The organism is Pradoshia sp. D12, from assembly GCF_008935075.1.
Taxonomy (GTDB): Bacteria; Bacillota; Bacilli; order Bacillales; family Pradoshiaceae; genus Pradoshia.
Window position 1 is genome coordinate 3,105,735 of the sequence record NZ_CP044545.1, and the last position, 57,671, is coordinate 3,163,405.

The 57,671-nt window shown below is 38.9% G+C and carries 47 protein-coding genes and 1 other annotated feature (2 of these 48 cut by a window edge); of the genes, 4 read left to right on the forward strand and 43 right to left on the reverse strand.

Going from position 1 to position 57,671, the window contains the following annotated elements:
* A protein-coding gene (rnhC, locus tag F7984_RS14945; RefSeq protein ID WP_140462241.1) for a ribonuclease HIII crosses the window boundary here: on the forward strand, positions 1-182 show its final stretch. The gene continues 778 nt to the left of window position 1, outside the view; 182 of the gene's 960 nt are visible here — the last part of the coding sequence; the start codon falls outside the window, past its left edge; the stop codon is at positions 180-182.
* Between the two features lie 369 nt (positions 183-551).
* On the forward strand, positions 552-1,172 hold the full coding sequence (locus F7984_RS14950) for a DUF1269 domain-containing protein (RefSeq protein WP_140462240.1): 621 nt from the start codon (positions 552-554) through the stop codon (positions 1,170-1,172).
* Between the two features lie 621 nt (positions 1,173-1,793).
* On the opposite strand, the gene pheT is transcribed toward F7984_RS14950, so the two are convergent.
* From pheT to F7984_RS14965, 3 genes are all read right to left on the reverse strand, one after another.
* Complete coding sequence (gene pheT / locus F7984_RS14955; protein ID WP_140462239.1) at positions 1,794-4,208, reverse strand: phenylalanine--tRNA ligase subunit beta; 2,415 nt, start codon at positions 4,206-4,208, stop codon at positions 1,794-1,796.
* A 21-nt stretch (positions 4,209-4,229) separates the two neighbouring features.
* Entirely contained in the window at positions 4,230-5,267 is a 1,038-nt protein-coding gene (gene pheS / locus F7984_RS14960) for a phenylalanine--tRNA ligase subunit alpha (protein ID WP_066108785.1), read from the reverse strand.
* A 381-nt stretch (positions 5,268-5,648) separates the two neighbouring features.
* Positions 5,649-6,380: a TrmH family RNA methyltransferase gene (locus F7984_RS14965; RefSeq protein ID WP_175354319.1), complete on the reverse strand. Its 732-nt coding sequence runs from the start codon at positions 6,378-6,380 to the stop codon at positions 5,649-5,651.
* A gap of 128 nt (positions 6,381-6,508) precedes the next feature.
* On the opposite strand from F7984_RS14965, the gene sspI reads away from it, so the two are divergent.
* The gene (gene sspI, locus F7984_RS14970) at positions 6,509-6,718 is read left to right on the forward strand and encodes a small acid-soluble spore protein SspI (protein WP_066108794.1); all 210 of its coding nucleotides are present in this window, start codon (positions 6,509-6,511) and stop codon (positions 6,716-6,718) included.
* Positions 6,719-6,764: 46 nt separating this feature from the next.
* Here the strand turns inward: sspI and F7984_RS14975 are convergent, their stop codons facing one another.
* The 37 genes from F7984_RS14975 to F7984_RS15155 form a co-directional block, all read right to left on the reverse strand.
* Positions 6,765-7,853: a M42 family metallopeptidase gene (locus F7984_RS14975; RefSeq protein ID WP_066108797.1), complete on the reverse strand. Its 1,089-nt coding sequence runs from the start codon at positions 7,851-7,853 to the stop codon at positions 6,765-6,767.
* Between the two features lie 281 nt (positions 7,854-8,134).
* Complete coding sequence (locus F7984_RS14980; protein WP_066108799.1) at positions 8,135-8,704, reverse strand: VTT domain-containing protein; 570 nt, start codon at positions 8,702-8,704, stop codon at positions 8,135-8,137.
* A gap of 72 nt (positions 8,705-8,776) precedes the next feature.
* Positions 8,777-9,052, reverse strand: coding sequence for a DUF1294 domain-containing protein (locus tag F7984_RS14985; protein WP_066109248.1), 276 nt, complete (start codon positions 9,050-9,052; stop codon positions 8,777-8,779).
* Between the two features lie 59 nt (positions 9,053-9,111).
* Positions 9,112-9,471, reverse strand: a complete 360-nt coding sequence (gene rplT, locus F7984_RS14990; protein WP_066108802.1) for a 50S ribosomal protein L20 — start codon at positions 9,469-9,471, stop codon at positions 9,112-9,114.
* 32 nt (positions 9,472-9,503) lie between these two features.
* A complete protein-coding gene (rpmI, locus tag F7984_RS14995; protein ID WP_049669916.1) occupies positions 9,504-9,704 on the reverse strand; it encodes a 50S ribosomal protein L35 in 201 nt (66 codons plus the stop codon).
* Positions 9,705-9,726: 22 nt separating this feature from the next.
* Positions 9,727-10,248 (reverse strand): translation initiation factor IF-3, encoded by a 522-nt coding sequence (gene infC, locus F7984_RS15000; RefSeq protein WP_077248178.1) that lies wholly within the window; start codon positions 10,246-10,248, stop codon positions 9,727-9,729.
* Between the two features lie 48 nt (positions 10,249-10,296).
* Positions 10,297-10,429, reverse strand: a sequence feature (ribosomal protein L20 leader region).
* 272 nt (positions 10,430-10,701) lie between these two features.
* Entirely contained in the window at positions 10,702-11,670 is a 969-nt protein-coding gene (locus F7984_RS15005; protein ID WP_140462238.1) for a sugar phosphate isomerase/epimerase family protein, read from the reverse strand.
* Positions 11,670-12,713: a Gfo/Idh/MocA family protein gene (locus F7984_RS15010; protein WP_140462237.1), complete on the reverse strand. Its 1,044-nt coding sequence runs from the start codon at positions 12,711-12,713 to the stop codon at positions 11,670-11,672. Before F7984_RS15010 ends, F7984_RS15005 begins: the two co-directional genes overlap by 1 nt.
* A 30-nt stretch (positions 12,714-12,743) precedes the next feature.
* A complete protein-coding gene (locus tag F7984_RS15015; protein WP_066108824.1) occupies positions 12,744-13,820 on the reverse strand; it encodes a Gfo/Idh/MocA family protein in 1,077 nt (358 codons plus the stop codon).
* A gap of 6 nt (positions 13,821-13,826) precedes the next feature.
* Positions 13,827-14,606 (reverse strand): sugar phosphate isomerase/epimerase family protein, encoded by a 780-nt coding sequence (locus F7984_RS15020; RefSeq protein ID WP_140462236.1) that lies wholly within the window; start codon positions 14,604-14,606, stop codon positions 13,827-13,829.
* Positions 14,607-14,717: 111 nt separating this feature from the next.
* A complete protein-coding gene (locus F7984_RS15025) occupies positions 14,718-16,376 on the reverse strand; it encodes an ABC transporter substrate-binding protein (RefSeq protein WP_140462235.1) in 1,659 nt (552 codons plus the stop codon).
* A gap of 56 nt (positions 16,377-16,432) precedes the next feature.
* Entirely contained in the window at positions 16,433-17,347 is a 915-nt protein-coding gene (locus F7984_RS15030) for a carbohydrate ABC transporter permease (protein ID WP_066108832.1), read from the reverse strand.
* Positions 17,348-17,359: 12 nt separating this feature from the next.
* Entirely contained in the window at positions 17,360-18,292 is a 933-nt protein-coding gene (locus tag F7984_RS15035; RefSeq protein WP_225983735.1) for an ABC transporter permease, read from the reverse strand.
* Between the two features lie 201 nt (positions 18,293-18,493).
* Positions 18,494-20,020: a response regulator transcription factor gene (locus tag F7984_RS15040; RefSeq protein ID WP_140462234.1), complete on the reverse strand. Its 1,527-nt coding sequence runs from the start codon at positions 20,018-20,020 to the stop codon at positions 18,494-18,496.
* On the reverse strand, positions 20,013-21,803 hold the full coding sequence (locus tag F7984_RS15045; RefSeq protein WP_066108840.1) for a sensor histidine kinase: 1,791 nt from the start codon (positions 21,801-21,803) through the stop codon (positions 20,013-20,015). Before F7984_RS15045 ends, F7984_RS15040 begins: the two co-directional genes overlap by 8 nt.
* Before the next feature lie 245 nt (positions 21,804-22,048).
* Positions 22,049-24,844 carry a glycoside hydrolase family 3 C-terminal domain-containing protein gene (locus F7984_RS15050; RefSeq protein ID WP_140462251.1) on the reverse strand — a complete coding sequence of 932 codons (2,796 nt, stop codon included), beginning with the start codon at positions 24,842-24,844 and terminating at the stop codon, positions 22,049-22,051.
* A 63-nt stretch (positions 24,845-24,907) separates the two neighbouring features.
* Positions 24,908-25,633, reverse strand: coding sequence for a YesL family protein (locus F7984_RS15055; protein ID WP_140462233.1), 726 nt, complete (start codon positions 25,631-25,633; stop codon positions 24,908-24,910).
* 13 nt (positions 25,634-25,646) lie between these two features.
* Entirely contained in the window at positions 25,647-27,980 is a 2,334-nt protein-coding gene (locus F7984_RS15060) for a glycosyl hydrolase family 95 catalytic domain-containing protein (protein WP_140462232.1), read from the reverse strand.
* A gap of 53 nt (positions 27,981-28,033) precedes the next feature.
* Positions 28,034-30,064, reverse strand: a complete 2,031-nt coding sequence (locus tag F7984_RS15065) for a beta-galactosidase (RefSeq protein WP_066108847.1) — start codon at positions 30,062-30,064, stop codon at positions 28,034-28,036.
* The gene (gene yicI, locus F7984_RS15070; protein ID WP_140462231.1) at positions 30,061-32,373 is read right to left on the reverse strand and encodes an alpha-xylosidase; all 2,313 of its coding nucleotides are present in this window, start codon (positions 32,371-32,373) and stop codon (positions 30,061-30,063) included. The genes F7984_RS15065 and yicI overlap by 4 nt, the downstream gene beginning before the upstream one ends.
* A 542-nt stretch (positions 32,374-32,915) precedes the next feature.
* Entirely contained in the window at positions 32,916-34,844 is a 1,929-nt protein-coding gene (thrS, locus tag F7984_RS15075) for a threonine--tRNA ligase (RefSeq protein WP_066108853.1), read from the reverse strand.
* 370 nt (positions 34,845-35,214) lie between these two features.
* A complete protein-coding gene (locus F7984_RS15080; RefSeq protein ID WP_225983736.1) occupies positions 35,215-36,069 on the reverse strand; it encodes a putative sporulation protein YtxC in 855 nt (284 codons plus the stop codon).
* A 273-nt stretch (positions 36,070-36,342) separates the two neighbouring features.
* Entirely contained in the window at positions 36,343-37,284 is a 942-nt protein-coding gene (gene dnaI, locus F7984_RS15085; protein WP_066108861.1) for a primosomal protein DnaI, read from the reverse strand.
* Between the two features lie 17 nt (positions 37,285-37,301).
* Positions 37,302-38,678, reverse strand: a complete 1,377-nt coding sequence (locus tag F7984_RS15090; protein ID WP_066108866.1) for a replication initiation and membrane attachment family protein — start codon at positions 38,676-38,678, stop codon at positions 37,302-37,304.
* A gap of 72 nt (positions 38,679-38,750) precedes the next feature.
* Positions 38,751-39,209: a transcriptional regulator NrdR gene (nrdR, locus tag F7984_RS15095; RefSeq protein WP_066108869.1), complete on the reverse strand. Its 459-nt coding sequence runs from the start codon at positions 39,207-39,209 to the stop codon at positions 38,751-38,753.
* A 249-nt stretch (positions 39,210-39,458) separates the two neighbouring features.
* Positions 39,459-39,839 carry an adenosylmethionine decarboxylase gene (gene speD / locus F7984_RS15100; RefSeq protein ID WP_066108871.1) on the reverse strand — a complete coding sequence of 127 codons (381 nt, stop codon included), beginning with the start codon at positions 39,837-39,839 and terminating at the stop codon, positions 39,459-39,461.
* 315 nt (positions 39,840-40,154) lie between these two features.
* Positions 40,155-41,183, reverse strand: a complete 1,029-nt coding sequence (locus tag F7984_RS15105; RefSeq protein ID WP_066108875.1) for a glyceraldehyde-3-phosphate dehydrogenase — start codon at positions 41,181-41,183, stop codon at positions 40,155-40,157.
* A 172-nt stretch (positions 41,184-41,355) separates the two neighbouring features.
* Positions 41,356-41,952 carry a dephospho-CoA kinase gene (gene coaE / locus F7984_RS15110; protein ID WP_140462229.1) on the reverse strand — a complete coding sequence of 199 codons (597 nt, stop codon included), beginning with the start codon at positions 41,950-41,952 and terminating at the stop codon, positions 41,356-41,358.
* A gap of 16 nt (positions 41,953-41,968) precedes the next feature.
* A complete protein-coding gene (ytaF, locus tag F7984_RS15115) occupies positions 41,969-42,607 on the reverse strand; it encodes a sporulation membrane protein YtaF (protein ID WP_066108879.1) in 639 nt (212 codons plus the stop codon).
* 70 nt (positions 42,608-42,677) lie between these two features.
* The gene (gene mutM, locus F7984_RS15120) at positions 42,678-43,508 is read right to left on the reverse strand and encodes a DNA-formamidopyrimidine glycosylase (RefSeq protein ID WP_066108883.1); all 831 of its coding nucleotides are present in this window, start codon (positions 43,506-43,508) and stop codon (positions 42,678-42,680) included.
* Between the two features lie 21 nt (positions 43,509-43,529).
* Positions 43,530-46,157: a DNA polymerase I gene (gene polA / locus F7984_RS15125; protein WP_140462228.1), complete on the reverse strand. Its 2,628-nt coding sequence runs from the start codon at positions 46,155-46,157 to the stop codon at positions 43,530-43,532.
* Between the two features lie 278 nt (positions 46,158-46,435).
* Positions 46,436-48,205: a two-component system histidine kinase PnpS gene (pnpS, locus tag F7984_RS15130; RefSeq protein WP_140462227.1), complete on the reverse strand. Its 1,770-nt coding sequence runs from the start codon at positions 48,203-48,205 to the stop codon at positions 46,436-46,438.
* A complete protein-coding gene (locus F7984_RS15135; protein WP_066108894.1) occupies positions 48,202-48,921 on the reverse strand; it encodes a response regulator transcription factor in 720 nt (239 codons plus the stop codon). Before F7984_RS15135 ends, pnpS begins: the two co-directional genes overlap by 4 nt.
* Before the next feature lie 178 nt (positions 48,922-49,099).
* On the reverse strand, positions 49,100-50,038 hold the full coding sequence (gene mdh / locus F7984_RS15140; RefSeq protein WP_066108897.1) for a malate dehydrogenase: 939 nt from the start codon (positions 50,036-50,038) through the stop codon (positions 49,100-49,102).
* A 63-nt stretch (positions 50,039-50,101) separates the two neighbouring features.
* A complete protein-coding gene (gene icd, locus F7984_RS15145) occupies positions 50,102-51,373 on the reverse strand; it encodes an NADP-dependent isocitrate dehydrogenase (RefSeq protein WP_066108900.1) in 1,272 nt (423 codons plus the stop codon).
* Between the two features lie 149 nt (positions 51,374-51,522).
* Positions 51,523-52,638 (reverse strand): citrate synthase, encoded by a 1,116-nt coding sequence (citZ, locus tag F7984_RS15150; RefSeq protein ID WP_066108903.1) that lies wholly within the window; start codon positions 52,636-52,638, stop codon positions 51,523-51,525.
* 324 nt (positions 52,639-52,962) lie between these two features.
* Complete coding sequence (locus F7984_RS15155; protein WP_066108905.1) at positions 52,963-53,421, reverse strand: DUF441 domain-containing protein; 459 nt, start codon at positions 53,419-53,421, stop codon at positions 52,963-52,965.
* 149 nt (positions 53,422-53,570) lie between these two features.
* Here F7984_RS15155 and ytvI point away from each other — a divergent pair, with 149 nt between their 5' ends.
* Positions 53,571-54,698: a sporulation integral membrane protein YtvI gene (ytvI, locus tag F7984_RS15160; protein WP_140462226.1), complete on the forward strand. Its 1,128-nt coding sequence runs from the start codon at positions 53,571-53,573 to the stop codon at positions 54,696-54,698.
* 52 nt (positions 54,699-54,750) lie between these two features.
* Here the strand turns inward: ytvI and F7984_RS15165 are convergent, their stop codons facing one another.
* The 3 genes from F7984_RS15165 to pfkA all read right to left on the reverse strand — a co-directional run.
* Positions 54,751-55,143 (reverse strand): FxsA family protein, encoded by a 393-nt coding sequence (locus F7984_RS15165; RefSeq protein WP_139892802.1) that lies wholly within the window; start codon positions 55,141-55,143, stop codon positions 54,751-54,753.
* Positions 55,144-55,267: 124 nt separating this feature from the next.
* A complete protein-coding gene (gene pyk, locus F7984_RS15170; RefSeq protein ID WP_066108914.1) occupies positions 55,268-57,028 on the reverse strand; it encodes a pyruvate kinase in 1,761 nt (586 codons plus the stop codon).
* A gap of 29 nt (positions 57,029-57,057) precedes the next feature.
* Positions 57,058-57,671 carry the 3' portion of a 6-phosphofructokinase gene (gene pfkA, locus F7984_RS15175; RefSeq protein WP_066108917.1) on the reverse strand. The gene runs 346 nt beyond the window's last position, so only the last 614 of its 960 coding nucleotides appear in the window; its start codon lies off the right edge, out of view; it ends in the stop codon at positions 57,058-57,060.

The following is a 57,671-nucleotide window of genomic DNA, read 5'->3' on the forward strand; positions in this document are numbered from 1 at the left end:
ATATGGATCTACTCAGTGAACAGGCAGGGATGACGATTCCTAAAGGCGCCAGTTCAAAAGTGGATGAAGCTGCCGCTGTCTTTATCGCTAAAAAAGGAGAAAGTGAATTAAACGCCTTTGCCAAGCTTCACTTCGCCAATACAGAAAAGGCACGCAAACTCGTAAAAAGAATTGGATTATAATCAAACACTCAGCCTGGGAGCTGATCTGCACCCCAATTGTTAGACACACGGTCTAACAATTGGGGAGATCACATCTGGTCTGAGTGTTTTTAGTATGGAGTAAATTGTTTTCAACAAGATTCTCCATTTAACAAGGCCTCGTAGGTTGTATTTACGGGAAACAAGCCGACTTTATTCAAAATCCAGCCGAACTTAGAAGGAATTCAGCCGAATTTGATTGGAATCCAGCCAAACTACCACTAAATCCAGCCGCTATCCTCAGCCAATTAAAATGATGTTTAAATGCAATGAAAAACTTACCAGTTTACCGCATTTTCTGAGGGGAATAGAATAATCGGAATTTTTTCGAAGAGATGAGGTAAAACGAGAATGGAAAATGTTGTGTTAAGTTTTTTCAAGGTTGAAAGCGAAGCATATCAGGCTTTATCTGAGCTAAAAAGAACTCATACATCCCAGAAAGATTTTGTCCTCTCACAAGTAGTTTTACTAAAAAAAGTTGATGGGGAGATTATCACAAAGGATAGCTTCAACACTGGCAGTCAAACAAGTGATGACACTTTATTAGGCGGACTTATTGGAGGGGCTCTCGGGTTACTTGGCGGTCCGATAGGTATCCTTTTAGGAATGGGGATAGGTGCCGGCTTCGGTTCCTTATTAGATATGAATGATGCCAAGGAAGAGGACGGTATGCTTTATACGGTTTCTACAAAAATGAAAGACGGAGATATAGCTCTTATATCTGTTATACAAGAAGAATCACAAGCATCCTATAATGAGATCATTAATCAATTTGATACAGTAATCGTTAGATACCGTGCTAGCGTTATACAGGAAGAACTAGACCATGCGCGTAAGGTACAAAAGGAATTAGAAAACGAAGCAAAAGCCAGAATGAAAGAACAGCGCTCAAAAGAAAGACGAGAAAAAATCGACGAATATAGTACGAAATTAAGAGAAGAATTCAAACAAATTAAAGAGAAATTATCATAAAACAACATAGTCCTCATACATTAACAAGTTAGTTGCTTTAAATCATACATAAAAAAAGATTGCTTATAATAGCAATCTTTTTTTTCATTAAATTATACAGATATAATCTTTAATTAAGGGAGATGGCTTCCACCACTCCCTCAATCAATTGTAAGTGGCTGCAAAGGCCAACAGGATGTAGGACACAAAGACGTTGCCACACGATGTGGTGGTCTTAGTCTTCGTTCCTTTTTCAGTTGTTTCAGCTTTTTCGTTTGATCTAGCTTCGACTCCTAACTCCTCGAGTCATAAGTGTAGCCACTGCGGGAGGAAAAAAAGCCTCCCTACGTATCTCCTCTTATGCTTGTCGGAGGCCAACAGGATGTTGGTCACAAAGGCGTTGCCACACGATGTGGCGTTCTTAGTCTTTGTTCCTTTTTTAGTCGTCTCAGCTTTTCGTTAGATCTAGCTTCGACTCCTAGACCCTCGAGTCATAAGGATAGCCACTACGGGAGGAAAAAACGCCTCCCTTCGTGCCTCTCTCTTATGCTTGTCGGAGGCCAACAGGATGTTGGTCACAAAGGCGTTGCCACACGATGTGGCGTTCTTAGACTTTGTTCCTTTTTAGTCGTCTCAGCTTTTCTAGCCTCTCAGCTGTGCTCCTGCTTTTTCTTCTACGGCGAAGAGGACTTTGCTGTGGGCTTTTGTTACTTCTTCGTCTGTTAGTGTTTTTTCAGGGTCGAAGTATTTTAGGGAGAATGCTAATGATTTTTTGCCTTCTTCCATTTTTTCTCCTTCGTATAAGTCGAATAAGTGAACTTCTTTTAATAGTTTGCCGCCAGCTTCTTTGATAATCGTGCTGATTTCTCCCGCTACTGCTTCAGAGTCCACAACCAATGCAATATCACGTGTAATAGAAGGGAATCTTGGAATAGCTGTATATTGAATTGGTTCTTGATCTACATGTAAAAGGTCTACTAGAGACAATTCAAATACATAGGTTTCTTTTAAGTCTTCTTTCTTTTCAACTTTCGGATGAACTTGACCTACGAAACCAATTAATTCTCCATCTAAGAACAATTCAGCTGTGCGTCCTGGATGCATTCCTTCAACAATCGCTTGTTTCCACTCCATGCGGTTTTCAAGGCCAAGCTTGCGGAATAAGCCTTCAAGGATTCCTTTTACAACGAAGAAATCTACTTTTTTCTTCTCTCCCTGCCATAGGTTCGTGTTCCATAGACCCGTTACAGCACCTGCAAGATGCTCTTTTTCTTCTGGAAGCTCTGTATCAGAAGTTTTAAGGAAAATAGCACCTGTTTCATAAACAGCCATATTTTCATTTTGGCGAGCTACATTATGCTTTAACACATCCAGCAAGCCAGGAATCAGGCTCATACGAAGAGTGCTTCTTTCTTCACTCATTGGCATTGCCAAACGAATGCTTTCACGTTGCTCTAATGTATACATGGCTGCTTTTTCAGCAGATGTTAGAGAGTATGTGATGTTTTGCATTAAACCGGCTTCTTCTAGATAACGACGTACAACTCGACGCTTCATTTGGTAAGGAGTTAGTACACCTGGCTTAGAAGCACCAACCGGTAATGTTTTTGGAATATTATCGTATCCGTAAAGTCTTGCTACTTCTTCAATAATATCTTCTGGAATAGTAATATCTCCACGGCGTGTCGGTACCGTAATTACAAAGTCTTCTCCATCCACTTTCACTTCAAATTGAAGGCGCGTTAAAATATCCTTCACTTCGTTAACAGATAATGACGTACCCAATACTTTATTGATTTTTCCAAGACCAATACTGATTACGGCTTCTTCAATCTTCATCTCATTAAATTCTGCTTGACCTTCAAGCACTGTACCGCCTGCAAGCTCTGCGATTAATTCTGCTGCACGTTCTCCGGCAGCACGAACGCGGTTTGGATCCACACCTTTTTCAAAGCGTGCGCTTGCTTCTGAACGAAGACCAAAATCTTTGGAAGCTTTGCGAACAGGACCGCCTGCAAAATAGGCTGCTTCCAGTAATACAGTTGTTGTTCCATCAACAACCTCAGAGTTGGCTCCTCCCATAACACCAGCAAGTGCAATAGCTTCTTTGCCATTTGTAATTACCAAATGATCACCGCTAAGCGTACGTTCAGCTTCATCCAATGTAGTCAGTTTTTCACCTTCATGCGCCATACGAACGACAATTTCTTTAGATTGTAAACGATCATAATCGAACGCATGCAATGGCTGACCATATTCAAGCAAAATGAAATTCGTAATATCGACCACATTATTATGCGGGCGGATTCCGCTCTTCATTAATCGGCTTTGCAGCCATAATGGAGATGGACCGACTTTTACATCTTTAATGATTTTCGCGATATAAAGAGGATTTTGCTCAGGTGCGTCCACTTTTACGCTTACATAGTCTTCTGCTTTCTCAGAGCCTGATTTTACAGTTACTTCTGGTACTTTAACTTCTTTACCCAAAATAGCTGCTACTTCATAAGCTACACCAAGCATACTTAGGCAATCAGAACGGTTTGGTGTCAATCCAAGCTCAAGAATATGGTCATCGAGCCCCAGTTGTTCAAGCGCATTTGTGCCAGGAACAACATCTTCAGGGAATACAAAAATACCTGTACTGAACTCTTTTGCCACTACTTTCGCTTCGATTCCCAATTCCTGCAGGGAACAGATCATGCCGTGGGATGCTTCTCCGCGAAGCTTGCTCTTTTTAATTTTGAAATTCCCCGGTAAAACAGCTCCTACTTTTGCGACAGGAACTTTTTGTCCTGCTGCCACATTCGGCGCACCGCACACGATTTGAACCGGTTCTTCTTCACCGATATCCACTTTACAAACACTTAATTTATCAGCATTCGGATGCTGTACTTTTTCAAGTACATGTCCGATTACCACGTTTTGAATCACCTCAGCAGGAGATTCTACACCTTCTACTTCGATTCCGCTTCTTGTAATTTTTTCTGCCAACTCATTAGCATTGATTCCATCTAAATCAACATAATCCTGTAACCATCTATATGATACAAACATCTTATTTCCTCCCTCTAATTCTTACTCGTGACGATGAAACTGGCTTCCGAAACGTACATCATTTGTATAGAAATGACGGATATCGTCAACACCGTATTTCAGCATGGCAATCCTTTCAACACCCATACCAAATGCAAATCCAGTGTACTTCTTGGAATCAAATCCTGCCATTTCAAGTACATTCGGGTGAACCATACCTCCGCCCAGAATTTCGATCCAACCTGTTTGTTTACAAACTGAACAGCCTTTTCCACCGCAAATTTTACAGGAAATATCCATTTCAACTGAAGGCTCTGTGAATGGGAAAAAGCTTGGACGAAGGCGAATTTCACGATCTTCACCAAAGAATTTTTTCGCAAATACTTCAAGAGTTCCATTTAAGTCAGCCATTGTAATGTTCTCATCCACTACAAGACCTTCAATTTGCATAAATTGGTGAGAGTGTGTGGCATCGTCATTATCACGGCGATACACCTTACCAGGACAGATAATTTTAACCGGTCCCTTCCCTTCATGCTTTTCCATTGTACGAGCTTGTACAGGGGATGTATGGGTACGCATTAAGATTTCCTCAGTAATGTAGAAGGAATCCTGCATATCACGGGCAGGATGGCTCTTAGGGAGATTCAATGCTTCGAAATTATAGTAATCCTGTTCCACTTCCGGACCTTCAGCCACTGTGTAGCCCATTCCAAGGAATAGGTCTTCTAATTGTTCCGTAATTTTTGTTAAAGGATGGTGGTTCCCTTTATTAACAGGAGCTCCAGGAAGAGTGACGTCAATTTTTTCCTTTGCCAATTTTTGATTAACAGCTTCTTCCTCTAATGCGTGCTGCTTTTCTTCAATTGCAGATGCAATCGCACCTCTTACTTCATTGGCAAGTGCCCCTACCTTTGGACGTTCTTCTGCTGAAAGACTGCCCATTCCTCTCAATACCTCGGTGATCGGTCCTTTTTTGCCAAGGTACGCAACACGGACATCATTCAAGCCTTTGAGGTCAACAGCAATCTGTACTTTTTCCAAGGCTTCCTGCTGCAATGCTTGTAATTTCTCTTGCATAATTAAATCCTCCTATGTGATTTTTGATGAAAACCAATAAATGAAAACAACAAAAAACCCCGTCCCCAAAAAGGGACGAGGTTATCATCGCGGTACCACCCTTGTTAGCGTCCTATTCATTATAGGCTCGCTCGCTTCATTCAATAACGACATTTCTGCCGGCTAACCTTTACACAAACGTTTTGTCTGTGGTCCCGGTTGCAGCTCCGGGGGTGAATTCACTTGTTTGCCTTTTTCCATAAAAACGCTCTCAGTCTCAGGCGTTTTTTTCCTGTAAGGCGGTCAAACAGCTACTTAGTCCCCATCTATGCTTTTCATCATCCAATTTTATTTACTCATTATAATCTAAATTGCCCCGAGTTTCAAACGTTCATTTCCTCTTTATTTAAGGCCATACATCAAAATGCCGGCAGCTACTGCCACATTTAATGATTCACTTTTTCCGTATATAGGAATATACACATTTTGATCTGTTTGTTCTAGCAGTTCTTTGCTGACGCCGCTGCCTTCATTGCCGACAAGTATAGCGAACCGTTCTGCTTTACTTATCTCCTTATATGGCTTTGCTCCCTGCAAGGCAGTCCCATAAACTTTCATACCTGATTGTTGTAATTTATCCACCCAAGTTTCTAGGCTTCCTTTAAAAGTTGGGATATGAAACAGGCTGCCCTGTGTAGAGCGAACTACCTTTGGACTGTATGCATCTGCGCACCCGTCCCCTAGTATAACGGCATCAAAGCCCGCTGCATCTGCTGTACGTATCATTGTTCCGATATTCCCTGGATCCTGCACACGATCAATTAATAATACAGTTGAAATGTCCGCTCCTAACTCAGGGAAAGTTGGCTTTCTGCAAGCCGCTGCAACTCCCTGTGGTGTGTCAGTATCCGCGATTGCTTTAAAAATGTCTTTATGTACAGTAAACAAATCAATGCCTTCTAGCTCCCACTTTAAAGGTAAATCAGTACCTTCCTTTACAATCAGTTCTTCCACTAATCCATGCATAAGAGCTTCCTCTACTAAATGAAAACCTTCCACTATGAAAAGACCGCTTTTATCCCTGTCCTTCTTTGTCAAAAGTTTCTTCCATTGCTTTACACGTGCATTTTGCATTGATTCAATATATTTCAATATAAGTCACCTTCTTATCAAACGTTCTTTCATTATATCCCAAATTTAATACATAGAAAAAGGAAAGAAAAGCAAAACTAAGTATGAGACCAAAATTGGAGGGAATATCCATGAATTTAAATCTTAGAAATGCCATTATCCATAATGTAACAGGCAATACCCAGGATGAACTTGAAGCCACTATTGTAGATGCCATTCAAAGCGGTGAAGAAAAAATGCTGCCGGGCCTTGGTGTATTATTTGAGCTTATTTGGCAAAAAGCCTCTGAAAGCGAGAAGGACGAGATGCTCCATCTATTAGAAAGTGCACTCAGCAAATAACAAAAGAACGATGACGGAGTTATTCTCCATCATCGTTTTTTCGTATTCAATCAAACGTAATCTTATCCACCGTTTCCCTGTTCAGACGTTTAACCAATTCTACAATAAGATTAACCGTATTTTCATAATCATCACGATTTAATATCCCCGCATTAGAATGGATATAACGAGTTGGAATCGTAATCGCGATAGAAGGTACACCCGTACCGCTGACATGGAATGATCCAGCATCTGTTCCGCCGCCAGGTATATGATCAAATTGATAAGGTATATTCATTTCTTCTGCCACACCGACAATAAAGTCCCTCAAGCCTTTATGAGTCACCAGGCTTGCGTCATATAACACCAGTCCCGGACCGTCTCCCGCTTTTGTTAAACCGTCTTTTTCAGATAATCCTGGTGTATCGATTGCCACTCCAACATCTACAGCAATCGCAATATCAGGCTGTACATAATTAGCCGCTGTTTTAGCGCCGCGCAGCCCTACCTCTTCCTGAACAGTTCCTACGCCAAATACGGTATTCGGATGGTTTTCATCTTTTAGGCGTTTTAATACCTCTATTGCCACCGCACAACCAATTCGGTTGTCCCATGCTTTAGCCATTAACATTTTTTCGTTTTTAAGTACCGTAAATTCGGAGTACGGCGTTACCATATCTCCTGGACGAATTCCCCATTCAAGTACTTCATCCCGGCTTGTCGCTCCGATATCAATGAACATATTTTTGACATCTGCCGGTTTCTTTCTCGCTTCCGGAGTAAGGATATGAGGCGGTGAAGATCCGATTAAACCCGTAATTTGCTCGCCCCCCGAAGTGGTTACTGTAACACGCTGAGAAAGCATAACCTGTGACCACCAGCCCCCAATCGTTTGAAAAAAGAGGAATCCTTTGTCATCAATCCGGGTAACCATAAAACCTACTTCATCAAGGTGTCCGGCAATCATAATGCGCGGTCCTTTTTCTTCTCCTGTTTTCTCAGCAATCAAACTGCCGATTCCATCAAATGAAAGGCTATCAGCATATGGCTCAATCAGCCTTCTCATAACTTTTCTCGGTTCTCCTTCATTACCTGCAATGCCGTTAACATCTGTTAGCTCCTTCAGCATAGAAAGCGTATCATCTAGATGTTTCATAAAAAAGAGCCTCCTTAACTATGTATATCATTCTTTATAGTATATGTATTATTTCCCTTTACTATCAAATAATCGAAAGACCATTATGAATCAGCCGAAAGACTTCCGTTAATATTCACTTCTAAATATAGCCTGACCATGGAACTGGTTCATTCCATTAAACATGGTCATTCCTCCTGTATCCTAACCAGTCTTCAGTAAACTGAATAGAACTTCATTCTATTAACCATCTAAAAAAGCCTGCAAAACTTATCTATACAAATAAGTTTAACAGACTAATGTTAAGTATGACCAAAAAACTGACTCCACTTAATAATGACCTTCTTTTCTCTAAGGAAAAAGAGCAAGATAATCAGCGCTGAAATGATAATCAGCATCATCGTTGGAGAAAACTTTGCAATCGAATGTCCAAATACCGTATAAAAAAATGCCAAGGGAATATTGGACCAAAAAACGGCTTTTGCGTAATCCGTAAAGGTTTTGCTGTTGCCGATTAAATAAAAATTTAGGAGATGGAAATGTATAAACGGAATAAGCCTTAGGATACTCGCCTGCTTTACATTTATTCTTCCTCCGAACTTCAATGTACGCTCATCCAACTTTTCAAGCTTATGCTGTAATTTCGGCATTTTAATAATCATAAAGTAAAAAATAATCGATGATAGCCAGAGACCTAATAAAGATAATAACGTACCGAATACAGCACCAAACATAATCCCGCCCGCCATACAAACAACAGCTACCGGAATAAAAATATATTGCCTTACTATATGGAAAACTACAAAGACAAGAGGTGACCAAAAACCACCTGCCTCAATAAAAGCGAGCAACATGGTAAAATCATAATCCATACTCACACCCCATTTTGCCTTTCTACGTTGTTAAAACTTGGCTTATTTATTAATATATGTTCTCTTGCTTAATTATGACTGTATGGTTGATAAAAGAATAGCTGCTATGATTACGTCCACGATTGCTAATAATGGAAAGCCTGCCACAAAAGCTTTATGCTTTGTTTTATGCCTGAATAGCTTCATACCTGCTGTCCCGCCAATAGCTCCTCCAGCAAGAGCCAGAATCCACAATGTTTTCTCGCTTATGCGGTATCGATTATGTTGAGCTCTGTTTTTATCCAGTTTCATAACAAGAAGTAAGGTTAAATTGATCAGTATAAAATAACCGATGATAAGCTCTTTCATATTCTCCTCTCCTCCCATAACAAAAGGCGCCCCCAATCACTTGAGAAGCGCCTCTATTATTATTTATTAAGTTCTTTTTTAGCTGTTTCAGCTAATTGAGCAAATGCTGCTGCATCGCTAACTGCAAGTTCAGCAAGCATTTTACGGTTAACTTCAATACCAGCAAGTTTTAAACCGTGCATTAAACGGCTGTAAGAAAGACCGTTGATGCGAGCTGCTGCATTGATACGAGTAATCCATAATTTACGGAAGTCGCGTTTCTTTTGACGACGATCGCGGAATGCATATTGCAAGGATTTCATTACTTGTTGATTAGCAACTTTGTATAATGTATGTTTTGAACCGAAATAACCTTTAGCTAGCTTTAATACTTTTTTACGACGTTTGCGCGTCACTGTACCGCCTTTAACACGTGGCATATCTAATTCCTCCTAAAATTGAGCGTTCTCAATTACTTGATATTGTCTAATAGATGACGAATGCGTTTGAAATCTCCGGAACTAACCATTCCACTTTTACGTAATTTACGTTTTGCTTTAGTGGATTTGTTAGCGAATAAGTGGCTTGTGTAAGCATGGCTGCGCTTAAGCTTACCAGAACCAGTTTTTTTGAATCGCTTTGCAGCGCCTCTGTGAGTTTTCATTTTTGGCATGGGAAATTTCCTCCTCGAAACATTACTTTTCGTTTTTCGGTGCTAAAATCAAGAACATGCTGCGTCCGTCCATTTTTGGCGCTGTTTCCACAGTAGCCACTTCTTTACATTCCTCTGCAAAGCGAACTAACACGCGCTGCCCGATTTCTTTATGGGTAATAGCCCGTCCTTTAAATCGAATACTTGCTTTTACCTTATCTCCTTTTTCAAGGAACTTAATAGCGTTGCGAAGCTTCGTATTAAAGTCATGCTCGTCGATAGTTGGGCTTAAACGAACCTCTTTTAAACTAATTGTTTTTTGGTTTTTTCTAGCTTCTTTTTCCTTCTTCTGTTGCTCGAAACGGAACTTACCATAGTCCATAATACGGGCGACAGGAGGCTTTGCGTTCGGTGCAACCAGCACAAGATCCAAATTCACGCGTGTAGCAATTTCTAATGCCTCATTGCGGGATTTAATTCCAAGCTGCTCACCATTTTGATCAACTAGACGTACTTCTCGGGCACGAATGCCTTCGTTTAAGATTAAGTCTTGTTTGCTAATAATAAGCCACCTCCAAGATTTTCTAGCAAATACTACTTCACATGCTTTTTAAACATATAAAAAAGGCCGGTGCATGCACACCCGCCCATAAAAAGACATACCGTCTGATTATATCAATTGAACCAGTTAACTACTCTCTGAAGAGTGTTATACAGGTGAGAAGCGGGTGCTTCTGCTTTATAATGTGTCGTATTTGATTTGCTCACTAAAAATCATTTTAACATGTTTCGCTGTATAATGTCAATAGAAGCTCATTCGTAATGACAACAAAAGTTATTTTATCAAATATTGTACCTGGTGGCAAGAGGTTTTTGAAGAAAGATTGGAAAGTTAAAATCCAGATACAATTGATTCTGTAAAGATTTCAAAATTGGATACATGTTTGGCCATTCAACAAAACAATTCCAAATCCGGTTGTTTTCGCAACAGAATTCAAACCTTAAGTGTGTACATTCATTACGACCACCATATTTCACTTGGTCTTTCGCGAATAAGCACACCATTTAAATTCTTAACCGCTCGAGTAAAACCTTCTTCAATAGACATTAATGGATCTTCATGTTCAATACTGACAGCATAATCATAATTGTAAATACGGAGCGCACTCATCATATCGCTCCATTCTTGAATAGAATGCCCGCATCCAACACTTCTGAATGTCCAGGCTCTAGATTCCACATTACCATAGGGCTGCATATCTGTTAATCCATACATATTTACATTATCCTGATCGATATACGTATCCTTCGCATGGAAATGATGAATAGCACCGGCCTTACCGAGAATCTTAATCGCTGCCACCGGATCAATTCCCTGCCACCACATATGGCTCGGGTCAAAATTAGCTCCGATTGCCGTACAGGTTCTTTCCCTTAGTTTTAATAATGTATAAGGTGTATGAACAAGGAAACCCCCATGTAATTCAATACCTATTTTTACATCATGTTGCTCTGCAAACGTCCCGATCTCTTTCCAATAAGGAATCAACTTATTTTCCCATTGCCATTCTAATAGATCGGCATATTCCGCCGGCCAAGCAACAGTTGGCCAATTTGGATATTTTGCTTCTTCACTGTCTCCCGGTGTACCGGAAAATGTATTTACAACGGGTACTCCCAACAAGGATGCAAGTTGAATTGTCTTACGTAAAATGGAATCTGATTCTTCAGCGAACTTTTTATCCGGTGTTAGTGGATTGCCATGGCAGCTGAACGCACTAATCGATAATCCTCTAGAGTTGACTTCTCCAAGATACGAATTCCTCTTTTGTTCATCCTCAAGCAATTCATCCAACGGACAATGAGCGTTCCCCGGATACCCTCCGGTTCCAATTTCAACAGTGGATAATCCTGCTTCTTTAACATAATCGAGCATATCTACAAATGACATTTTCGAGAACAATACGGTAAAAACTCCCAGCTTCATTAAAAACCTTCCCCCTCTGCTAAGGAAACGGTCTTCTTCGTCCGCTCTGATTCAAGAGCACCAAGAATGATACCCAATGATTTTTTCCCTTCTTCTCCCGTAATTAGCGGTTCTTTATCCTCGATAATTGACTGAATGAAATGATTGATCACATGAGATGACGTTTGCCCACCATCTTCATTCGTCTGAATTTTATCCAACTTATGTTTAATGACACGTCCATCAGCATACTCTTCAATTAATGAATGCTCTGGATCATCCTCCAATCGCAGAATACCCTTTTCTCCATAAATAACCGTTGAATTATCCCCGCCGCCGGCTACATAAGCCCAGCTCGCCGCTAAAGTGCCAATGATTCCGCTATCCGTGCGCAGTAGGACAACCGCATTGTCATCTACTTCAGTAGAATCCTTTGCATTGGTTTCAACAAAAGCACTTACTGCTGAAAACTCTCCAAATAAATAGCGAAGTAAATCTGACTTATGTACACCTAAATCACCTAAAGCACCTATAAATGCTTGTTTCTTATTGAAGAACCAGCTTTCCTTGCCATCCACACTCCAGCCTTCTGGTCCGGGATGGCCAAAAGCGGTACGAAAACTATAAATCTTCCCTAATTTACCGCTATCCAAAATTCCCTTGGCAGTCTGATGTGATGCAACAAATCGTTGGTTATGGGCAATCATCAATTTTTTACTGGCCTCACGTGCGGCATGAATCATCTCTTCTGCTTCTTGCTTTGAAGTTGCCATTGGTTTTTCGCATAATACATGTTTACCAGATTTTAATGCAGCAATTGTAACGGGAGCGTGCAGATAATTCGGAAGGCATATACTGACAGCATCAATATCGTTTCTTGCTATAATTTCATCATAATCGGTATACACTTCACTGCCATAAAGCTCAGCCATCTTCTTTGCCCTTTCTTCAACTAGATCGCATACGGCAGTAATTTCTGAAGTCTCATTTGCAGCATACTCAGGTAAGTGGCGGAATTTAGCGATACTTCCACATCCAATAACACCCACTCTTATTTTATTCATCTACGTTCCTCCATTTTAAAATTATTGAACTTAATTAGCGTCTAGTAAAAATGGCTTCTCGCATTTACTTTCCATTACATAATGAGTCCCTAATTCCGAGGACCGATGTATTCCTTCCATAATTTCAAGTACATGCAAGGCCATTTCAGAGCTAGCACGGGGCTGATAGCCGTTCTGAAGAGCCTTTGCCATGTCGGCAAGACCAATCCCGCGCAGATTGTCATATGGATCTCCCATAGTCTTCAATTCAGTCCACTCAATCTCTCCATCTCTTTTTACAAGAACAGGATGATTAAATTGGTTCGGATCAGGCAAGCTAAGTGTTCCTTTTTCCCCATATATCTCAAGAAACGGAGTTCTAGCTCCCACTACATCAAAGCTTGTCGTAATCGTCGTAATCACTCCACTCGCCATTTCCAGTATTCCAGTCACATGTGTCGGCACCTCAACCGGGATAAACTCTCCAAACCGCTTCGGATTTGTGATCAATCGTTCCGTATAGGTTGTTCTAGCTATACCAGTAACTCTGTTCACACTGCCCAGTAAACTGATTAATGCCGTTAAATAATATGGACCCATATCAAACATAGGGCCACCGCCAGCCTTGTAATAAAAGTCGGGGTTTGGATGCCAGGATTCAGGTCCATTGGACATCATATTGCCTGTTGCCCCTACAATTCGCCCAATCAACCCTTCCTCAATCCATTTTCCAGCTAATTGAAGACTGCCACCGAGAAAGGTATCAGGAGCCGACCCTACTATAACTCCCTTTTCACGGGCAGCGTCCAGTATTCTTTTGCCTTCGTTATATGAAATTGAAAGAGGTTTTTCAGTATAAACATGCTTACCGTTATGAATAGCTTTTAGAGATACAGATGAATGAGCATGAGGAACAGTTAAATTTAAAATTAAATCGATATCTGGAGATGTAAATATTTCTTCAAGCTCCAACGGTTTTCCAACATTATACTTTCGAGCCATTTCGATCGCTTTTGTATAATCCAAATCCGCACAGGCTACTACTTGATAGTCTGTAAATCTATTACTATTCTCGATATAGATGCTGCTGATATTTCCGCAGCCGACAATCCCTACCCGTAAAGTCATGAAACCCTATCTCCCTTTATTTGTTGTATAATCAGGCAGGTTGCTTTTTAAATAATTCATACTAATTTCCATACTCCTAAACGGAGTTAATCTCGTAGCATCCTGTTCAACAATCCACCAGGCGACGTTTAACTCCTCGCCCTTTTCTAAAATTTTCTCAATCTCAACCCCACCTGTGCCCAGTTCTGCGAAAAACTGTTCATCATCTAAGGTCATGTCCTTTAAATGGATGAGAGGAGACCGATTCCGGTATTTATCCAACCAGGAAATAGGATCTTCCCCTGCCTTTTTTAGCCAATATACATCAAACTCCGCTTTAACCTTATCTGGATCTGTACCATCAAAAATAACCTCCAGCGCTTTCCGTCCATCAGATAGGGTCTCTAACTCAAAATCATGATTGTGATAGCACAATGTAAGACCGTTCCTCTTACATGTCTCCCCTATTTCATTTAATAGAGAAGGCAAAGCAAGATACTCACTTTCCTTGCGTCGGTCTTCTGCTAAATATGGACATACAATATAGTTTGAACCTAATATAATTTGCTCTTCAATTACTCGTTCAAGCTCACTTTCTAGCTCATCGATTGGGATATGGCTGGCTGCTGCTTTTAAGCCATACTCATCTAAGAGGTTCCTCACTTCCTGGGCAGTAAGCTTACCGTAGCCAGCTAACTCAACACCGTCAAAACCAAGCTCAGCTACTTTTTTCAACGTACCTGCAAAATTTTTTTCCGCCTCTTCTCGCAGACTGAACATTTGAACCGCTATAGGAATCTGATTCATATGAATACTCTCCAATCCAGTAAATAATTTATTATTCTTTCATTTATATAGCCTGTTAGTTAAAAACACTGTCCTCCTATAAAGATTCAGGAGGACAGTTATGATTTAATATCACTTATTCCATAGCTCAATACGGTCTTTTATTAGTTTGGTATATTCCTTTTCAGCTTGTTCGACATCCGCTTTTTCCAAATCCTTCATAAAGGTATCCCACACTTTATCAAAGTTATCTGGATCTGCCAGAATAGCTTCTGGAATCCGTTTTTTCACGATATCAAGACACTTTTGCATGATAAGCTCCGTATCAGAACCTGAAGGGACTGCCATATTAAAAGCTGCTCCCCATTCTTTTACAGGGAAATCTTCTTTTTGTGGATACAAATCGGCCCACATCTCTACGCCATAATTAGAAAGTACTTCTTTTTCAACATCAGTATAGCCGTCTTTGATTTGCTCTCTACTGGCAATTGAAAAGGTTTGTCCAGTTGAATCTGTTATTCCATCCCCGTAATAAGGAGCAAAGCCTTTTAATGCACCAATACCAGTTTCCTTTACATAATTGGCATTGCTATTACGCTGATCCATTTCTTCTTTCGAGATGACACGTTTACCATCTACAACCTCATAATGCTCCCCTTCAATTCCCCAGTTTTGAAGAATCTGTCCTTCTTCAGAGGCAAGATAATCGATAAATTTAATGGCACGTACCGGATCCTCATTATCTACTGTAATCCCGATGCCCCATCCGCCTAGATAGCCAGTATCCTGGAAATTATGATGTTTGAATTGTTCATTAAGTGTTACAGGATACATTCCATACATACGCTCTGTTTTTCCAGATTCACGCAGCGCACGGTCTGCATCGCCAATCTGCCAATCCGTATCGGTTACGGAAAGAACACGGCCAGAAGAAATCTTAGCTAAATATTGGTCGTATTTTTGTACAAAGCTTTCCTTATCCAATAAATCAATATCATTCATATGGTTTAACCAGCGGAAATATTCTTTTTCTTCAGCCCGGCGATAATGTAATTTTGCTTCATGTGATTTTGGATCGATATAAAATTCTCCATCATCAGGTGCACCTGTTGCATAAAATGCAGGATTTGTGGTAGATATCTGGATGCGCCAGTCATCAGCCAGTAGGGATAAACCTATCGTTGGCTTTCCATCAATCGTTGGATATTTAGCCTTATATTCCTTAATAGCCTTCTCTACATCCTCCACTGTGCGGATTTCAGGATAATCTAATTTTTGAACAACATCATGCTGGAGCATAAACCCAGTGCCTGGCTCGAAATACGTCTGATCAACAGCTGCAGTTGGAAGGATATAAATCCCTTCATCTTCATTACTCCATTTCAATCGATTTAAATAATCACCATAAATTTTCTTTAAATTAGGTGCATGTTCTTCAATTAAATCTGTCAGGTCTATAAAAGCTCCTGCATCAACCAAATTACCAGCATTCCCTTTTGGTAAAATTAAATCCGGATACTCCCCGCTTGCAATCATAAGCGAGATTTTCTGATCTCCGCCATTTACATCAAATTCAGGATCAATTGTCACATCTGTTTTATCCTTGATTGCTTTGCTCACTGGACTTTCCATCTTATCCCATTGAGAATGCGGATCAGCGCTAAATAAAGAAAAAGTAACAGGCCCAGTTGTCTCTTCCTTCGGACTCGAAGTACTATCATCCTTACAACCAGTTATCACCAACATAACGGCCATCAAAAGAATTAGTACTGATTTCGTTTTTGTTTTCATTCTCTTTTCTCCTTATCATTTATTGTCAAACAGATCATGATCTGTTTTAACTTAAATCAGCTTTTTACGGCACCTAATGTCATACCCTGTACAAAAAAGCGTTGTAGGAACGGGTATACTAGCAGAATAGGAACAATAGTGACAACTGAAATCGCCATTTTGATGGATTCCGGTGATACAGATGAAGCAGCTGCTTCACCGCTCGAAGTCCGATAAGCATTAGGATCACTGGCACTAACAGTCGTATTTTGTAAGATTTTCATTAATTCATATTGCAAGGTTGTTAAACTCTCATTTGAACTATTATATAAATACGTATCAAACCAGGAATTCCATTGACCAACTGCTACAAATAAAGCAATTGTCGCTAAAACGGGCGTACACAGCGGCAATACAATTCTCCAAAAAATAGTAAAATCATTAGCTCCATCAATTTTTGCTGATTCCTGTAAGGCATATGGCAATCCATCCATAAAGGACCGAACAATGATGATATTGAAGGCATTAACCATACCAGGCAATACATACACCCAGAATGTATCGATTAAGCCTAAATCTCTCATAAGCATATATCCAGGAATTAATCCACCTGAGAAATACAAGGTTAAAACCAAGATCGTTGAAACAAATTTACGTCCACTAAAATCAGCACGACTTAAAGTAAAAGCCACCATTGCTGATGATAATACTCCAAGTACAGTCCCGATTATGGTACGAAGTGTTGAATTAACAAATCCTGTTACCAAATTATCGTACTGAAAAATAGTTTTATAGTTTTCCAGCGTAAACTCTCTTGGGAATATCGTAATTCCCCCTCGAATCGTGTCATTCGACTCATTAAAGGATATAGCCAATACATTCAAAAATGGATATAGGGTAACGACGAATACAAGTGTTAGAAAGATATAATTACAAATATCGAATATTCGGTCGTCCCGGCTGGGTCTCACGTTAACTCCTTTGCTACTCACTATCTCACCCCATTACATTACACTTTGGTTTGTAAATCTCTTGAAAATGCCATTTGCTAAGAATAATAAAATGATGCTGACTAAAGAATTGAATATCCCAATTGCCGTACCATACGAGAATCTTCCAAGACCAATACCGTAGTTTAAGGCATATAAATCTAAAACCTCTGCATAATCAACAACAGTAGCATTACCCAGCAAGAATTGTTTTTCGAAGCCAATGGAAATCAAATGACCAATCGATAAAATCAAAACAACCAAGATGGTCGGCCGAATACCCGGTAAGGTAATATGCCATATTTGCCTCAAACGGCTTGCTCCATCCACCTTTGCTGCTTCATATAATTGAGTGTCAATTCCAGCCATGGCCGCTAAAAAGATGATTGAGTTCCAGCCCATCTCTTTCCAAAGGTCGGATAATGTAACAATGATCCAGAATAAATTTCCCTGTGTCATAAATTGATAGGGTTCATCCAAAATACCTGTTGTAGTCAACAACTGATTGATGGCTCCCCCATCGACCGAAAGCATTTTTGTTACAATCCCTGCTACTACAACCCAAGAAACAAAGTGAGGAAGGTATGATACAGTTTGGATCGTTTGTTTAAATGCCTTCTTACGTATTTCATTAATACAAATGGCAAATATAATAGGGATAACAAATCCAAGTATCAGACCCATTAAGCTCATTGCAAGCGTATTACGTAAAGCAAGAAAAAACCTCTCGTCCTGAAAAAGTGCAATAAAGTGGTCAAATCCCACCCATTCCTGTTCCATAAATGATCTGGCTGGCTTGAAATTTTGAAAAGCCATTGTCCAACCCCATAAAGGGATATAGTTAAAAACAAACACCCACGCAACAAATGGCAATGACATAAGGTACAAATACTTTTGATTTTTTATTGACGTCCACATTCTTTGCGTTCTTGTAGGAGCTGCCTTCATAATTGTATGCGCTTTCTTTTCTGCCGTCTGCATTGATACCTCCCCCTTTTCTTACATTAATGATAACCGAATCAAAAAGGTGGAAATACCATACAGATTTAGGAGAAAATCAGGTGAAAATTTTAGATATGCAGTTCATATATATGCAAGGTAAAATAAAAAAGCCAAAGCATTCATCAACAAAGCTTTGGCAAGGTACTATTACCCAGTATGATTTCGGTAGGCAGAAGGTGAGATCCCTTCATATTTTTTGAACTTTCTATGAAAATAATCAACATCGGCATACCCAATTTTTTCGGCAACCTCATAAACCTTTAAACCTTTTTGTAATAATATTTTTCCATTTTCAATACGGACCTTATCTAAATACGTATTAAAATATTCACCGGTATAATTTTTAAATAATTTTCCAAGATAGGCACTATTATAATTGAATACCACAGCAAGACTTTCCAACCGGAGATTTTGATTATAATTCTTATGAATTAAATCAATCATTTTCTTCATTTGTGTGCCGGTCAACCCATTATCAATTCTTTTTATAATAGACTCAAACTGTTGAAAAATATATTCGATTAAGTCAGACATAGTTTCGATTTTATAAATATCAGTGGCACAATCATTAACCTTCATTGAATCTAAACCAATGGAAGAATTTAATTGCAACAGCTTATTCATTGTATGGGTATAGATGTAAATAAACTGTTTCTTTATTTGCTGTTCCGAAAAATCTCGATGCATCATTTCTCTTCCAAGTTCATCTATAACAGTTCTGCAAGTATCAATATTAACAACATCTATCGCATAATAAAGGCGGTTTAAATATTCATCTAGCAGTAGTTCTTCTTTTAAAATCCCATGGGCGCTATCCAACTCTTTTCTATGGCTCTTTGTTAATATTTGTCCTTTTTCAAAATAAAATTGATGTTTAATCAAGGTAAGTGCTGTTTGATAGGATTCCTGTATACCGTATACACTCGGCATAAATTCTCCCAATGCAATACTTTTACAAAACGGATGAATCTGTTTCATTAATTTTTGCTTGATCATGTCAGTCCGAGAAATAAATGAATAATCTGATCTCAAATAAACAGCTGCATACCCATTTATCGTAAAAACAACGCCCTTTTTACAATCCTCGAAGAAGGATACTAACTCTGATTTTATTTTTTTCTGCCCATTCTCATAGCACTGAATTAATAAAATTTGACATCCGCTATCCTCCAATTCAAACTTATGAAGATTTTCTTGAACATTAGCCATTTCTTTAAAATCATTCAGACATAAGGAAGCGAGAAATTCATCCCTTTCGTGACAGTACTCAGCCTGAATCAAACTGGACCATTGTTTCCTTTCCTCAATATTTTGACGCAAGTCAATCAGGTACTGAATCAACTCCTCCTCGTCAATTGGCTTAAGCAAATAACCCGCTGTTTTTGCTTTGATTGCCCTTTTGGCATAAGCAAAATCTGAATAGCCACTCAGAACAATAAAAGAAATATCATTATCCTCTGCACGTATTAACTCAATAAGGGAAATACCATCCATCTCTGGCATACGAATATCTACAATCATTAAATCGGGTTTACACCGGCAGTATTCCTCATAGCCTTCCTTTCCATTTCTAGCCAATGCAATGATTCGAAAACCGTATTCCTCCCAATTGATCAGAGTTTTTAAGCCTTCACGAATCATAGGTTCATCGTCAACAATCAATACATTAAACATGGCTATCTCTCCCTATTGGAATTCTAAATTGTATAACGGTTCCTTTATTAAGCTCACTTTGAATAGAAAGACCATATTCTTCTCCATAAATGAGCACCATCCTTTGATGGACATTCCTCAGCCCTATATGTTTCCCCTCTTCTTGATGGTTAATGGATTGAAGAATATCCATTAACCTCTGTTCCGAAATACCAATCCCATTATCAGAAACGATGATTTCTAAATCACACTCTTTTTTCTCGATTGTCACCCACACTTTTCCACCGTTATCTAATAAATCGAATCCATGAATAACAGCATTTTCAACCAAGGGCTGAATGATTAATGGCTGAATCAGCACGGTCAAAGCTTCTTCTTCTATATCCAGCTCATATTCCAACCTGTCCTGATAGCGGAATTTCTGTATTTGCAAATAGAGATTCACCATTTCCAATTCTTTTGACAGAGGAATTTTTTGACCCTGAATCTCCAAGCTGTGGCGCATCATTCTGCCAAGCATTTTTACAACATTCGCCACATCCTTCGCTCCCTCCATATGGGCTTTCATCCGAATAGACTCTAATGTGTTAAATAAAAAATGCGGGTTTATCTGGCTGGCCATCATTTTAATTTTGATTTCATTTTGCCTAATTTCCAACAGACTTTTCTGCCTATTCGTTTCCTCCACCTTGGCAATGAGCTCTCGCAGATTTGCCACCATTCGATTAAATTGCTTGGATAATGTACCAATTTCATCTTCCCCATCCACTTCAATCATGCTTGATAAATCACCGGCTGAAACCAAATCTATTTGCTTGCTCAATTTAGAAACCCGCTTAGAATAAAGGATTGATACAATGGAAATTAATACGCCAGCTAATGTAAATCCAAGCAGGGTAACAAAAAAACCCATCATACTGATGTTATTGGCATCTTTCATCATTTGGTCTTCTGTCATAACTGATATAATCCGTAAATGATCTTGACTTTGTTCCAGTAAGGAATCCTCCATAACCACAGATTTTTTGCCATTTAATTTACCTTCATAAACTTTGAATCCATCCTCTTCACTTACCTTTTCTAATGAAGGGATGACACTGGAAAGCTTTTGTCCCATATGCTTTTTCTGATTGGAGGCTACAATATTATTCTCCTCATCAACAATCATTGCCCTCAGGGTCTCCTGATTCAATATCCATTCCAACTCTGAAGTATTCACTGTTATAACAAGCGCCCCGTATGTATTAGTCTTAAGAAAATTAATACGTCTCACAAGTGATAAATAGGGCCCATTATCCTTAGTTGAATCATTGACGTAATACCATCTCATTAAATCAGGATTTTTCGTTGTTTCCTGATACCATTCTTCTTTTTTTACCTCTTCATCAATAGGTATAAATTCCCAATTATTTAACATCGTTGGATTATCCATGAAAAATCGAATTGTCGAGATTTCATTATAGTATTCAAGGTAATATGTAAATAGCTTATAATTTTCATAGGCTTCTACAACCTGATAACGCGAATCATAAGAGGTATTTGCGACCGTATCCAGCTGCTGATCAAACTGAAGGTTGTCAGATATATAGATTGGTACTTTTAAAACCTCAGCCGTTCTCTTTTTCATTCGTTCCATATTCATTTTCGATTCACTGATGGCGTCTTCAATAGCTCCATTTCGCAATTGCTGAGTTAAATATAGACCAACTATACTAATCGGAATCGCTACCAGAATAACCAGGGATATAATCAACTTATCTCTTAATTTCATATTATTTAATTTGCGAGTAATATACGCTATCATCAACGAACCTCCAACAAATAGTAAGCGCTTACATATATAAATATATTATACATGAGATTTTTTAAAGAATTTTCCAAATAAAGTGGTATATTTTTTATGATTTTTCATGTCATAATTAGTGATTACGCAAAACCTCACGGTAATAACTCCCATTTATTTTATATTTATCCACATGCTCACTCTATACCAATTATCGATAAACGTAAAAAAACACTATATTTGACTATAGTGTTTTTTGTCTCTTATTACTCTATTGTTAGCCAATGAATAGCCACTTCATCTTTAAATAAGAGATAGATATCTTCTACCTTGTCCTCTTCGATGTCCATGAATGATTTTTCCACTGTAGTCCAAGCTTGATACCCACCTGTACTTGGAGCTTGAAGGGTACATAAAAGCTTTCCATTCGGCTTACATGTCCTCACTTCAATATCGGTTTGCTTTCCGCCATTGGCCAAACGTATTTTCATCATTCTGTTATTTGCTTTTATTTTAACGTCTTTATACATAATCCAACCACTAGAGCCAATACTTTGAATTGCATGCCGTCCTTCTAAGCACTCAACCATTTTGACTGAGTAATAATCATCATAATGAACAGAGTTTACTTTGCCCTTCAATGTTCTTTCTGTACGGGTTTCTCCTGTTATTTCAACTGTTTTTTCCAACTGAATAGCTTTGGATGAACTGCCCAGCATGACTGTATATGTTCCATCCTCCAATAGAAAACGTTCTTCTGCCACATCCCAGTATGCCAGATCCTTTACCTCTATTGATAAGATTATTTTTTTAGTCTCTCCGCCTTTAATATGCACCCGTTCAAAGTCCCTTAACGTTTTAATAGGCCGAATTACTTTAGACTGATTACACCGCACATACAACTGGACCACTTCATCACCATCCAGATCACTTCTATTGCTGATCTCTGCTGTCACATGTAAAACTTCTTCTTTCGTTACACTTTCTTTCGATAGTTCCAAATTTTTATATTCGAACTGTGAATAAGATAATCCATGTCCAAAAGGGTACAATACTTCCCCATCAAAATACTGATAGGTACGCTTTCCTTTTATGATGTCATAATCCATAATTTCAGGCAGCTGATTGACAGATTGATACCATGTCATTGGTAAACGTCCCGCTGGATTATAATCCCCAAACAACACATCAGCTATTGCACGGCCTAGTTCCGGTCCTGCATGAGATGTATATATAATGGCAGGAACATGTGCATTAACCCAGTTAACAGCATAAGGATAGCTTCCAACAATAACAACGACAGTATTGGAATTAACCTTAAGTACTTCTTGGATGAGCCTTTCCTGAGCAGGCGGCAATGTCAAATCCGGACGATCAATGCATTCCTTTCCATTTATAAAAGGATTATTACCAGCAAAAATGATAGCTGTATCTGCTTTGCTTGCCTCTTCCACAGCTTTTTGGATACCATCCTCGGTTATGTTATAGGAGAACAATGCGGCAGGCATACCTTCGGCCTGAATAATGGATCCATCATCAGACAATTGGATAGGCTGCTTATCCCAGGAAAGAATCTCCATGCTTTCTTCCTTTTGAGAAAAAGTAAATACTTCTTTTACAAACCACCCTTTTGCTTCATCAGCGGTAGCCTTTAAATGAAGATCGTCATCTACGGTAATGAATTTGCCATTTTTCTCAGAGCGAAGCGTCTCACTCCCCCATCCCCAGTCCGTATGAATCAATACATCTCCTTCATTCTCACTTGCAAGCAAGAAGCCGGTATCAGGGTTAACCCCTATCGATTTTCCGCTTTCCGTAATACTGAGCCTTATGCGATTGCTTCCATCAGCGTAGGGAATTGTTTCACCGATTTTTCCCTTGATACCTTTAAGCGGTGTGATTGAATAAGGTGGTGTACCGCTGTACCAATCGGTTAACACTTCATCTGCCAAAGGACCGATTACGGCAACCTTTTTATTTTTCAATGGAAGGATTCCATTATTTTTAAGCAATACAATAGATTCCCGGGCAGCCTTCAAAGATAGCTCATAATGCTCCTTACTGGCTAATTTTTCTGCAGAAACATATGAATAAGGATTCTCCCCATCAGAATCAAACTCACCAAGACGAAATCTCACCCTAAAGGTGTTGCAAAGAGCCTTATCCAAATCTTCTTCCAATAGATATTCCTGTTCCAAAGCATCACGGATGGCTCGTACCGTTATGTCCTTATCATCTGTGATATTGTCAATTCCATTTTTAATGGAGTATGCAACCGCCTTTGAATAGGATTCAACATAGTGATGCTCATTAACTGAACCAAGTACATCTCCAGCATCACTTACAACAAAGCCATCCATTCCCCATTCCTTTTTTATAATCTCGTTAACATCAGGATTCATATTACATAAAGTTCCATTAACAGCATTATAGGCAGTCATGATCGATTGTGCTTTTCCTTCTTTAATTTGCCTTTCAAAAGCTTTCAGATAATATTCATTTAAATTACGGGGATCGAGACTGACTGAGCACTCTCCACGGTTAACCTCGTTATTATTTCCCAGAAAATGCTTTAATGTAGCGGCTGTCTTCAAATAAAATGGATGTTCCCCCTGCATACCCTTGATTAATTCTGTTGTCAGTTTACCAGTTAAGCAAGGATCTTCCCCATAGGCCTCTTCGGTTCTACCCCATCTTGGATCCCTTTCCATATCAACCGTTGGAGACCAAATTGTTAATCCATTATGTTCTGGATCCTTTTGATAAAAAATTCTCGCCTCATCTCCAATGACAGAGCCAATTTCCTTCATTAGATTTACATTCCATGTACAGGCCAAGCCGATATTTTGCGGGAACACGGTAGCTTCCCCCAGCCAAGCAATACCATGAGCTCCTTCTGTTCCATGCTTATATTTTTTTATTCCCAATCTCGGAACAGCATCTTGGTACTGACACATTTGATTAATTTTTTCTTCCAATGTCAGCTGAGACACCAGATCTTTCACCCTGTCCTCTAGTAAAGCTTTTATATTCTGAAAGAGATATGTATATTCCGTCTTCATCTTCAACTCCAACTCCCATCAACAGATTCTTTTTCTACGCAAAAACAAATAATAGCCTTTCATTTAGGTTGTTTTTTCTTCTATTGTGTCTAAGCCACTATCTCTAGTTTGATTTTGATAGTGTATGGTTTTCTCAATAATCCGATAGAAAAAGCTAAAGGATAAAAACGCCAATATCGTTCCGGTAAAGAATGGCCATAAAAACGTAAAACCAATGCTAATATAAATTAATATCGCAGTGACCATGACTACCCCAAGGGTTGAAATCGGTCGTCCAACGGACATGATGAAAGAATTTTTGATAGATTGTAAGAGCCGATCGTGAATATGAACGGTATAGCAGCAAAAATATAAAGTCCATGTTAGGAGAATCATCGTAAAAAAAGCATAGAGAACAAGAAATATAACGGACTGTTGACTGACAAAACTAATATAATTCATAATCCAGCCAGCCCACATAAGGGTAAACACGATTCCCCCTATGAAACTCCTGAAATAGTTTTCCTTATAATAACGAAGAAAGGAAGTGGCAATCGGAATATCGCTTTCTCCCATCACCCATTTCCGTACAACTCCAAACAAAGCGACAGTGGAAGGGAAAGAGAAAATTGGCACTAACCCCATGATTAAAAGAAGAATATACGTGATATTTAAATGTTCAGCATTCAATAAGCTTAAACAAAAATATAAAACAGGAAGATTTAAGAAAATCCATATGATATTTGACCAAGCCAGTCTGACAACCCATAAGCATACTCGATATGTCCCACCCAAAACTCCTGAATTCATTACCCGTCCCTCCTTATTCCTTTTGTTTAAATGTAAGTGTAGTATTTTCTCCTGCTTTTAAATTTATTTTCCATGTATCTCTTTGATTATTGTTTAAAAACCAATTTCCTTTTTCTTCTTCAATTGAAAGAGAGATTTCCTGATTTATATCTGAAAGTAAGGTACAGGAAAGAATTCCTTCTTCCAAATCCCACTCCATAGTCGATATCTTCATTCGTTTACGACATAAAATGCCCTCGACTGCTCCCTTTGTTAAGTTCTTAGGGATAGCTGGCAGCAATTCAAGTTTCCCAGGCAATGAAAAAACCAGGAGATTTACCAGAAGCTCAGGAATACATCCATTTGCATCAACATTAAACACATTAAAATGGTCATAATGAGCTGTCATTAAACTAGGATAGATAGCTCCGCCAGCTGCCATCATCCGGATAATATCAATCACAACATCTCCCATTCCTAATCTGGCAGCCGATAATCCTGCATGCATACGGCCATGAGACGAGGTATCGGTGTCAGGGTTATATAGCCAATGTTCCATTTTTAGCTCCAATGCCCGTTTGGATGCCTCCCAAAGTTCAGGAGTCTCGGTATCGGAAAATTCATAGCTTTGAAAAAGCGGATATAGGTGAGAAAAATGCCGATGGTTATAGTTATCATCATGATCCCATACAGCCCACTCCTTCAATGCCCCATCCTCATTAATCAGGTACGGCGGCATTTTTTCTATCATTTGCTGCCAATGATGTATAGATTCTTGATAAATTCCAAGCTCCCTGCAAGCCTCGATTGTATGATTTAAAACCTCTTTCGCTACGGCAATATCCTGAGTACTATTAAACGCGATTCCATTTTCAGCGGAATAAGAGGGATTAAAGACATATATTCCTTCTTCCTCATATAAAAAGTCCTCATAAAAGGCTATGATTTCTAACATAAACGGTAATGCATGTTCTCGTAGGAACTGCTGATTTCCAGTATACAAATAATAGTCATACAGCCAATGAGCAAGCCATCCTCCCCCGCACGTCCAAAAAGCGCCAAAAAACGTATCGCATTCTCGATCTCCCCAGGAAGATTCTCCCCAGTGCAAATGCCTTCCATGGCTTGAAGCCCGAACACCTGAGAGAATGCCTCTACATCCAAAGAGCATCCTGGCATTATAACGAAAATCTTCCATATAAGAATCGAGCAGGGCTGTATATGGGTGAATGCCTTCAAGCATATTACAGCTAAAAACAGAAGCCATGGCCAATTGCAAATTAGTATCTAACGTATAATCAGATGACCAGGAAGGCTCCCATGTTCCCGTCCATATCCCCTGAAGATTTGGCGGACGTACACCGGCACTGCAGATAAACATATATCTTCCTGCATCAAATAATCTCTCTAATAATGCCGGTGGTACACTGGAAGTTTCCTTAACATCCGCCAGTAGTTGATCGGTACTCCAGCCTCTTTTTTCTCCGCCATTTAAATTTAAGGAGACACGGTTAAAGACTTCTGAGTGTTTTACTTGATGGGAATCGAATAATGCTTCATATGTATCGGAAAAACCGCAAAATAAGGACGATACCTCTCTCACCATATCTTCATTGTGTTCGGCGAATGGAATAATTTTCATTAATATCAGTAACTTACTGGCATTCCTTGCTTCAATTGAAGTAGGCGTGCACTGTATCGTTCCATCACAATTTTTTATGTGCACAAAGGTATAGTATCCGCCTTTTCCATGTACGTAATCATGAGTTCCAACTAACACGTCATTAGGGAGGCATTCATATCTAGACTTTATTAAAGGATGATTGTTTTCATCTATGGTTAAACAAGTTAACGGCAGATGTTCATCCATTTTAATACTTAATGCTATAAGCTGATCGGTTCTTGAGGAAAAAAGGCGGCGCTGAAACCTATTTCCATCATTCTCCCATGAAGAACCAATCTCTCCCTTTTCAAAATCTGTATAACGGCAGTATTCACGCAATCCTTCCGTTTGGCTTTGTTCAATATTTAGAAAGAATCCAGGATGGAATGGGTCTGTGTCCACGATTGTATGTCCCAGTTCTTCCCCTTTTTCAATAAAGAATTGATGGGATGCTCTATAACCATCACTCTTGCTGATTCTTCTCACATCTTCTAAATAAAAGGACATATCTGGCATGGTCTGTGGCGAGCCGGTTGGAAGAAATAATTCCGCATGGTTCACAATAATCGTTTCCTTGTGTGGCTGCCCAAAATGTATGGCTCCTAGCTCTCCATTTCCACATACATTCGCAAATTCCCACTTATCAGCAGGCTTATCGCTATATGTCCAATGCCTGCTGAAGCCTCTCAATGGTTCACTTCCCACTTTCCTTCACCCCATTCTTACTAAGAAGAGGACAGCTTCCTGTCCTCTCTCCATTAAATCTTAGATAAAATAACAACATCTCTGCCTGAGATTGCTATTGAACCGGAGTATTCCCGTTGATGAATCAAATCAAAATAGGAGTCATCCACCTGAATCATTTCCTCATTTTCATTATGGTTCAATATAAAAATGATCTCTTCACCATTCTTTTCGCGTTTTGATACTTCAACTCCTTTTGGAGCAGTAAGCACCGGCTTCACATTTCGCTCTCTGCATACATTTGCCAGGAAATCACGAAGAAACTCAGGATCCACACTGGATGCAATATAGTAGGCATACCCATTACCATATTGATTCCGAGTAACTGCTGGCATTCCTTTATAAAAATCTTCACCATAGAAAGCTAATGCCTCAGCCCCTTCAAGGTGGAGAAGATCACAAAGCAATGAACATGAATAGGATGGCTGGTATATATCTTTTTGAGAGGAAGCCATTAAAATATGATTCGTTTTTCCAGGCGGCAAAGCATCAATTTCTTCCACCCAAATCCCAAGTAAATGACGCAAATGGCCTGGATATCCTCCTCCTATGACTAAATCATGTTCATCGACTATGCCGCTGAAAAAAGTAGTGATAAAGGAACCCCCATTTTCAGTAAACGCTTCCGCTTTCTCTTTAAAACCAGCCTTGGTCATATAGAGAACGGGCGCAATGACAACCTCATACGAGTTAAAATCATCATTCTCAGCTATGATATCAACCTGAATATTTTGCTCAAATAACGCATGATAAAATTTCCATACCTCTTGTTCATAATTCAAATCTCTGCTTGGACCACTTGAAAGTTCCACGGCCCACCAGTTATCCCAGTCAAAAACAATCGCGACTTTCGCTTTCACTCTTGAATCGATAATTGTATCCCCAAGTGCAGTCAATTCTTTCCCCAGCTCAGCGCACTCTTTAAATACACGTGTATGTTCGTGTCCGGCATGATCAATTACGGCTCCATGGAATTTTTCACAGGCGCCAATAGAGCGACGAATTTGGAAAAACATCACACTATCTGCTCCATGAGCGACAGCCTGAAGACTTTGCAGGCGCATGACACCAGGCCGCTTTAGCGCATTATATGGCTGCCAATTTGTTACACTCGGTGTTTGTTCCATTAACATGAACGGTTCTCCTTGCTTCAACCCTCGCATTAAATCATTCCGCATTGCTTCCTTACTTACCGGAGATCCTACCTCAGGATAATTATCCCACGAGATAATATCCATATAGTTCGCCCACTTTTGATAATCTAACGGCTTGTATGTTCCCATTAAATTAGTGGTTACCTTTATATCAGGAGTGTATTTTTTGATAATGTCATATTCCAATTTATAGCATTCCAGCATACTATCAGAGTTAAAACGGCGATAATCGAGTGAAATCCCCTGAAAGGCTGTGTAATCTGAGTTTCCTAAATGCTCACTTAAATTATTTGGCAGGACAATTTCATCCCAGTCATAGAATGTATGTCCCCAAAATCGTGTATTCCAGACCCGATTTAATTCATTCAACGTGTTATATTTTCTTCTCAGCCAAACTCGAAATGCCTTTTCACAGTTTTCACAATAACAATCCCCTCCATATTCATTAGAGACATGCCATAGTGTGAGAGCAGGATGGTTTTGATAACGCTTAGCAATTTCCTCTACTAGTCTTGCTGAAAAGTGGCGGTAGGAAGAACTGTTCGGACAAGAATTATGGCGTAATCCAAATTTTCGTTTTCTGCCATCAAAATCCACACGTAACAAATCATTATACTTCCTGGCCATCCAAGCTGGATGAACAGCCGTACTTGTTGCTAAACATGCATAAATCTTATTTTCTGCCAACAAATCCATCACTCTATCAAGCAATGAGAAATCGTATTCATCCTCTTTAGGCTGCAGCATAGCCCAGGCAAATACATTAATTGTCATGATGTCTATATCTGCGAGTCTTGTAATCCGCATATCCTCCTGCCAAATCTCTTCAGGCCATTGTTCAGGATTATAATCTCCGCCATAAACAATTTTTTTAATTTGTTGGTGAATCATAGTTCAATCACTACCCTATTTTCATTTGGATGGATACATACACCCTGTTCTGTTTCTATACTTTCCCCGCCCTTAACAGCTAAGACGCTTTTTCTATTTCGAATGACGAGTGAATATGGTTTGGAAACTCTCTCCCCTTCTACGATTAACGTATTACCTGAGCGGGAAATCGTAATCCTGCACACATTCTCACCATTTTGGTTATAGATATGTGAGTTTACGGTTTTACCTTCTTCCAGTTCAAATAAATGAAAAGTTACTTCCTCTGCATAATCATAAACTGCTGTAGAATCAACAGAGCCTACCGCAATAAGAGAGTTTGGTTTTGCCATTAATGGTAATGTCATATACCCATGTTCCTCCGCCTGCCATGTTCCTCCGTCGACGACCTCATTTGTCAGGAAGTTTGTCCATTTACCCTTTGGCAAATAGTATGTTACTTTTCCATCTTCATTAAAGATTGGAGCAACTAATAGAGAATCTCCTAACATATATTGGCGATCTAAATAATGGCACGATTCATCCTCCATATATTCAAGGATCATAGGCCTCATCATAGGAACACCGGTTTCCGCTGACTCACGTGCCATTCTGTATAAATAAGGCATTAATGAATTTTTTAATTTTGTAAAAGTTCGTGTGACATCCACCGCTTCTTCATCATAGATCCAAGGAACCTTATATTCAGTATTACCATGATAACGGCTGTGAGAGGATAACAAGCCAAATTGAGTCCAACGCTTATACAAATCAGGTGTAGCTCCATGTTCAAAGCCCGCAATATCATGGCTCCAGTAACTAAATCCTGATAAGCCGAAAGACAAGCCCCCTCGTAATGATTCTGCCATTGATGGATAAGTGGACCAGCAATCTCCGCCCCAATGGACAGGGAATTTCTGGCTTCCAACAGAAGCTGATCGGGCAAAGACAGCTGCTTCTCCCTTTCCAAGCTTTCTTTCTAATAACTCATAGACGATTTTGTTATATAAATACGTATAGTAATTATGCATTTTCTGCGGGTCAGAACCATCATGATAGACAACATCCGTAGGAATCCGCTCACCGAAATCTGTTTTAAAGCTATCTACCCCCATATCAATTAAAGCTTCAAGCTTTTCCTCAAACCATTTGCATGCTTCAGGATTGGTGAAATCTACAACCGCCAACCCCGGCTGCCACTTATCCCATTGCCAAACATGTCCATCCTTACGCTTAATGAAATAACCATTTTCCAGTCCCTCTTTAAATAATGGAGATTTCTGTCCGATATATGGATTAATCCACAAACAGATTTTTAACCCTTTATCCTTCAGCCTTTTCAACATGCTTTCCGGTTCAGGAAAAACGCGCTTATCCCACTCAAAATTACACCATTCAAATTCCTTCATCCAAAAGCAATCAAAATGAAAAACATCCAATGGAATATCTCTTTCCAGCATTCCATCGATAAAATGATTTACAGTCTCTTCGTCATAATCTGTTGTAAATGACGTACTTAACCATAGACCAAATGTCCATGCCGGTGGTAGGCTTGGCTTCCCCGTTAAAGTTGTATACTTTTCTAGTACATCCTTCATTGTCGATCCATTTATAATAAAATACTCCAGGCTTTCACCTGGTACACTAAATTGTGCTTTAGAGACTTTTTCTGATCCAATCTCAAATGATACTTTCTCTGGATGGTTCACAAAAACTCCATAGCCTTTATTACTTAGATAAAGCGGTATATTTTTATAAGCTTGTTCACTGCTTGTACCGCCATCTTCATTCCATATATCAACCGTTTGTCCATTTTTCACAAACGGTGTAAACCTTTCTCCTAATCCATAGATTAATTCCCCAACATCTAATGTTAATTGTTCTCGCATATAGGGCTCTTTTTTATCAGTCAAAATATAGCTCATCCCCATACTTTGACTGGATACAATTCGTTCATCCCCAGAAAAGAAATCAATATTCCAATCCCCTTTTTTTCTAATAGAAGCCCGCAGATTTCCGCTCTGATACGATATCTCTTCATCCGCTTCCTCTATATAAACGTCTGGATTCTGTTTTGCCAGTTCAAATTCCGGCCCTCTCATCGGTGCTCCAATATGATGAAGCAGTTTGACAGAAATAACATCCTCAAGAGGTGAAGATAAAACAATGGTCATTAACCCTCCGTCCAATGTTTTTCCTCTATGTAGAATTTTTGTAAACGGAGCAAAAATCGATAGTTTATTATCATCCTTTTCCACATCGTAGACTTCCATTGGATAATGAAGCTGATAGCCTTCCTTATCCAGCCAATTCCCATTGCTAAATTTCATATATAATCACCCTTTTCAAAAATTGAGTTGCAGCATACCTCTTTAAAAAAGTAGATCAAAAAATCGAATTTGAGTAATCTGATTAGAATGAGCCAATTGCATTTACCTGTTACTAAATTATTAGAACTTTCATCTGTCGAACAAAATTAATGCGCTTACATTTTTTTGTATCAACTAGCTCTCTTCCATTTTACAGAGGGAAATCAGGAGTGAACACCCTGTGAATTAAAGAAAAAATCAGGACAAAATTAGATAGAATGGCGAAAAGTGCCTAGAGGCTGAGTTTGCAGTAATCTTATTATTATTAGATAGTTGTTCATCATGGGGATAAGGATAATGGGGAAAACCAGCTTTTAACCCTCTTTCAAGTTTGAAGGTAAATCATGAAACAGTACAATAGAGCATGATTCCTTTTCCTCTTGGCACCTTAAAATTCAAGTATAAAAAAGAAGAGCATAGGCGCTCTTCTTTATAGCCAATTATTATTTAGATCTCAAAAAGGGCCTATCCAAATTCGGATAGGCCCCTTATCATCTAGAGTTTTATTTCAATTCACCTTTAATCAAAGTCAAGAACTCATCAAATGGCATAGTCTCTGATTTCTGTTCTCCATACTTACGAACGTTAACATTACCATTTTCTTGTTCCTGATCTCCCACCACAAGCATGTAAGGGATTTTCAGCATTTGAGCTTCACGAATCTTATAGCCCATTTTTTCATCGCGTAGGTCTACTTCTACACGTAAACCTGCACGTTGAAGGCTCGCTTCAATTTCTTTTGCATAATCAAGATGAACATCCGGAGATACTGGAATAACCTGAACCTGAACTGGTGCTAACCAAGTAGGGAAAGCTCCTTTGTATTCCTCAATTAAGAACGCAACGAAACGTTCCATTGTTGAAACAACCCCACGGTGAATAACAACTGGGCGATGCTGTTTGCCGTCTTCTCCAACATACGTAAGGTCAAAACGTTCAGGAAGCAAGAAGTCAAGCTGTACTGTGGAAAGAGTCTCATCTTTGCCAAGCGCTGTTTTAACTTGAACATCCAATTTAGGTCCGTAGAAAGCCGCTTCGCCTTCTGCTTCGAAATAGTCAAGACCCATCTCATCCATCGCTTCTTTCAGCATGGATTGAGCTCTTTCCCACATTGCATCATCATCAAAGTATTTTTCCTTATCAGCCGGATCACGGTAAGAAAGACGGAAGGAATAATTCTCCATACCGAAGTCTTTATACACTTCCAGGATCAAAGTAACAACACGTTTGAATTCATCTTTAATTTGGTCAGGGCGTACAAATACGTGAGCATCATTTAATGTCATTCCACGTACCCGTTGCAGGCCTGCCAACGCACCGGACATTTCATATCTATGCATCATACCCAATTCAGCAATCCGAATTGGAAGCTCACGATAGCTGTGAATATCGTTTTTATAAATCATCATATGATGCGGGCAGTTCATTGGACGAAGAACCAGCTGTTCATTATCCATATCCATTACTGGGAACATATTCTCCTGATAGTGATCCCAGTGGCCGGAAGTTTTATAGAGGTCAACACTTCCCATGATTGGTGTATACACATGGTCATAGCCAAGCTTTTGTTCCTTATCCACAATATAGCGTTCAATGACGCGGCGAATCGTTGCACCTTTTGGAAGCCATAACGGAAGGCCTTGTCCAATTAATTGAGAGTTCATGAATAAATCAAGCTCTTTCCCAATTTTACGGTGATCACGTTCTTTCGCTTCTTCTAACAGACGTAAATGCTCGTCCAAATCTTCTTTCTTGAAGAATGCAGTTCCATACACACGTTGAAGCATTTTATTATCGCTGTCTCCACGCCAGTAGGCACCCGCAATATTCAATAGCTTAAATTCTTTAATTTTGCCAGTTGAAGGTACATGAACACCTCGGCAAAGGTCAAAGAATTCACCTTGTTCATAAATCGTTACAGTTTCCTCTTCAGGAATCGCATCAATCAATTCCAGCTTATACTCATCGCCAATTTCTTCAAATAGACGCTTCGCTTCAGCACGGCTGACTTCTTTACGAACAATATCAATATTCGCATTAATGATTTTCTTCATTTCTTTTTCGATTAAAGGAAGGTCTTCCGGTGTAATGGATTTCTCTAAATCCATATCATAATAGAAGCCGCCTTCAATTACTGGGCCTACACCGAATTTAACATCTTTATAAATTCGTTTAACTGCCTGTGCCAATAAATGCGCTGTACTATGGCGCAATACTTCAAGGGCTTCCGGTTGATCCGGAGTCACAATCTCTACTGAAGCATCCTCTGTAATTGGTCGGCGCAAATCATATAATGCTCCGTTTACCTTTCCTGCAATTGCTTTTTTCTTTAATCCAGAACTAATGGAAGAAGCAATTTGCTCAGTTGTAATTCCAGATTCAAATTCCTTTACCGCACCATCTGGAAATGTAATTTTGATCATTTCAGCCATGTGAGCCACTCCTTTTTCTACATAATAAAAAGCCCGTCCCTAATAAATTAAGGGACGAGCTATTGTATACTAAACAAACCCGCGGTTCCACCCAAATTCCGGTGCTGATGGTTCAGCTTTTCCGGCACTTGTATCTTTTAACGGAGTTCCCGTCAGCCAATAATCACCCAAATATGTTTTCCTGGCTGAAGTTCAAAGGCGGTAAGCATTTCAAGTCTATGAGGAAGCTTGCAGCCACTGGCTTCCCTCTCTGTTCACAGCTTTTTAAAACACTCATGTCCTTATCGTAACCTATCGATTATAAACTTGTATGTAGGTTATTATAAAAGCTTATGAGGACAAAAGCAAGTCACTTTCTATTCTTTTATCATTATGAACGCTCTTCTACCTTTTTAACCTGTTCATGGAAGTAACTGATTCGGAATAAAAGGATTCTTTCCTCGAAAATTTTCCTCAATGTAGTGATTACACGATTATCCTCATCATCCGCATAAATATGAATTCGTTTCGGTGCTAAGGAAACCAGCGGTGCAATGGTGTTTGAATCAATAAACATAGGATTCTCAGCCATCAATTTACGGTCAATCACTTTAAGAATATCTTGTTTAGAAATTGGCTCAAAATATCGATTATAAAATTGAAATTCTTCATGATAAACTAAATGAATTTCATCAATCTGTGAATTCCGCTCCTCTATCAATCGTCTTAGCACAGAGATAAATTCCTGATAATCCTGCTCAAGCTTATACTCATCAATCGCAAATCCAACTAATGTAACAAGCGATTCATGGATATCCCTTAAACGGAAATTCCATAAGGATCGAAACGAAAAATCAATTCTTTGTTTAACTACTTCCTGCAGGAGATACTTGACTTGTTTTTTTAATTGTTCTGAAAGGTGATGGCTACAGCAGTAGGCAGCTTCACCATCCCACATGAGCAATGCGATTTCTGCAATCTGGCTAATTTCATCTTCATCCTCATATAAAAAGCGTTCCCGAATCACATCCCGAATTTTGCATTCCAGATGATAGGTAGAGAAAAATGTATATAAAGCATCAATGAGTGCGTGACAAAAAATTTCCTCCTGATCCGGGTCCCAAAGAAAGGAGACAGACTTTTGGCCATCCTTATGAACAGAATGAATTGCCTGTCGGATAAAAAAATCGCTGTTCTTAAATCGAACATGCCAATTAGCCTGTTCTTCCTGTGAATCAAAATACATCGTAAGCAACCCTATCCCTCCAGACTATCGGAACTCCTAGTTTTATGTATATGGGACATGGCAACCCTTTAGAATGGATGGATAAAATTAGATGTAAAATAAAAGCATCATGGCAGACTGTACAGAGCCGCTGTACTATTGCCTACATATCATATGAATTCCAGTCAATTTATTTCATGCCAGGTCTGTTAGCTTATTAAGGAATAGTAATATCTAAAAAGAGACAGCCCCTTTTTTGCGCGAGCTGCCTCTTTGCCAAACCTTTTATTCTCTTTAATCTCTGCGATTTTTTCCGTCCATTTCAATTGGCTCCGTTAAATTACGGACTCTCTCCATGATCCTTTTACCTTTAACCAGTTCTTCATCTCCACGCTGAGAATACGTGAAATGGTGTTCCAATTGTTTCATGTTAAAATTGGAGGTAAAAAAGGTTGGAAGATTTTCATGCATTCGATATTGAAGGATCGGTCCCAGTACATCATCACGCGACCAGGCACTCATCGTTTCTGCTCCAATATCATCAATCATCAAAATAGGAACTTCCTTTAAGGCATCCACCTTTTGGTTATAGGAATTTTCCGCGAAGGACCCTTTTAATTCTCTTAAATATTCAGGCCAGTACACAATATGTGATGAAACGCCCTCTTCAGACAGTGCGTTTGCAATCGCACCAAGCAAATAGGTTTTACCTACCCCAAATTCACCGTATAAATAGAGCCCTTTATGACCAGCACCATTTATATATGAGTCAACAAAATTCTTTGCCTTTTCGACTGCCTCCACACGTGCTTCGGTCGTATACTCATCCCAAATCAAATTAGAAAAAGAAGCCTCCACAATTTCTTTTGGTACATGGCTGGCACGGATCAGCTTACGTAATCGATTCTTCTCTTCCTGCCTGCGTTTTTTATGACAGGGTTCATACCGAACATCAATCCGTTTCCCCTGAATAAACAGGTGCGGATGATGACCCTGAAGAAGATTTTTACATTCAGATAAAGAAGGACATTCGTCACATGTCTTCGTTTGAGTGGAGAACTCGTAGAGCTTATTCATGCTTTTTTCAATCATGTCGCTTGTCAGCTGACTGCTATGTTCATTTATAAATAAACGGACATCAGGATCTTTTAAAACAATATTTCTCATTTCATCCAATCTTTGTTGAAAGTTTTCACGCTTCCCGAGCTGATTCAGTGCATCCTGTATATTTTTCATCCTTATACACCTCCTGTTTATTTAGAATTTTCATTTTGCAATTTTTCCTTGAGTTTTCTTACCCGCTCAGCAATTTCGGTGGATTGAGCAACTGGCTCTTTCTTCTTTGTTTCATCCAGCCAGTCAGGAACGATTTCCTTCCTCGCATTACCCGATGTGCGGCGTGTTGATTTATTTGTTTTCGTCTTTTTCTCATTAGCCCAGGTTTGGTATTTCTTATGCTCACTCAAAGCCATTTCATAGGCTTCACGGACGGTGGTGATATTTTTCCTCGCCCAGTGCGAAGCAATTGTCTCCACATAGTTTGATTGCAATTTCATATCTGATTTTAACATGACATAGTGCAGAAGGACATTAACGACTCCAGGAGGAAGCTTTTGATTGACCATGACCTTTTCTACAAGTGCCAGATCATTGTCGGAAGGCATTGCGCCTTGCGAAAGGCTAACTAGAAATTCCAACGGAGAGGTTGTTTCAAAAGTATACAGCAAATGCTCCTCGGGTGTTTTAGGTTCTATGATCGTACGTTCATACTCAGGCTGTTTCTGTTCAATCAGTGTCGGCATTTCTTCACCATGATTGATGTGGAAAAACTCTCTTGCACATTTTCTGAGTTCGTCTATATCAATTTCATTATGTTGATTTTGACAGCGTAAAATCAACTTGCTCATATCCATTACATTAATTTTATATAAATACGATAGCATCGCGATGGATTCCATCACATTTGGAGTAAACGCTTTTCTCGATATAAAGCTGTTTTTAGCCGTCGCAAATAATAACTCGAAATCAAATTGCTCCATTAAATTATGGCTATATCCCTGTGGGTCCTTTGAGAAGAATTGCATGTTTTGATCAGTTTCCGAGCTGATGATTTCTTTTGGATTGCGAAATTCAGATGCAAACACCTCATTGAACGATTGTGTTATTTCCTCATAATCATCCGGTATACGTTTATCCGCAAACATCGTGAGCAGCCGTTCGTAATGTCTCTCTTCTAGTTTTTGCTTCAGATAAATAGGCAGCAAATCATCATGGAAAAATTTATCCGGACTTAAAGGACAAAGAATCTCATATATAAAAACATTACCTTCCGGAGTTGCTTTTTTATATGTTTTTAATAACCCGATTCCTTCAAGCCTTTTTCGGTATTGAAATATCTCATCCAAAGGTAAACCAAGTACATCCATTAACCAACGATGTGTCGTTTGTCTGGAATACATGTTACCTGTATTGACTTCGTTTAATAAGGTCATATACAAAGAAACAGCCAATCCTCCTACAAGTGGCTGATATAAATATTGAATCGATTTATGGTCCATTTCTGATAGCTTTTCTTTATATAGTACAACATATCTGTCTTTAGGATTTACAAACTTCCATGAAAATTGCATTGTCTACAAACCTTTCGTACTTCGGGTTTTTATAGTTGAAAAAAGAGCTAAAGAAACTGTCTTCAGCTCTACTTAATCCTCTTTTTTCATTAATTCTTTCAATTCGTCAATAAAGACATTTATATCCTTAAATTGACGATACACAGAAGCGAAACGGACATAGGCCACTTCATCCAACTCAGCCAGCCTATCCATAACCATTTCACCTATTAAATCACTTTTTATTTCAGAAAATCCTTGATTTCTTATTTCTTTTTCAACATCAGTTGCAATCTCTTCCAGTTCTTTAAGAGCAACATGACGCTTTTCACAAGCTCGGATTAAACCTCTTAGGATTTTTTCTCTGCTATATTCTTCCCGTGCGCCATCTTTTTTTACCACAATTAGCGGAATTTCTTCTACCTTTTCAAATGTAGTAAAACGATAACTACAGGATTCGCATTCTCTTCTTCTACGTATTGAACGTCCTTCATCCGCAGGGCGGGAATCCAGCACTCTTGTCCCATTATGTTGGCACGTTGGACATATCATAGATTAGCACCGTCCTTTTCTATAGTTCTATCTTATTAAAACAAATCGAATAGGACAAGTCTGTTTGCATAAAATGCTATTTTTTATCTATGATACGGCCAATACTATCGGAGAAAAGTAAATAATGGGCAAGTAAAAGACGTTTGCCACAAAAAAAAGAGATGCATATGTACTGCACCCCTAAAAGTTAGAGTTTGAATCTAGCTTTTTTGAGTCAACACAAAAGGACATCTCTTTAATATTTTTTATTTATAATGCTTTAGCAAGAACATGGCTGACAGCAACCGGACCCATGCCTCGCGGGATTTCAATGTGTTCCCTAACCTGAGCGTTTAAGGCTTCAGCTATAAAATCAGCAGCCACATTAGGATCTAAGTCACCGCATGTATATACATCAATACTCGCATAACCATGTTCCGGAAAACTATGAATGGTTAAATGTGATTCAGATATAATGACTACTCCGCTTACTCCCTGTGGCGCAAACTTATGGAAGGCTACTTCTCTAACTTCAGCTCCAGATCGTAAAGCAGCGTCCACGAATATTTGTTCAATCTGATTAACATCGTTCAATTTAGATAAATCACAGCCCCATAATTCAGAAATGACATGACGACCTATTGTATGCATGTTCAATTCCCCCTTTAGCATTTAAACGAATTATAATTATCTTCGTTTCTGGCCTTTACTACCACGGGGGAAAGTTAGTCCTGAGAGGTCCTAACCCTTTAAGTAGTACTGCCAGGATGATGAAGTTTACGACATTTAGTATATATGGTTTATATTTCAAAATCAATCATACAATTCAATATTAGTTAATAATTACCACTAAATGTACATTAATTGTTTTTCTTAGTTTATTCTAGAATATGAATCAAAGAACGGCCTGAACCGCCTTTTTTTTTAGAAAGACAGCCAGACCGTAATAGATATTGTTTATTATTATTAACTTACTTTCACCTTATCCTCCTGAAGAAGGCGTGCCACATGGTTTACTAATTCTACCACTCTGCATGAGTATCCCCACTCATTGTCATACCAGGCAAGCACTTTCACTTTATTTGCACCAATCACCATTGTTGAGAGTGCATCTACAATAGCCGAATGTGGATTCGTATTAAAATCAATCGAAACAAGCGGCTCTGTGCTGTATTGGATAATACCGGCCAATGATCCTTCAGCTGCTGTTTTAAACGCTTGATTGATTTCATTAACAGTAACTTCTCTTTTTAAATCTACTACCAAATCAACTAAAGAGACGTTTGGAGTTGGTACTCTCAACGCAATACCATGGAGTTTTCCTTTTAAATGAGGAAGCACCAGTGAGAGTGCTTTGGCTGCTCCAGTTGTGGTAGGTATGATACTTTGTGCACAGGCACGTGCTCTGCGTAAATCTTTGTGCGGGTTATCGATATTATTTTGATCATTTGTATATGCATGAACGGTTGTCATAAGACCATTGTCAATTCCAAATTGTTCATCGAGTACTTTTACAACAGGAGCGAGACAGTTAGTTGTGCAGGATGCATTAGAAATAACAAGGTGTTTATTGATATCCAATGTATCCTCGTTAACACCCATTACAATCGTGACGTCCTCATTCTTCCCGGGAGCTGTTAAAACGACTCGTTTTGCACCGGCATTTAAATGAAGAGCTGCTTGATCACGATGATTAAATTTCCCAGTTGCTTCGATTACGATATCAATCCCAAGATTTTTCCAAGGCAGGAATTCAGGATTGCGATTATTTAGCAAAAGAACTTTTTTACCATTTATCAATAAATGATCATCCATAGCATGTACATCACCATTAAATGGACCATGATTCGTATCATATTTAATTAAATGTGCTAATGTTTCAGGCGGATAGCTAGCATTAATGGCTACGATTTCAAGATGCTCATCCAATATTGCTTTTCGGAAAACCATTCTGCCAATTCGGCCAAACCCATTGATAGCAACTCTTGCACTCATTTAACTTCCTCCTATATATAAGTTATACTTATTATAAAAATGATGTAATTAGTATAACACATTGAATAAAATACTGCATGGTTTAAATACCCAAATTATCCAAATTAAATGGAATTTTATACAAAAAAAGACTATCCCAGGGTCGTTATCCCTCAGATAGCCTTTCTATTGGTTATACATTCAATTGTTTAATTAGATCAATGAGTTGCTCTTCCGTCTCAAAAAATTCTCCGTTATTGTCAACAATATAATCGGCCAATTTTTTCTTATCATCAATTGGCATTTGTGCTCGTATTCTCGCAAGTGCTTCTTCCTCAGTAAAATGATCCCGCGCCATTAATCTCTTTAACTGGACCTCGGGCTTTACATACACAAGAATAATACCCTCTACCATATGCGTCAAATTACTTTCAAACAATAGGGGAATGTCCATGAAAACGAGTTCTTTCCCCTGGTGTAACGCTTTCTCCGTTTCTTCCATCATCCATTTCCTGACTGCCGGATGAACAATTCCATTTAACATTTGCCGTTTTTCAGAGTTTGAAAATACGATGGAACCTAATTTTTTTCGGTCTAATGTCCCATCAGGTAAACAAATATCCTGACCAAATACATTTTTAATTCCCTCTAATGCTGGCATACCAGGCTCGACGACTTTTCTTGCTGCGATATCTGCATCAATAACAGGGTAACCCTTGGAAATGAGCCATTTGCTGACGCTGCTCTTTCCACTGGCAATCCCTCCTGTAACTCCGAATATTTTCCCCATAGCATTCCATTCCCTATTAAATTATTTTGGTTAACCCAAGAAAAATAAGTACTAAACCCGGAATAAATGAAAAGACCTTTGCCATAATGGAATCCTGCAGATATTTTCCCGCTTTTATACCCACAGTCATTAATAAAGCACTCATACCAAAACAGAGAGTCACCTGAATAAACAGGGGATAATGAAGTATACCAGCACCTATTCCAGCTCCAAATCCATCTAATGATAAGGCTAATCCTAGAAAGAAAGCCTCTAATCCAGTAATGGTCCCGGAACGGTCAAAGTCTGCACTTAATGGCTTTTTAAGTATATGAATAACCAGCCCAATAGACTTTATTTCTAATTGGAATAAGGTTCTTTCATCCACATAGGGACAATTATCTTCATTTCGCTTGAAGTAACTTGAAAGTGTCCAAATTCCAAGCACCAGCAAGATAAATCCTCCTAGCTTACCGGTCCAGGAATGTGCCATCAAATGCTCGCTTAACGATCCCATTAACATACCGAATGCTAGGCTTAATGCAGAGCAACCGGCAATGATGATGATGGAGCGAATCGGTATACTTACTTTTCGCATTCCATAGGTTATTCCCACACCGCAACTATCCAGACTCACTGCCAATGCCAATAATACTATTGATGCTATGTGCTCCATTTCATAGGGACTCCTTTCCATAATCAATACCCTACTATATGAAAGGAGCCCATCTTATGTTCATATTCAGTTAGGCTAATGGCTGACATTCAGGACAGTAGATGGTCCCTCTGCCTCCAACAATAATTCTTTCCATGTTTGTTCCGCAAATTTTACAAGGCTGTCCTTTTCTCGAATATGCAAACAGCTCGAGCTGAAACATGCCGATTTGGCCCTGTGAATTCACATAGGATCGTACTGTACTTCCACCTTTTTCAATGGCGGTAGCAAGAGTTTCCTTAATGGATGTATATAGTTTTTCTATTTCCTCTTTTGTCAATGTGGATGCCGGCCGTTCAGGATGGATACCGGAATGGAACAATGCTTCATCCACATAGATATTACCAAGACCTGCAACTACTCTTTGATCCAATAATACCGTTTTTATAAAACGATTTGTCTTACTGAGTGCTGTGCTTAAGTAATCTGGTGTAAATTCATCTGAAAAAGGCTCAGGTCCTACTTTTGAAAGTGGCAATACTTCCAATTCTGTCCCCTTTGTATGCAGATGCATCGTGCCAAACTTACGGACATCTCTGTATCTCAATTCCGTTTGATCCGTAAATTTGAATATAACATGCGTATGCTTATCTGCCGGTTCCGTTTCATCATAAAGACCGTATTTCCCTTCCATCCGTAAATGGGAAACAAGACTGTAATCATCTAAATGGAAAATCAGGAATTTACCTCGCCTCCCAATCTCATGAATGGTTTGCCCTTTTAAAAGCATACGAAACAGTTCAGCATCATCCGGCTCTTTTATAATTTTTGCCCAGCGTATATCCACATCATCAATTGTTTTTCCAAGTACCAAAACTTCGAGGGTCCTTCTGATTGTTTCGACCTCAGGTAATTCAGGCATACCTTTTCACCCCTTTTATTCCTATTTAGCATCATACCAGGTGTTGCCAAAAGAATAGTCCACTTTTAATGGAACCGCTAATTCAATTGCATTTTCCATTTCTTCCGGAACAATTTTCTTTAATATATCCAACTCTTCAGGTGGCGCCTCAAAAATCAATTCATCGTGCACCTGAAGCAGCATTCTAGTCTGTAAATTTTCTTTCTTTAATCTGGCATTCATTCGAATCATCGCCAATTTGATAATATCTGCAGCACTGCCCTGAATTGGTGTATTCATAGCTGTTCTTTCTGCAAAACCACGAACATTGAAGTTCCGATTATTAATTTCAGGTATATATCTTCGGCGCTGCAATAAAGTACTTACATATCCATTTTCCTTCGCCTCTTCTACAATATCCTTCATGTATTGCTGAACACCAGGGAAGCTCTCTAAATAGCGATCAATAAAGATTCCAGCTTCTTTTCTGGTAATTCCAAGACTTTGCGATAGTCCATAATCACTGATACCATACACAATTCCAAAGTTCACCGCTTTAGCCTGTCTTCTCATATTTGATGTCACCTGATCAGCATCCACATGAAATACATCCATAGCCGTTCTTGTGTGGATGTCCATATCTGAGTTAAAGGCATCTATCAGGTTTTCATCTCCCGCTATATGGGCCAGAACACGCAGTTCAATTTGAGAATAATCAGCCGCAAAAATGACCCAGCCTTCTTCAGATGGAACGAAAGCCTGTCTGATTTTTTTGCCTTCTTCAAGTCTGATCGGAATATTTTGCAGGTTAGGGTCTGTTGAACTAAGTCGTCCAGTTTGAGTTAATGCCTGATTGAACCTCGTATGAACCTTCTGATCATCATGTATAACTTTTAAAAGTCCCTCAATATAGGTTGATTGCAATTTCCCCAGCTGTCTATAATGAAGAATTTCCCGGACAATACTATGCTTGCTCTCTAATTTTTCAAGTATATCTGCTGATGTGGAATAGCCTGTCTTCGTCTTTTTAATAATAGGTAAATTTAATTTTTCAAACAGGATAACTCCAAGCTGCTTCGGTGAATTAATATTAAAGGATTCACCGGCCATATCATAAATTTTAGCTTCGATGTCCTTTAATCTGCCTGCAAGTTCAGCTCCCATTTCTTTCAAACGGTTCTCATCGACCTTCACACCCGTAATTTCCATTTCAGCCAGGATAAGAGCAAGCGGCAGTTCTAGATCCTGCAGCAATCCTATTTGATTGAATTCCTCCAGCTGTCTTTCCAGGCTTTCCTTAATCAGTGTTAACGATAAAGCTTTCCGGGCAATATGCTCACCCAATTCAGCAACCGGCGGAATTGAACGTTTCGCTCCTTTTCCATAAAAACTCTCATCTGTTTGAATATGTCCGGCATTATGTTTTTTAGCAAGATCCGCCATATCAACATCCGGTTCAGCTGGATTTAAAACATAGGATGCCAGATAAACATCAAATTCAATTCCTTTTAAAGCAATCCCATCATGGCTTAATGCCACAATACTTTGTTTGGCATCATACACTGTTTTTTTATATTCAGGATTCTCTGCCCACTCTTTGAAAAGAGGGGATCCTGCAGCCTTGTCCTTATCGATAAAGAATGTTCCATTTTCATTTGAAATAGCTATGCCAATTACTTTTGCAGTATGATAATTCGGATCAAGCAGTTCTAGATAGAGTGAGGACTCTGCTGTCAGCATATCTTCCGTCACTTCTTCCACTGCCTTATAGTCAATCTCTTCAAGGACGGCCATCTCTTCTTTTGCAGCTGGTTCCATTTTTTCAATTAAGGTTGCAAATCCAAGCTCCCTATAGATAGACAGCAGCTTTTCCTGGTCTGCACCCGCATAATCAATTGATTCAAGCTCTACCTCAATTGGAGCATTTGTTTCAATTGTTGCCAACTGCTTACTTAAAATAGCTTGGTCCTTGAATTCTTCCACTTTTTCTTTTAGTTTTTTTCCGCTGATTTCATCAGGGGAAGCCACTACCTTCTCAACTGTTCCAAATTGATTCAACAATTTTAAGGCAGTTTTCTCACCTACACCCGGGATTCCAGGAATATTATCTGAAGCATCCCCCATTAATCCTTTTAAATCAATGATTTGATTCGGCATTAAGTTATACTTTTCACGAATATGCTCCGGTGTATAATCCTCCATATCCGTAATCCCTTTACGGGTAATACGTACAGTCGTTTTATCCGTAGCAAGCTGGGTTAAATCTTTATCGCCGGAGATAATTTGTACTTCATAATCCCCTTTTTCAGCTTCAAGAGCAAGTGTTCCGATAATATCGTCGGCTTCATAATTCGTTAACTCATAGCGAGAGATTCCGTATGCATCCAGTAATTCTCGAATAAAAGGAAATTGCTCTGATAATTCAGGTGGCGTCTTTTGACGTCCGCCTTTGTATTCTTTATATGTACTGTGTCTGAACGTTGTTTTCCCGGCATCAAAAGCAACTAATATATGAGTAGGATTTTCCTCTGAAATGATTTTGTTGAGCATCATCGCAAAACCATAGATGGCATTTGTGTGTACACCCTTCTCGTTATTCAGTAATGGCAATGCAAAAAACGCCCGATAGGCAATGCTGTTTCCATCGATTAAAATCAATTTTTTCTTCATGGTTACCTCCAGTATCCATATATATATTTTCATTAACATATAGCATAATTTAAATACGGCCACCGAATCATTCATCATAACAGGTGTGCCTTATAAATGCTTTTATCAGGATTTGAGACATTTTACTGATTCAGGCCTGATAAAAACCGTCACTTCACTTATCCACTCTATTTTATCATGACTAGAGTTTGAAAGAAAAATGACGGTTCAGTTCTATTTATTCAATTACACCGGTTTGGATTTGTCATAGGACTCTTTTAAGCTGGAAGTCATCAGGCCTATGTATGCTTGGCCTGGTATTTAGGAAGTATGATTATAAAAGTGGTTCCTACATTCTTTTGGCTTTCTACCGTTATTTCTCCCTCATGTGCCTCCATAATATGCTTAGCTATTGCAAGTCCCAATCCCGTTCCTCCTGATTCCCGGCTACGGTCTTTATCCACTCGATAAAATCTTTCAAATATACGAGGAAACTCCTTTTCCTCTATGCCAATTCCGGTATCCTCGATAGCAATATAAATTTTATCAGATTCTTCTTTTGCAGTTATTTGTACTTTCCCATATGACGGGGTATAGGAAATCGCGTTACTAACAAGATTAAGGCATACTTGTTTAAGCCTGAATGTATCTGCTTCACACATAATAGGCTTTTTAAAATCCTGGATCTCGAACTGAATATGTTTCTTCGATGCTTTTTTCTCAAGCATGGCATACGTATCGGATAAAACAGGAACAATATCAATTTCCTGTATATCGAGCCGGAAGCCTTGTTGCTCCACTTTTGAAAGCTCCAGTAATTCCTTTATTAATGCCTGCAGCCTGTCGCTTTCCTTTAAAATAATAGATAAGAAGTGCTCTAATGCCTGCGGATCATGCATGGCTCCATCAAGGAGCGTTTCCGAAAATCCCTTAATAGATGTAACCGGTGTATTCAGTTCATGAGACACATTGGCAACAAATTGTTTCCTTACTGACTCTAATTTCTTTAGCTCAGTGATATCATGGAAAACAAGTAGAATACCCTTCCATTCTCCCTTAGGTCCCATAATTGGTGCACCGTATACCTCAAAATTCTTCCGCTCAATTCCAATCGTCAATACGATTTGTTTCTTTAATTTTTGTTCAGCCATAAAGATTTCTTCAATAATCGCATTAATTTCTTCATGTTTGATCACTTTATAATAGAGTTCAGATAAATATTCTTCTTCCTCTACCTTGAAAAGATCAATATAGGCATGGTTAATCATACTGATAAACCCTTTATCATCGATTAATAACAGGGCGCTACCCATATTTTCAATCAGTGTACTCAATCTGTCTTTTTGGATTTCATGAGCAATTTTCATTTCCTGCAAATTTCGGGCAACAGTATTAATAGAATGATTAAGAATTCCATTTTCATTATTTCTACCGACATAAGAACGGGCCCGATAGTTACCTCTCGTTAATTCCAGAGCAGCTTTTGTAGCACTTTCTATAGGAATCGCAAACTTCTTGATTAACTGAAATACAAACAGGACGATCATCACACAGGCGAATCCCAAACATCCCAAGAGTATAAACCATACTTTTGTATATAGAGAGGAATCTTCATTTGAAACCAATATGAAATGGCCTGTTTCCCCAGTATCCAACGAATAATCGTCCATATAGTAATAGGATGGCCCTGTTCTGATATCGGATTTCTTTCCTATTTGCTTGTCCGTTCTTATATCTCCCATATATTCTGTAAGGGATGCTGAATCATCCCAGTTTTTCCAGCCCGAAGGCTTGTCTGTTTTATACAGGATACGCCCTTCCTTATTCATGATTAGAAAGGATGAGCGCAAATGATTGTTCAACTTATTAGACTTCATCTCTAAATCATTGCCGTTATCAGCATCACCCAGGTATAGAGTTACCAATTGCCCTTCTTCCTTAAGGTGATTCATTACAGACTTATCATAATAATAAAGAAGTAATTTCCCAATTAACAAACCAAAGCATAGAAGTATAATAATAGTGATGGCTGCTATCTCTGCAGTTATTTTAAGCTTGAACTTTTTCATTGCCTTGGTTCCTCAAGTTTATATCCCAACCCGCGTACGGTTTTAATATAATCAGGCTTTTTCGTATCTTGTTCAATTTTTTCACGCAAGTGACTAATATGGACATCGACAATTCGAGTATCTCCGGCAAAATCATAGTTCCATATCACATTAAGGAGCTGATCTCTTGTCAGAACTCTGGATTTATTCCTCGCAAGATACTCTAACAGCTCAAATTCCTTCGGAGTTAGCTCAAGTAACTCCTCTCTCATATATGCTTCATATCTGTCCGGATATATTTGTAACTCTCCAATTCTCAAATTGCTTGTTTCTTGTTTTTCTAAAGAAGTATCCTGCCCGGAATTTCCCATCCCAGCTCTCCTAAGAAGAGCCTTCACTCTGGCCACAACTTCTCTCGGGCTAAATGGCTTTGTCATATAATCATCTGCTCCCAATTCTAGCCCAAGCACTTTATCAAATTCCTCATCCTTTGCTGTTAACATAAGAATTGGAGTCATAATTTTATTTTGTCTCAAGATTTTACATACCTCAATGCCATCCAGTTTAGGCAGCATCAAATCTAGAATAATGATATCTGGTGACTCAGCTATAGCCATTCTTTTACCTGTCTCACCATCCATTGCTTTAATAACCTGATAGCCGGCTTGTTCCAGATTATAGGTTAGTAAGGTAATAATTGATTGTTCGTCTTCCACTACAAGGACTTTTTTACTCATTGGCCCCTCCTGCTATTTTTTCACTATACTAACCATTATATATGAACATACGCTTTTGGGTAGTCTAGGATACGTCACTAACCGATTGCATTATTTGGGATACCCCCATATAGTCTCTCCTGGAAAATGCAAAAAAAAAATCGGAAAGTAATACTCTCCGATTTATATAATAAGACTATTAAGCAAGTACAGACATAACGTTTCGAACTGCTTCAGCAGATTGATCCAATGCTGCTTTTTCTTCATCAAGTAATTCAAGCTCAATTACTTTCTCTATGCCATTTGCCCCCAAAATAGTTGGAACACCTAAGTATATTCCGCTATATCCATATTCACCTTCCAAATAGGCTATTGCAGGAATCACTCTCCGCTGATCCTTTAATACAGCTTCTGCCATTTCTACAAGTGAAGCAGCAGGGGCATAATATGCACTTCCATTACCAAGAAGACTAACAATTTCTCCGCCGCCTTTTCTCGTCCGTTCGACTATTTGCTCTAGACGTTCCTTTGGCAGAAGAGCTTCTAAAGGAATGCCGCCAGCATATGAATATCGAACAAGTGGTACCATATCATCGCCGTGTCCACCCAACACAAAACCTGTTATATCCTTAACTGACAAATTTAATTCCTGAGCGATAAATGTACGGAATCTAGCCGTATCCAATACACCCGATTGACCGATCACACGATTTTTGGGGAATCCGGTTTCCTTAAATACCGTATAGGTCATTGCATCAACTGGATTAGTAAGAACAATAATATAACTGTCAGGAGAATATTTTACAATCTCTTTAGCTACTGAGCGCATAATGTTTTGGTTCGTTTGAACTAGATCATCCCGGCTCATCCCTGGCTTACGCGCAATTCCTGCAGTAATAATAACCAGATCAGAATCCTTTGTATCCTCGTAATTTGATGTTCCAGTAATGGATGCATCAAATCCCATTACAGGGCCTGCTTCTGCCATATCTAAAGCTTTGCCCTTTGTGGGATTTTCCAATTGCGGAATATCAACCAACACTACATCCCCAAGTTCTTTTTGAGCTAAAAGAAACGCGGTCGTTGCTCCTGTAAAACCACTGCCAATGACAGATATTTTTTTTCGGTTAAATACCATTCGAATTTACCCCCAGTTTTTAAAAGGGGTAACCTTTTTCGAGATTACCCCTTTCGTGAATTATTAATCCATATTTTTTATGAGCTCATCAGCAAATTCAGAACATTTCACTTCACTCGCTCCATCCATTAAACGGGCGAAGTCATATGTAACCACTTTTGTTTCTATCGTTTTTTCCATTGATTGTGTAATCAAATTAGCAGCTTCAGTCCAGCCCAGATGCTCAAGCATCAATACACCTGATAGGATTACTGATGAAGGATTCACCTTATCAAGACCAGCATATTTAGGTGCTGTTCCGTGTGTTGCTTCAAAAATTGCATGGCCTGTAACATAGTTGATATTGGCACCAGGCGCAATACCTATTCCACCAACCTGTGCTGCAAGAGCGTCAGAGATATAATCTCCATTTAGATTCATGGTTGCAACTACATCAAATTCTCTTGGTCTTGTTAAGATTTGCTGCAGGAAGATATCTGCAATGGAATCTTTAACAATAATTTTACCAGCTGCCTCTGCATCTGCCTGTGCTTTGTTTGCAGCCTCTGTACCTTCTGCTTCTTTAATGCGGTCATACTGTGCCCAAGTGAATACTTGATCACCGAATTCTTCTTCAGCAACTTCATAACCCCAGTTTTTGAAGGCTCCCTCTGTAAACTTCATGATATTTCCTTTATGAACAAGCGTGAGGGATTTACGTCCTTCTTTAATTATATAATTAAGTGCAGCTCTGACAAGACGTTTTGTGCCTTCTTCAGAAATCGGCTTGATTCCAAGTCCGGAAGTCTCAGGGAAACGGATTTTGGAAACACCCATTTCTTCACGCAGGAAGGTTAATAATTTTTTAACGTCATCAGATCCTTTTGCATATTCAATTCCTGCATAAATGTCTTCTGTATTTTCACGGAAGATAACCATATCCGTGTCCTGTGGTCTTTTAACCGGTGATGGAACTCCATTAAAATAACGAACCGGGCGCAAGCAAGTATATAAATCAAGTTCTTGGCGCAAAGCTACATTTAAAGAACGAATACCTCCGCCAACCGGTGTTGTAAGCGGTCCTTTAATCGCGATTAAATATTCTTTAATAACGTCAAGCGTTTCTTTAGGAAGCCATTCTCCTGTTTGATTAAATGCTTTCTCACCAGCAAGTACTTCTTTCCAAACTATTTCTTTTTCCCCATTGTATGCTTTGTTTACTGCCGCTTCCAACACTCTTGATGCAGCTGCCCAAATATCAGGACCTGTTCCATCCCCTTCAATAAATGGTATAATCGCCTGGTTTGGCACTTGCAGTACTCCATCGACAACTGTGATTTTTTCTCCCATACTCATTCAAATCCCCTCCAACATCAATATACAAGGTTAGTGAAACAGTCCGTTTCAGCTAACCTTTTCTCTAAATCTATAAATTTAAGTATAACTATCCAGAAGTTAATTAACAAATCATCCTACTATTAATTATCAGATAATTTGACCTCTTATTAACGATTATTAACTGGTATATATTTTTGCATTCCTGGTCCCACATATTCAGCACGCGGGCGAATCAATCGGTTGTTTTCATATTGCTCCAGAATATGGGCAATCCATCCTGACATACGGCTAACCGCAAAGATAGGTGTAAATAAATCATGATCAATCCCCAGACTGTGGTATACAGAAGCAGAATAAAAATCTACATTTGGAGGAAGTGGTTTTTTTGAAGTAACTAGCTCTTCAATTTTGGAAGATATTTCATACCACTTCGGTTCACCCGTTAAGTTCGTGAGTCTTTGGGACATTTCACGAAGATGCTTTGCACGTGGATCTCCTTTTCTGTAGACACGATGTCCAAAGCCCATTATCTTTTCTTTATTTGCTAATTTATTACTTATATAGCTATCAACATTTTCAACAGAGCCTATTTCAGATAGCATTTTCATAACTGCTTCATTAGCCCCGCCATGCAATGGTCCCTTTAAGGCACCAATTGCTGCTGTGACACCCGAATAAATATCCGACAATGTAGCTACACATACACGCGCAGTAAATGTAGATGCATTTAATTCATGGTCCGCATGTAAAACTAATGCTTTGTTAAATGCCTCAATTTCAATCTGTTCAGGTTCTTTGCCATTCAGCATATAAAGAAAATTCTGTGCATAGCCAAAATCTTTACGTGGCGCAATAGGTTCTTCGCCTTTACGAATGCGTGAAAAAGCCGTCACAATGGATAGGATTTTAGCTTGCAAACGTATTGCTTTTCTGAAATTTGCTTCTTCATCCATAATATCGGCTTCCTCATCATATAACCCCAATAAAGATACAGCTGTTCTTAATGCTCCCATTGGATGAATCGTATCAATCGGATACATTTTGAAATGTTCAATCATTTCATTAGGAAGTCCTGCATTTGCAGCAAGTTGATTCTTCAAATCTTCCAATTCTAGCTTGTTGGGTAATCTGCGATGCCATAACAAATAAATAACCTCTTCGAAACTTGCGTTTTCAGCCAAATCATCGATATCATAACCGACATATGTCAATGTGTCATCGATAATAGAACTGATTGAAGATGATGTAGCCACTACTCCTTCAAGACCCTTTGTAACAGACATGGTTTTTCTCTCCTTTGCTAGAAATCTCCCCTATGTTCCTGATTTTGGTTGACGAATTGGGTTACCGCTTCACTGTAATGTATGTATTGCCTATATGCTTTCATCACATTTATATCTCTTACTTGTAAGTAAGCGTTATCATAAGAGCGTAAATTTCACCCAGCATCTCCCTCGTTGAACGATTGCTCAGAATAACAATAGATTTCACAAGAAATTTTTTACAAATCTGTGAAATCTATGCCCTGTTTTCAATTATAAACAATTATTTAAAATTTGTGAAACAAAAACACCTTATAAAAATCCAAAAGTATTTTATCTTAATAATTATCTGAAAAAATCAATAAGCTGCATGGCAAGATATGCAATCCCAGCTCCGATTAATGGACCTACTGCTACCCCATTAAAAAGACCGACAGCTAGGATCGTTCCAAAAACGAGTGCCACCGTAATATGAGGATCACTTACCAAAAGCTGCACACCATTCTTCGCAATTAATGCAACGGCTATTCCAGATAACATAGCAATCCAGGCATACGGCGATTTCATTGCTTCCGTCAGTTGCTTAAACCCTATATGGCCTGTGGCAATCGGCACTAATACAGCAATGGTAATAATCGTAACACCCCAATTAATCCCCTTAGACTGAATATAACTGAACATTTTTCCATCTAAACCGACAATTTTAAATACAAGCAAAAAAAGAACTGCAAATGTAAGGGAACTGTTTTTCGCAAATATCCCTATCGCCAAAAGAATAACTAAAAATATGTATGGACCATACATGATGTTTCATCCTTCCTGTTGAAAATGTATATCAAGTATAAAAAGACTGATAATTTCAAAAAATACCACTTGTGGTTAATATATGAACTTTCTTTTAATGACCTTAAAGAATATAATTAAATTCAGAAAGCCAAATAAAGGAGGCTTATATGAACCTTGAACACCTTTATAGAGTTTTACGCTTCTTAGTCGTTATTATCGGGATTTATCTATCCGTTTATTTACTGCTTATCATAGCTAAATATACATACCCATTTATCATAGGTTTTTCGTTTGCCTACTTGCTTAAACCTTTTGTTACGTTCTTAACGAATAAACTTAAAATACCAAAAAGTTTATCTGTTATTCTCTCTATGCTTGTTACGGTTGCGCTTATTGCTGGTTTGATTACCTTTCTTGTAGCTGAAATGGTTGCCGGGATAACCTATCTGTCAGAAGCATTGCCTGAACATTTAAATACGATGGTAGTATATACACAAAATTACATTACAAATCACTTCATCCCATTCTACGAGAAAATCATATCCTTCTTTAATACTCTTGATACAGGGCAACAGGATACCATTTTGTCAAATATAGAACAGCTAGGGAAAGAAGCTGGTAATACCATTGTGTCGATTCTACAATCGTTTTTAGCTTTTTTGCCTGTTGTTATTGGCTGGCTTCCAAGTGTAGGAACAGGGGCTATCTTTACTTTACTGGCCACATTTTTTATTGCGAAGGAATGGGATAGATTTATTAATTACAGTAAAAAAATGCTACCGAATAAAACCATGTACAATCTTAAGAACGTCATGAAAGAGTTGGAGAAAGCATTATTCGGTTTTATAAGAGCACAGCTGACGTTAATATCAATAACAGCCTTAATTGTTCTGGTTGGTTTATTAATTCTGCGGGTTGATTATGCCATTACAATCGCCCTTATAATTGGATTTGTTGATTTATTGCCCTATCTGGGTACAGGTTTAGTTTTCGTTCCATGGATTATATACGAGTTGATTATCGGCAACTTCGGATTTGCACTTGGTCTTGGTATTTTATATACGGTAGTGATTGTTCAAAGGCAATTCATGGAACCGAAAATCCTTTCCTCAAGCATCGGTCTGGATCCATTGGCTACTTTAGTTGCTATCTTTGTCGGATTTAAGCTAATTGGGTTTTTAGGTTTTATTTTAGGTCCCATTATCTTAGTGATATTGAGTACATTATATAAATTGCATATCCTTCATGATTTAAAAGATTATATTATGGGAGTTCAGCCCCCTCCTCCTAAATAAAAGGAGGAGGCTGCATCCAACGATTTTTCCATCGTCAGAAGCAGCCCCTCATTTATCGAATAATCGTAATCGTTTTGCGTGATTTACTCATATACTTTGTAAGCAGTGCATAGAGGATTGGCTTAAAGGCTTTCCTTGTAAATGGCATTAGCAGCAGGAACCCCACTATATCACTGATAAAACCAGGCAGTAATAACAGGAAGCCTCCAATTAGAATACAGATCCCGCTGTATACTTCTTCACCGGGCATAAATCCTTTACTCATCTGGTCCTTTGCGCGCTGGATGACCTGCAAGCCTTGTTTCTTGGCCAAGAATACTCCGATGATCCCAGTAAAAAAGATGAGGAAAACCGTCCAGCCAATACCCAAATAAGAACCCGACACCAACAAAACAATAATTTCAATAATTGGTATCAGAATGAAAAATATGGTTGAGAGCTTCATTAGGAACCTCCTTATTGCAAAGTGTCTGGCATTTTCCTTTAGTTTAGCATAATTGATAGAAGTGGATAGAAAAAAGAGCTGTTTAAATTAGCAAACAGCTAAGCAAACAGCTCCATCATGTTTATTACAGAATTCCTGTATTACCTTCGTAAATACGGCCGCTTCGGCTATCTACAGTAATAACCTGGTTGTCCTGTAACACTGTTGTAGCATTTTCAAATCCAACAATAACCGGAATACCCTGGCTTAAACCAACTACTGCAGCATGGCTTGTTAAACCGCCTTCTACAGTTACCAATGCTGCGCATTTTTCAATCGCTGGCATCATATCTTTGTCCGTTGCATTTGTAACTAAAATACAACCTTCTTTTGCTTTAGCAATCGCTTCTTCAGCGTTGTTAGCAATAACTACACGGCCTGAAGCAGACTTTCTTCCAATTCCTTGAGCACTTGCTAAAACAGAACCGATCAAGTGGATTTTCATAATATTAGTTGTGCCTGATTCATTCACTGGTACACCCGCTGTGATAATAACCAATTCACCAGGTTTTACTAAGTTTTTCTCAGTTGCTGCTTGAACTGCATTTTCAAGCATATCATCTGTAGTAGTAGTACTAGTTCCTAGAATTGGATATACACCAGATACCAACGCTAATCTTCTCATCACTCTTTCATCAGATGTGATTGCGATGATAGGTGTTTTAGGACGGTAACGGGAAATTACACGTGCTGTTGATCCACTTTGTGTCGGTGTAATAATAGCTGAAACATTTAAGTTTAATGCTGTATGTGCTACAGATTGCCCAATTGCATCAGTTACATTATAATCATGATCTTTACTGCGGGCAGAAAGAATTGCTTTATAATTTAAAGCTGTTTCTGCTTTACTAGCAATGTTGTGCATAGTTTGAACAGCTTCAACTGGATATTGGCCAGCTGCTGTTTCACCTGAAAGCATGATTGCATCTGTTCCATCAAAAATTGCATTCGCTACGTCACTTGCTTCCGCACGAGTTGGACGAGGATTACGTTGCATTGAATCTAACATTTGCGTTGCTGTAATAACCGGTTTACCCACTGTATTGCAGCGTTTAATTAAATCTTTTTGAACAAGAGGTACATCTTCGGCAGGAATTTCAACGCCAAGGTCCCCACGCGCAACCATTAAACCATCAGAAACCGCTAAGATCTCTTCAATATTTTCTACACCTTCGTGGTTTTCGATTTTCGGGATGATTTGGATATGACCTGCATTATGATTTTCAAGCAATTCTCTGATTTCAAGAACGTCCGCTCCTCTTCTTACAAAGGAAGCTGCAATGAAATCAACATCTTCTTGAATACCGAATACGATATCTTCCGCATCTTTTTGTGTAATTCCTGGTAATTTGACAGAAACTCCTGGTACGTTAACACCTTTTTTATTCTTAATCATTCCTGTGTTAAGAACTTTTGTATAGATTTCTTTTTTATCTTTATCTAAACCAGTTACTTCAAGACCAATTAAACCATCATCAACAAGGATTCTGGATCCTTCATGAACATCATCGATTAAGCCTTCATAAGTGATTGAGAATTTCTCCGGAGTACCAAGTACTTCAGTCATAGAAATGGTAACATCTTGACCTGCTACTAATTCGAACCCACCATTTTCCATGTTGTGAGTGCGAATTTCCGGTCCTTTTGTATCAAGTAAAATCCCAACTGTTTTACCAGTTTCTTCTGCAGCCTGGCGAATAGTTTGAATTCTTGCACGGTGCTCTTCATGGCTACCATGAGAAAAGTTTAGACGGGCAACATTCATTCCTGCTTCCATTAATGCTTTTAACTTTTCTAATGATTCACTGGCTGGTCCAATTGTACATACGATTTTTGTTTTACGCACGTTGTATCCTCCTATTTACTATTTCTTAATTAAATTGAAAGCTCCTGAGATAATTCATACATTTTTTTGTCAACCACATGTGGTATCTTTAATGCCTCAATAATGTCATAATCAACCAATTTATTGTTAACGATCCCTACTGCGCGGCCGCCTTTTCCATCAAGGAGCAATTCAACTGCATTAGCAGCCAATCGACTGGCTAATACGCGATCTGTCGCTGTTGGTGATCCACCGCGCTGAACATGTCCTAGAACTGTCACACGCGTTTCGAAGCCAGTGCGTTTCTGGATATCTTCACCGATTTCCATACCACTGCCAACACCTTCAGCAACAATAATAATACTATGTTTCTTTCCTCTATCATGCCCACGCTTCAGCTTATTAATGATATCATTCATATCATAGTTTTCTTCGGGGATAAGAATAGATTCCGCTCCGCCTGCAAGTCCTGCCCATAGTGCAAGATCTCCGGCATTTCTTCCCATTACCTCAATAACGTATGTTCTTTCGTGTGAAGTAGCTGTATCTCTGATTTTATCAATAGAATCAATAACGGTATTCAAGGCAGTATCGAATCCAATTGTGAATTCGGTTCCTGGAATATCATTATCAATCGTGCCCGGTACACCTATACATGGAAATC

Bases quoted from the DNA above. Each gene is read 5' to 3' on its own strand.
- F7984_RS14950 (WP_140462240.1), top strand. From the start codon at position 552: ATGGAAAATGTTGTGTTAAGTTTTTTCAAGGTTGAAAGCGAAGCATAT.
- pheT (WP_140462239.1), bottom strand. From the start codon at position 4,208: ATGTTTGTATCATATAGATGGTTACAGGATTATGTTGATTTAGATGGA.
- pheS (WP_066108785.1), bottom strand. From the start codon at position 5,267: ATGCAAGAGAAATTACAAGCATTGCAGCAGGAAGCCTTGGAAAAAGTA.
- F7984_RS14965 (WP_175354319.1), bottom strand. From the start codon at position 6,380: ATGCAAAATGCACGTGTAAAGCAATGGAAGAAACTTTTGACAAAGAAG.
- sspI (WP_066108794.1), top strand. From the start codon at position 6,509: ATGAATTTAAATCTTAGAAATGCCATTATCCATAATGTAACAGGCAAT.
- F7984_RS14975 (WP_066108797.1), bottom strand. From the start codon at position 7,853: ATGAAACATCTAGATGATACGCTTTCTATGCTGAAGGAGCTAACAGAT.
- F7984_RS14980 (WP_066108799.1), bottom strand. From the start codon at position 8,704: ATGGATTATGATTTTACCATGTTGCTCGCTTTTATTGAGGCAGGTGGT.
- F7984_RS14985 (WP_066109248.1), bottom strand. From the start codon at position 9,052: ATGAAAGAGCTTATCATCGGTTATTTTATACTGATCAATTTAACCTTA.
- rplT (WP_066108802.1), bottom strand. From the start codon at position 9,471: ATGCCACGTGTTAAAGGCGGTACAGTGACGCGCAAACGTCGTAAAAAA.
- rpmI (WP_049669916.1), bottom strand. From the start codon at position 9,704: ATGCCAAAAATGAAAACTCACAGAGGCGCTGCAAAGCGATTCAAAAAA.
- F7984_RS15005 (WP_140462238.1), bottom strand. From the start codon at position 11,670: ATGAAGCTGGGAGTTTTTACCGTATTGTTCTCGAAAATGTCATTTGTA.
- F7984_RS15010 (WP_140462237.1), bottom strand. From the start codon at position 12,713: ATGAATAAAATAAGAGTGGGTGTTATTGGATGTGGAAGTATCGCTAAA.
- F7984_RS15015 (WP_066108824.1), bottom strand. From the start codon at position 13,820: ATGACTTTACGGGTAGGGATTGTCGGCTGCGGAAATATCAGCAGCATC.
- F7984_RS15020 (WP_140462236.1), bottom strand. From the start codon at position 14,606: ATGAATCAGATTCCTATAGCGGTTCAAATGTTCAGTCTGCGAGAAGAG.
- F7984_RS15025 (WP_140462235.1), bottom strand. From the start codon at position 16,376: ATGAAAACAAAAACGAAATCAGTACTAATTCTTTTGATGGCCGTTATG.
- F7984_RS15035 (WP_225983735.1), bottom strand. From the start codon at position 18,292: ATGAAGGCAGCTCCTACAAGAACGCAAAGAATGTGGACGTCAATAAAA.
- F7984_RS15040 (WP_140462234.1), bottom strand. From the start codon at position 20,020: ATGTTTAATGTATTGATTGTTGACGATGAACCTATGATTCGTGAAGGC.
- F7984_RS15045 (WP_066108840.1), bottom strand. From the start codon at position 21,803: ATGATAGCGTATATTACTCGCAAATTAAATAATATGAAATTAAGAGAT.
- F7984_RS15050 (WP_140462251.1), bottom strand. From the start codon at position 24,844: ATGAAGACGGAATATACATATCTCTTTCAGAATATAAAAGCTTTACTA.
- F7984_RS15055 (WP_140462233.1), bottom strand. From the start codon at position 25,633: ATGAATTCAGGAGTTTTGGGTGGGACATATCGAGTATGCTTATGGGTT.
- F7984_RS15065 (WP_066108847.1), bottom strand. From the start codon at position 30,064: ATGATTCACCAACAAATTAAAAAAATTGTTTATGGCGGAGATTATAAT.
- yicI (WP_140462231.1), bottom strand. From the start codon at position 32,373: ATGAAATTTAGCAATGGGAATTGGCTGGATAAGGAAGGCTATCAGCTT.
- thrS (WP_066108853.1), bottom strand. From the start codon at position 34,844: ATGGCTGAAATGATCAAAATTACATTTCCAGATGGTGCGGTAAAGGAA.
- F7984_RS15080 (WP_225983736.1), bottom strand. From the start codon at position 36,069: ATGTATTTTGATTCACAGGAAGAACAGGCTAATTGGCATGTTCGATTT.
- dnaI (WP_066108861.1), bottom strand. From the start codon at position 37,284: ATGAAAAATATACAGGATGCACTGAATCAGCTCGGGAAGCGTGAAAAC.
- F7984_RS15090 (WP_066108866.1), bottom strand. From the start codon at position 38,678: ATGCAATTTTCATGGAAGTTTGTAAATCCTAAAGACAGATATGTTGTA.
- nrdR (WP_066108869.1), bottom strand. From the start codon at position 39,209: ATGATATGTCCAACGTGCCAACATAATGGGACAAGAGTGCTGGATTCC.
- speD (WP_066108871.1), bottom strand. From the start codon at position 39,839: ATGCATACAATAGGTCGTCATGTCATTTCTGAATTATGGGGCTGTGAT.
- F7984_RS15105 (WP_066108875.1), bottom strand. From the start codon at position 41,183: ATGAGTGCAAGAGTTGCTATCAATGGGTTTGGCCGAATTGGCAGAATG.
- coaE (WP_140462229.1), bottom strand. From the start codon at position 41,952: ATGGGGAAAATATTCGGAGTTACAGGAGGGATTGCCAGTGGAAAGAGC.
- ytaF (WP_066108879.1), bottom strand. From the start codon at position 42,607: ATGGAGCACATAGCATCAATAGTATTATTGGCATTGGCAGTGAGTCTG.
- mutM (WP_066108883.1), bottom strand. From the start codon at position 43,508: ATGCCTGAATTACCTGAGGTCGAAACAATCAGAAGGACCCTCGAAGTT.
- polA (WP_140462228.1), bottom strand. From the start codon at position 46,157: ATGAAGAAAAAATTGATTTTAATCGATGGAAACAGCATTGCCTATCGG.
- pnpS (WP_140462227.1), bottom strand. From the start codon at position 48,205: ATGAAAAAGTTCAAGCTTAAAATAACTGCAGAGATAGCAGCCATCACT.
- F7984_RS15135 (WP_066108894.1), bottom strand. From the start codon at position 48,921: ATGAGTAAAAAAGTCCTTGTAGTGGAAGACGAACAATCAATTATTACC.
- mdh (WP_066108897.1), bottom strand. From the start codon at position 50,038: ATGGTATTTAACCGAAAAAAAATATCTGTCATTGGCAGTGGTTTTACA.
- icd (WP_066108900.1), bottom strand. From the start codon at position 51,373: ATGAGTATGGGAGAAAAAATCACAGTTGTCGATGGAGTACTGCAAGTG.
- citZ (WP_066108903.1), bottom strand. From the start codon at position 52,638: ATGTCTGTTACAAAGGGTCTTGAAGGAGTAGTGGCTACATCATCTTCA.
- F7984_RS15155 (WP_066108905.1), bottom strand. From the start codon at position 53,421: ATGTATGGTCCATACATATTTTTAGTTATTCTTTTGGCGATAGGGATA.
- ytvI (WP_140462226.1), top strand. From the start codon at position 53,571: ATGAACCTTGAACACCTTTATAGAGTTTTACGCTTCTTAGTCGTTATT.
- F7984_RS15165 (WP_139892802.1), bottom strand. From the start codon at position 55,143: ATGAAGCTCTCAACCATATTTTTCATTCTGATACCAATTATTGAAATT.